Origin of the sequence: Arthrobacter sp. SW1 (assembly GCF_001766675.1) — a bacterium.
Lineage (GTDB): Bacteria > Actinomycetota > Actinomycetes > Actinomycetales > Micrococcaceae > Arthrobacter.
On record NZ_MJLT01000001.1, the window covers coordinates 55082 to 111344 of the forward strand.

A 56263-nucleotide genomic window follows, 5' to 3' on the forward strand; every position below is an offset into this window, starting at 1 on the left:
CCGTCGCGGACTCCTGGACGCTAGCTGTCATCGCCGTCTTCCAGGCTGTTTTCGGTCACGGGACGGGCAGCACGACGGCGGCTGACGGACTCCGTCCAGATGCCCGCCTTGCGCTCGGCCTCGAGCTCGGCACGCGCGGCGGCCTTGGCCTCGCGGCGTTCGATCTGCTCTTCGCGTTTCTGCGAACGGGTGGGCCGTTCGCCGATGTCCGCAATGCGGATGTCGGTTCCACGCGGGGTGGCCAGGAGTTCGGCGCCGGCCATGATGGTGGGCTCCCAGTCGAAGACAACCCCGTCCTCGCCGCCGATCACCACGGTGTCGCCGGGCTTGGCGCCCATCTTGTACAGCTCTGTTTCGATGCCGAGCTTGGCGAGGCGGTCCGCAAGGTAGCCGATGGCTTCTTCGTTGTTGAAGTCGGTCTGCTTGACCCAGCGCTCAGGCTTCTCGCCCTGCACGCGGAAAAGCGGCTCCAGGTTCTTTTCCTCCCGGCGGATGGTGAAGCCGGTTTCGTTCACGGCACGCGGGCGCAGCACGGGCGCAGCGACCTTCGGCGGAGCGGCCTTCACGGCGTCGCGGGCCGCCTGGACGATCTCGGCCATGGCGAAGCTCAGGGCGCGCAGTCCTTCATGGCTGGTGGCGGACACTTCGAACACGCGGTATCCGCGGGCCTCGAGGTCCGGGCGCACGAACTCGGCCATGTCGCGGCCATCCGGCAGGTCCACCTTGTTCAGGACCACGAGCTTGGGACGTTCATTCAGCGGGACGACTTCACCGTCGGTGCCGGCGTAGCTCATGTCCACGGCGTATTTTTCGAGTTCGTTCTCGATGATGGCGAGGTCCGAGAGCGGGTCGCGGTCGGATTCCAGCGTGCCGCAGTCCAGGACGTGGACAAGGGCGGCGCAACGTTCGACGTGGCGCAGGAAGTTGTGGCCCAGTCCCCTGCCCTCGCTGGCGCCCTCAATGAGGCCCGGAACGTCGGCGATGGTAAAGCGGACGTCCCCTGCCTGGACCACGCCGAGGTTGGGAACGAGGGTGGTGAAGGGGTAGTCGGCGATCTTGGGCCGGGCAGCGGACATGGCGGCAATAAGGCTGGACTTGCCAGCGGACGGGAAGCCGACCAGTGCGATGTCCGCGATCGACTTCAGTTCCAGGACGATGTCGCGCGATTCGCCTTCGATACCGAGCAGGGCGAAGCCGGGCGCCTTGCGCTTCTGGGAGGACAAGGCGGCGTTGCCGAGGCCGCCGATACCGCCCGCCGCGGCGAGGTATTCGGCGCCGACGCCCACGAGGTCAGCCAGCACGGTGCCGTCCTTGGCCTTGACCACGGTACCGTCCGGAACCGGGAGCACCAGGGTTTCGCCGTTCTTGCCGCCGCGCCAATCGCCCATGCCGGGGCCGCCGTTGGTGGCGTGGCGGTGCGGTGCGTGGTGGTAGTCGAGCAGCGTGGTGGTCTGGCCGTCCACGCGCAGGATGACGTCGCCGCCGTTGCCGCCGTTGCCGCCGTCGGGACCGCCGAGCGGCTTGAACTTCTCCCGCTTGACCGATACACAGCCGTGGCCGCCTGTTCCGCCGGATACGTGAAGTACTACCCGGTCTACGAAGGTGGCCACGTTTTTCTCCTCTGTGTATGCAAAAACTCTAAAAGATTCTAATGCTGTTAAAAGACAAGTGGAGCGGGCCCGCTGGCCCGCTCCACCCGTTCAGAATGTGTTGTTACTCTGCAGCTGCAGCAGCAACGATGTTCACGACACGGCGGCCGCGACGGGTGCCGAATTCGACAGCACCGGCCTGCAGAGCGAACAGGGTGTCGTCGCCACCGCGACCGACGCCGGCGCCCGGGTGGAAGTGGGTGCCACGCTGGCGGACGATGATCTCGCCGGCGGAAACAACCTGGCCGCCGAAGCGCTTCACGCCGAGGCGCTGTGCGTTGGAGTCACGACCGTTGCGAGTGGAGCTCGCGCCCTTTTTATGTGCCATTTGAAATGCCTGCCTTTAAGGTTCTTGGGAAATCTGGTGAAACCCGGAAAGCAACCAGTGGTTACTTGATGCCGGTGATCTTGATCTTGGTCAGTTCCTGACGGTGACCCTGGCGCTTCTTGTAGCCGGTCTTGTTCTTGAACTTCTGGATGACGATCTTCGGACCACGGAGGTCTTCGAGGATCTCAGCCGTAACCTTGACCTTGGCCAGGTCCGCAGCTGCGGAGGTGACCTTGTCGCCGTCTACCAGGAGCAGTGCGGGCAGCTCGAGGGTGCTTCCGACTTCACCGGGGACGCGGTTGAGGGTTACGTAGTCTCCAACGGAAACCTTTTCTTGGCGGCCGCCTGCGCGGACAATCGCGTACACCACTTGGGCACTCACTTCTCTCGACGTTTCTTACTAAATTTGCGTGCGGAACCCCGGAGCCGTTGTGGTCCTGATTCGCGCTGTGCCTCAACGCCGTGAACTCCGGAAAGAAGCCCATGAGTCATCCCTGAACAGATCCAGGGGGCATAACCCAAGTGTTGGCGTAAGCACCGAAGATCTAGATTACGCTAAATTCGCCTTCGGCTGCAAATGAGGCCGGGTCCGGGGCGCGCCGCGTGATGACTGCCACAGCGGCCATGCCGCATCCGGTACCGTGCCCGTCCAGCTTACCGTTTCCGGACGGTTGCACGGTGCAGGCGGCGGTCGACACGCTGCACTGCACGCTTAAGCGTGCAAACGCGGCGCGTCGAAGAACGCGGTCTCGTAGCGGCAGGACTGGACGAAGGCCTCGTGCATCGCGGCCCGTTCAGCCGCGGATGCCGCGCGGGCAGCGCGGTCGACGACGTCGATCGCCTTCCGGGTAGCGTCGGCAAACGCCTCATCCGCGTAAGTCCGCAGCCAGTCGGCGTACGGATGCGCGGCAGGCTCCCCCGCCGCCACGAACTCATGGTGCAGCCGCTGCCCTACCTCGGCGTACAGCCAGTAGCACGGCAGGATCGCAGCAACCAGGACGCCGTAGCTTCCTGAGGCGGAAGCCGCCAGCAGGTGGTCAACATAGGCCTTGGTCACCGGCCCCGTTTCAACGGCCATTCGCCCGCCCAGCCAGGTGCGGTGCAGTTCCGATTCGACCTCAAGGCACTGCTGGGAGCCGCGCGCCCAGAACAGTTGCTCATCTTCGCTGGGTGCCAATGCCCCGGCCCGGGCGAGGACCCGTGAGTAGCCGTTCAGGTAGAGGGCATCCTGGGCAAGGTAGTAGCCGAAGTGTTCACGCGACAGCGCTCCGGACTGCAGCCCGGCAATGAAGTCGAGTGCGTGGATTTCGGCCAGTTCCGCTTCTGCGGCTTCCCAAAGCTGCGCGGCGAAGCCTCCGGGGTTGAGCTGCTGCTGCCGGTGGAGGTGATGCACGGGGCCGTTGCCTTGGCCGACGTCCAACGCTGCGGACTGTGCGAGGGCGCCCTGCAGCCAGGGCTTCACTTCACTCAGGGCTGCTTCCCAACTCCCCAGTCGGGCCATGGCGGTGGCCATCGCGGACGAAAGGGAGCAGCCGGTTCCATGGCTGTTGACGGTGTCGATGCGCGGTCCGGAGATCTCCACGACGTCCTGGCTGAGCAGGCCGGCGGTGTTCACGAGCGCGTCGGGGCAGTCGCCGCCGGCCAGGTGTCCTCCCTTGACGAGCACGGTGCGTCCGGTGGACGCCGCGAGCCGCTTGCCCTGGTCCAGTGCGCCGGCCCAGTCGGAGGCTTCCTCTTCACCCAGGAGCATGGCCAGTTCGGGCAGGTTGGGGGTGACAAGGTCAGCCAGCGGGAGCAGGCCGCGCAGGGCTTCTTCGGCGGAGGCTTCCAGCAGCCGGTCACCGCTCGTGGCGATCATCACCGGATCAAGGACGACGACGGCGGGACGCACCTTGTCCAGCCAGCTGCGGACTTCTTCGATCACCGCGGCATCGCCCAGCATGCCGATTTTGACGGCGTCGACCGTAATGTCATCGCTGATGGCATCGAGCTGTTCACGGAGGAACTCCACCGGCGGCACGTGCACCGAACGCACGCCCTTGGTGTTCTGCGCCGTCAGGGCGGTGATCGCAGCCATGCCGTAGCCGCCGTTCGCGGCGATGCTCTTCAGGTCCGCCTGGACACCGGCCCCGCCGGAGGGATCGGATCCCGCGATGCTCAGGACCCGGGGCGGCCGTCCTGCTGCAGGGTCAAGGGGGTACACAGGAGTAAGCGGTGCAAATGCCATGGATCGGACATCCCTTCGCCGGTACTAACCGGGCAGGTTCAACGGGTCTGGTCTCAGCCGGCATCGGTGCTCGGCACCCCGTGTCAGGGACCAAGTTTAGACGGCCCGGGCGCACCAGCGGGAATGAGACCACACGGCAAAAGCCCCGGCCCTCCCGTCGAAACGGAAGAGCCGGGGCTTTTGCGTTGCTGCAGTCGCCCTACAGCTCGGACTTGGGGACGCCCACGCCGAGGATGATCGGCTCGTCGGCCGGGGCCTTCTTCTCCGGCTGCTTCGCCGCGGCGTCGCTTGCCGGGGCCTTGGCCTCGTGGGCAGTCCCGCCGCCCACCTCGGACGTTCCGTGCTGTTCCACGGTGGTGGCATTGGCTGCACCCTGGGCGCGGCTTGCACTCCTGCTGCGGCGGCTGCGCCGGCGGCCCTGGCGTTCCTCGGGCTCGGCCGCGGGCGCTTCGGAGGAAACGTCAGCGGACTCCGCAGCGGGGCGTCCAAGTCCCGCGAAGGCCTGCGCCAGCAGGTCGAGGCTCATCGCAGGTTCGCTCCGCACAGGTTCCTCGCTGTGGACAGCGAGCGGCAGCGCGACTTCTTCGCCGCCGAACCGCAGGACCGGCTGGGACGGGGCACCGGCGGCAGCGGGCGCAGGAGCCAAGGAGGCACCGGCGTCGGGCGTGTCCGTCTTTTCGGGCTGCGCCCCGGCAGCTGCCGCTGCACCGGATGCCGCCTCTGCGGCGTGCAGTTCGTCGTCGTGCAGGTGCGCGGCATGCGCGGCGGCGGCGATGTTCGCGAGGGCGGCGCGGGTGGCATCCGCCTTCGCCTGGCGCTGCGCTTCGGTCTCCTCCGGTGCCGGAGCTGCGGGCGGTACCTCGACGGTGGCCTGTGCCCCGCCCTTGCCGCGGCGCCGCTTGCGCTCGGTGCGTGCCGGCTGCTGCGCTTCGCCGTGCGGGCGGTGGTGTTCCGCTGCCACCACGTTGGCGCGGCGGTGCTCCACCGGTTCGTCATGGGTGACGACGCCGCGGCCGGCGCAGGCTTCACACTGCTCGCCGAAGACTTCGAGCAGGCCGGTGCCCATGCGCTTTCGGGTCATCTGGACCAGGCCGAGAGAGGTCACTTCAGCCACCTGGTGCTTGGTGCGGTCACGGCCCAGGCATTCCACCAGGCGGCGGAGCACGAGGTCGCGGTTGGATTCGAGCACCATGTCGATGAAGTCGATCACGATGATGCCGCCGATGTCGCGCAGGCGCAGCTGGCGGACCACTTCCTCGGCAGCCTCCAGGTTGTTCTTGGTGACCGTCTCTTCGAGGTTGCCGCCGCTGCCGGTGAACTTGCCGGTGTTGACGTCGACGACGGTCATGGCCTCGGTGCGGTCGATCACCAGGGAGCCGCCGGAGGGCAGGAAGACCTTGCGTTCCAGGGCCTTGTGGATCTGCTCGTCCACGCGCCAGGCGGCGAAGATGTCCTGCTCCGACGTCCATTTTTCGAGGCGGCCCACGAGGTCCGGCGCCACGTAGGTGACGTAGGCCTCGATGGTGTCCCATGCTTCTTCGCCGGAGACGATCAGCTTGGAGAAGTCTTCGTTGAAGACGTCACGGACCACCTTGATGGTGAGGTCCGGTTCGCCGTACAAGAGCTCGGGTGCCAGCACCTTGCTGGAGTTGGCCTGGCCCTCGATGCCTTCCCACTGGGCGCGGAGGCGGTTGATGTCGTGCGTCAGCTCTTCCTCGGATGCGCCTTCGGCCGCGGTGCGGACGATCACGCCGGCGTTCTCCGGGAGGCGGTCCTTGAGGATCCGCTTGAGCCGGTTGCGTTCGACGTCCGGCAGCTTGCGGGAAATGCCCGTCATGGAACCACCGGGCACGTACACCAGGTAGCGGCCGGGGAGGGAGATCTGGCTGGTCAGGCGGGCGCCCTTGTGTCCCACCGGGTCCTTGGTGACCTGCACCAGGACGGAGTCGCCGGACTTGAGGGCGTTCTCAATCCGGCGCGGCTTGCCTTCGAGCGTAACGGCGTCCCAGTTGACTTCGCCGGCGTACAGCACGGCGTTGCGGCCGCGTCCGATGTCCACGAACGCAGCTTCCATGGACGGCAGCACGTTCTGGACCTTGCCCAGGTAGACGTTGCCGATCAGGGAATCCTGCTGGGTCTTGGAGACGAAGTGCTCGGCCAGGACGCCGTCCTCGAGCACGCCGATCTGGATCCTGTCGTCGCGCTGGCGCACGATCATCTGCCGGTCCACGGACTCGCGGCGGGCCAGGAACTCGGCTTCGGTGATGACCTGGCGGCGGCGGCCGGTTTCGCGCGATTCGCGGCGGCGCTGCTTCTTGGCCTCGAGGCGGGTGGATCCCTTGACGCTCGTGACGCGGTCCGGGCCGGTGCTATCGGCGTGGGTGCGCGGCGCGCGGACGCGGGTGACAGTGTTGGGCGGGTCGTCTTCTCCCCCGCCGCTCAGTTCAAGGTCCTGGTCGCCACGGCGGCGGCGACGGCGGCGGCGCGAGGTGACGCCCTCTTCCAGGGCTTCACCGTCTCCGGAATCTTCCTCGGCGGAGGCGGCATCGTCGTCGCCCGCTTCTTCGCGTTCGTTGCCACGGCGGCCACGGCGGCCACGGCTGCGGCGACGGCGACGGCTGCCGCCCTCTTCGAGTTCGTTGTCGTCGTCGCTTTCGTCCTCTTCCTCAGCCACGACAGCAGCGGGGCGGACCACGGTGCTCAGGTCGGGGGCCTGGAAGATCATGGAGGTGACGGAAGCCGGCTCCAGGAACAGGGACGCGACCGGGCTGACCGGGGCGGCCTGCTCTTCCTCGGCAGCTTCTTCCGCCGGGGTTTCCTCGGCGGCTTCCTCCACGGCGGCTTCTTCAGCCGTCGGAGTTTCTTCAACCGCTTCAGCTACGGGCGCTTCCTCCACCGGCGCTTCGGCGGCCTTTGCCTTGGTGGCACGACGACGGCGGACCGGCTTTTCGGGGGCCGCTTCTGCCTCTGCGGCGGCCGGCTCAGCCGGGGTTTCGACCGCGGCCGGCTCCCCGGCGGCATCGCCCGCGAAGGCGGGCAGCGGCTCGGCTGCTTCGACCTTCTTCCGGGCCCGGCTACGGCGGGCCGGGGCCTTGGGGGCTTCTTCCGCAACCGGAACCTCCGCGACGGCGGCATCCTGGCCGGCGTCGGCCTTCACCGCGTCGGGAGTCACGGCGTCGATGGCCGTTTCGGTTTCTGCGGTTTTCGGAGCCGCCTTGCGGCGGGTCCGGGTGGTTTTCTTCGGGGCCTCCGTGGCCGCCGGTGCCGCGTCCTCCGCGGCGGATACTGCTTGCTCGTTATCCATAAGTGGCAACACTCCTGCCCTTGTGCAACCGCCACATCCGGCGCCCAGTGGGGCACATATTGTCAAGACCCGCAGGCGTTGACAGAAGTCGTCAGGTGTCTTTCCGGTTCGCACCAACGTGGGGGTGCGGCAATCACGGAAAGCCGGCTCTGCTGCGAACCCGTTGTTCTAATGCCACAACCAGGTGCCGTCCCATGCCATGGCGGGCGTGCCGGGGATATCAGTTCCGGGCATGCCCTGCTCAGGGCTGGCGGTCTTGGGAGCAAGATGCCGGACCGGATTCCGCATGTGGAAACGGGCTCCGGCCACGTTCATTCTCTCACACGCGGGCCCGGATGCGCGGAAGCGGCTGTTCCCGCCTGGACGCGGCACCAAGGCGGCGGCGCTACAATCCTCCCAACGACCGGTATCGGGGCCTAATGCTCCGGCAAGCCCGCGCGGCAACCAGAAAGGGACCATCACCCATGCCAAGCCCTGCCAGCGACAACCTGGCCCCCGCAAGCGCCTCCTCCGGCGGGACCGCCCGCCCGGAGGCACAGCTGCCACGGATGGCGCGCGATATCCCCTTCGCCTGGCTCCTCCTGCTCACCGGCGCCGTCGCGTGGCTGGCGTCCGGCGCCTTGGTGCTGGAGAAGCTCCAGGTCCTCGCGGATCCCAACCACGCCACCGTATGCGACATCAATCCCTGGGTTTCCTGCGGCGACGTCATGAAGACGCCCCAGAGTTCGGTGTTCGGCTTCCCGAACATGTTCATCGGCATCGTGGCGTTCGCGGTGATCATCACCACCGCCATGGCATTGTTCGCCGGCGCAAAGCTGGCGCGCTGGTACTGGATCGGACTGCAGACCGGCGTCACCTTGGGCTTCGTCTTCATTGTCTGGCTGTGGTCGCAGGCGCTCTACGTCATCCACATCCTGTGCCCGTTCTGCATGGTGGTGTGGGCGTGCATGATTCCGCTGTTCGTCTTCGTGACCATCCGCAACGTGGTGCACGGCGTCATCCCGGCACCCGCCGGCGTGGTGAAGGTCCTCGGCGACTACGGATGGATCATCGTCGCCCTGCTCTATGTGGCCGTGATCGCCAGCATCTTCTTCGCGTTCATCAACGTGTTCATCGGCACCTCGGGCTACTAAACCGGGAAAAACAAGCGCGAGCGTACAGTTGGGGCCCCGAAATCGGCGATTTCGGGGCCCCACCTGTACGCTCGCGCTGTAGTAGGCGGTCGCTTCCCGGACTGTCCTAGTCCTGGAACCAGATCTTGATCTCGCGCTCGGCGGACTCCACGGAGTCGGAACCGTGCACCAGGTTCTGCTGGACCGCCAGGCCCCAGTCGCGGCCGAAGTCGCCGCGGATGGTGCCTGGAGCCGCCGTCGTCGGATCAGTGGTGCCGGCCAGCGAACGGAAGCCCTCGATCACGCGGTGGCCTTCGAAGATGGCGGCAACCACGGGGCCGGAGAGCATGAACTCCACCAGCGGCTCGTAGAAGGGCTTGCCGACGTGCTCTTCGTAGTGCTGTTCCAGCAGTTCGCGGCTGGCGTTGACCTTCTTCAGTTCGGCCAGGGTGTAGCCCTTGGCTTCGATGCGGGCCAGGATGCTGCCGCTGAGGTTGCGGGCGACGCCGTCGGGCTTGATCAGGACGAGGGTGCGCTCGATGCTCACAGTTGCTCCAATGCGGTGGTGGTGGATTTCCCTGCCAGTTTACGGGGTTTCCGGCGTCGCGCCGTCACCGTGTTCAGCGTCCCAGGCGGCCTGCTCGCGGTCCCGCTCGGCGTTCTCCCGGTCGATCCGGATGCCCGCCCGGATGCCGTACCACCAGCACGCCGCGAAGAGCACGCCAACAATGAACATCATCGGTTCGGCGAGCCCGGTGAGGATCAGCACAAGCTGCAGCGCCCAGCCAAGGCCCACGCCCCACGGCTTGCTAAGCACGGCACACGCCAGCACCAGCACCACGCTCAGCGCGATGCCGAAGCCCAGGATGAGGGCCGGATCCACTTCGCCGCGCTTCAGCCCGAAGACCGCCAGGGTGGCAAAGAACGCCACGAAGGCCTCGAGGAGGAGCACCGTGGAGGCGAACATGACCTTCGTGGAACGCCGTTTCTTGGGCATTCCGGGCCGCCATTCGCGTTGCGCCTTGGTCATCCGTGCCATCAGGCGTCCGCCTTTCCAAGGAGGATCCGGGCCTCCGCCACCACGGTGATGGAGCCGGTCACCAGCACGCCGCCGGCCAGGTCGTCGTTGGCCTCGGCGCGCTCCACGGCCCATTCGAGGGCGTCGTCAAGCTTCTCCGCGATGTGCACGTTCGCCTCGCCGAAGCCCAGGTCCACCGCGAGTTCGGCCAATTCCCCGGCCGGGATGGCGCGCGGCGAGTTGGACTGGGTGAAGCAGAATTCCTCGGCGAGGTCGCCCAGGGATTCCTTGAGCTGGCGGAGGATCTCCTCGGCGTCCTTTTCCTGCAGCACGCCCAGAACCACCACGAGCTTGCTGAAGTTGAACGCTTCGTGGATCGCCTCGGCGGAAACCCGGATGCCGTCAGGATTGTGTCCGGCGTCGACGATGATGGTCGGCGCGGTGCGCACTACCTCCAGGCGGCCCGGCGAGGTGACGGCACCGAAGGCCTCACGCAGCACCTCGGCGTCAAGTTCCTTCTCTCCCCCGCCGAAGAACGCCTCCAGCGCGGCGACCGCGACGGCGGCGTTCTCGGCCTGGTGCGCGCCGTGCAGCGGCAGCAGGATGTCCTCGTAGCGGCCGGCGAGGCCCTGGATGGTCAGCACCTGCCCGCCGACGGCAACGGCACGGGACTCGACGCCGAACTCCACGCCTTCGAAGCGGAACGGCACCTCAAGCTCGCGCGCCTTGTCCAGCAGCACCTGCGCGGCGTCCACCGGCTGCGCGGCGCTCACCAGGAAGCCGCCCGGCTTGATGATGCCGGACTTCTCATAGGCGATATCCGCCGTCGTATCCCCCAGCAGATCGGTATGGTCCAGGGAGATCGGAGTCACCACGGACACCTGTCCATCGCCCACGTTGGTGGCGTCGGTGATGCCGCCCAGGCCCACTTCGAACACCGCCACGTCCACGGGCTGGTCCGCGAAGACCGCGAAGCCGAGGATGGTGAGGCATTCGAAGTACGTCAGGCGCGGCTGGCCTTCGGCGACGAGTTCCTTGTCCACGATCTCCAGGTACGGCCGGATCTCGTCCCAGATCCGTACGAACGTGGCGTCATCCACGGGTTCGCCGTTGATGCTGATGCGCTCAGTCACCTTGCTCAGGTGCGGGCTCGTGTAGCGGCCCGTGCTGAGGCCGTGGGCGATCAGCCCGCGTTCGATCATGCGCGCCGTGGAGGTCTTGCCGTTGGTGCCGGTGATGTGGATGATCGGGTACGCCTTGTTCGGCTCACCGAGCACGTCCATTGCCCGGAACAAGGGAGCCAGCCGCGGCTCCATCTTGTTTTCCGGGGCGCGGCCCAGCAGCTCGGCGTAGACGCTCTCTACGGAGAATTCGTCGCTCATGCATCCACCTTCGCTACGGTCACTGCCGGCTCCTCGGAGTCGTCGGCAAGGAGGGTTTCCAGTTCCAGGGACAGGGTTTCGCCCTTCACCAGATCAGCGTTGGCCTTCAGTGCGTCCACGATGTCCTGGCCGGCCGTCACGGTAGTCCGGATGCGGTCGCTGACGTTCAGTCCGGCGTCCTTGCGGGCCTGCTGGATGGCGCGGACCATATCGCGGGCCAGGCCTTCGGCTTCGAGCTCCGGGGTGACTTCGGTGTTCAGCACCACGAAGCCGCCGCCGGGCAGCATCGCGACGGAAACCGAACCGCCGTCGGCTGTTTCCGCCACCACGGTCTCCAAGGTGTATTCCTGCGGCTCGAGCTCAAGGCCGCCCGCCGTCACCACACCGGCGTCGCTGACGGACCAGTCGCCGGACTTGGAGCCCTTGATGGCCTGCTGGACGTTCTTGCCCAGGCGCGGGCCGGCGGCCCGGGCGTTGACCACCAGCTTCTGCTCGATGCCGAACTCCTCCGGGGACGCCTCGGCGGCGTCGAGCACCCGGACGGAACGCAGGTTGAGTTCATCGGCGACGACGGCGGCGAAACCTTCCAGCGCAGCCGCGCCGGGTGCCACGACGGTCAGTTCCTGCAGCGGCAGGCGGACACGCAGCTTGGCGGCCTTGCGCAGCGAGGAGCCGGTGGAGCAGACCTGCTGCACGCGGTCCATGGCGGCCACGAGCTCCGGGTTCGCCGGGAACAGGGCGGCGTCGGGCCAGTCGGCAAGGTGCACGGAGCGCCCGCCGGTGAGGCCGCGCCAGATTTCCTCGGTGACGAGCGGCAGCAGTGAAGCGGACACGCGGCACACGGCTTCGAGCGCGGTGTACAGGGCGTCGAAGGCGTCCGTGTTCTCGTCGAAGAAGCGCTGGCGGCTCCGGCGGACATACCAGTTGGTGAGCATGTCCAGGTAGCTGCGCAGTTCGTCGCAGGCGCCGGAGATGTCGTAGCTGTCCAGGCTTGCCGTCACGGAACGCACCAGGTCCCCGGTGTTGGCCAGCAGGTACTGGTCCAGCTCCTCGGCGTAGCCGTCGTAGCGGAGCTTGGCGTCGTAGCCGGCACCGTTGTTGGCGGCGTTGGTGTACAGGGTGAAGAAGCTGTACACGTTCCACAGCGGCAGGATCACCTGGCGGACGCCGTCGCGGATGCCCTGTTCGGTGACGATCAGGTTGCCGCCGCGCAGGATGGGGCTGGACATCAGGAACCAGCGCATGGCGTCGGAGCCGTCGCGGTCCAGGACCTCCGAGACGTCCGGGTAGTTGCGCAGGGACTTGGACATCTTCTGTCCGTCCGAGCCGAGCACGATGCCGTGGCTGATCACGTTGCGGAACGCCGGGCGGTCGAAGAGCGCGGTGGACAGGATGTGCAGCATGTAGAACCAGCCGCGGGTCTGTCCGATGTACTCCACGATGAAGTCGGCCGGGTTGTGGGTGTCGAACCAGTCGCCGTTCTCGAACGGGTAGTGCACCTGGCCGTAGGGCATGGAACCGGAGTCGAACCAGACATCCAGCACGTCCTCCACGCGGCGCATGGTGGATTTGCCGGTGGGGTCGTCCGGGTTGGGGCGCGTGAGATCGTCGATAAACGGCCGGTGCAGGTCCACCTGGCCCTCGTTGTTGAGCGGCAGGCGGCCGAAGTCGGCTTCCAGCTCGACGAGCGAGCCGTAGACGTCGGTGCGCGGGTATTCGGGATCGTCGGACTGCCACACCGGGATGGGGGAACCCCAGTAGCGGTTGCGGCTGATCGACCAGTCGCGGGCGTTCTCCAGCCACTTGCCGAACTGGCCGTCCTTGACGTTGCCCGGGATCCAGTTGATCTCCTGGTTCAGTTCGGACATGCGGTCCTTGAACTTGGTGACTTCCACGTACCAGGAGGACACCGCGCGGTAGATCAGCGGGTTGCGGCAGCGCCAGCAGTGCGGGTAGCTGTGCTCGTAGCTGGCCTGGCGCACCAGGCGGCCCTGGGCGCGCAGCACCTGGGTGATGGGCTTGTTGGCGTCGAAAACCTGCAGGCCAACGATCTCTGCCAGGTCGCCGTGCGAGAACAGCGGCAGGAACTTGGCGCCTTCGTCCACGGACAGCACCACGGGGATGCCGGCGTCTTCACAGACCTTCTGGTCGTCTTCACCATAGGCGGGGGCCTGGTGGACGATGCCCGTGCCGTCGCTCGTGGTGACGTAGTCGGCAACGAGGATCCGCCATGCGTTCTGCGTGCCGTACTTCTCGGTATCGGCGAAATCGTGCCACAGCGGCTCATACTCAAGCCCGGCGAGCTCGGCGCCCACATAGCTGCCTTCAACAGCGGCGGTGGCGGCAGCGGCGTCGTCGTACCCCAGGTCCTTCGCGTAGGAGCCGAGCAGGTCGGCGGCGAGCAGGAAGCGGCCGGTAACGGGCGCCTCCGCGGAAGCGGCCTTGACCCCGTTCGGACCCGCCGGAACCACCGCGTAGGAGATCTCCGGCCCGACGGCGAGCGCCAGGTTGGTGGGCAGCGTCCAGGGCGTGGTGGTCCAGGCGAGCGCCTGGACACCTGCGAGCGCTTTGGACAGTTCAGACTCTCCCGCCTTGAGGGGGAAGGTGACCGTGACGGTCTGGTCCTGGCGGTTCTTGTAGACGTCGTCGTCCATGCGCAGCTCGTGGTTGGACAGCGGGGTCTCGTCCTTCCAGCAGTACGGAAGCACGCGGTAGCCGTTGTAGGTGAGGCCCTTCTCGTGCAGCTGCTTGAAGGCCCAGAGCACGGACTCCATGTATTCGACGTTGAGCGTCTTGTAGTCGTTCTCGAAGTCCACCCAGCGGGCCTGGCGGGTGACGTAGGCCTTCCATTCGTTGGCGTACTTCATCACGGAGGCGCGGCAGGCGGCGTTGAACTTGTCGATGCCCATGGCTTCGATCTGGGTCTTGTCCGTCATGCCCAGCTGCTTCATGGCTTCGAGTTCGGCGGGCAGGCCGTGGGTGTCCCAGCCGAAGCGGCGTTCCACGCGCTTGCCGCGCTGGGTCTGGTAGCGGCCCACCAGGTCCTTGGCGTAGCCGGTGAGGAGGTGGCCGTAGTGCGGCAGGCCGTTGGCGAAGGGCGGACCGTCGTAGAAGACGAATTCGTTGCTGCCGTCCTGGCCGGCGTCCCGCTGGTCGATGCTGGCCTGGAACGTCCCGTCCTCATCCCAGTACTTGAGGATGCGCTCTTCGATTTCCGGGAACTTCACGGAAGCGGAAACACCGGGGGTGCCGGCAGCGGCCGTTGAGGCCTTGGGATAAAAGGTCATCTCGAATCCTGGTCTGAGCTGGTGGGACTGTTTGTCTGTCAGGATGCGAGGACGGCGCCCGTGCCGCTTGCGCTGCACCGGTACCGCGGTACCACCTCACTTACCGGCGCCCGGCCCTCCTGGGAGGATCCGGCTCCGGCCGCTCATTGGCTGCTGTGACGGGCTTACCCGTCCGGTTCTACTGACTCCCGAGTACTGGAGCGTTCTTCCGGAAGCTCACCGGTGATGGCCGGGTCGATGCTTGTCCCACAAGTCTAGCGGCAGCCGGAGGCCGCCCTCCACCCGGAGCTTCCGCCCACGGTATGAGGTGCCCCATACCCTCGGTGCCTAGACTCGGGACCATGACCCTCACTGCCGTCCGCCCGCCGCGTTCCCGCCGCCTGGTGCCCTTGTTCCTTTCCCTGCTGCTGGCGGTGCCGGTGGCGGCGATGTCGCTGCTGCGGGCGCTCCCGGCGGAATGGCCGACGACGGCGGTCCAGTTGCTCGCGTTCATGCCGTGGGTGGCCCTTCCGGCAGCCGTGGCGGCGGGGCTTGCGCTGTTCAGCGGGCGCCGGTGGTTGGCTTTCGGCGCTTCGGCGCTGTTGCTGGCCCAGCTGTTCTGGTTGTTCCCTTTGGATTACGCCAGGCCTGCGGAATCCGCGGCGGACTCGATCGAGCTGACGGTCATGAGCCTCAACTCCGAGTACGGGCAGGCCGACGCCGCGGACGTGGTCCGCCTGGTACGTGCGGAAGGCGTGCAACTGCTTGCAGTCCAGGAGCATTCGGCGCGGTTCGAAGCCGAACTGGAAAGGGCCGGCGTCGGGACTTTGCTTCCGCACCGCCTCAGCAGCCCCACGGACGACGCCGCAGGCAGCGCCGTCTATTCGGCTTTCCCGCTGGAGATGGTGGGGCTGGTACCGGACACTCCGTTCCAGATTCCCACCGTGCGGGTGAGCGCCGCATCCGGGGACTTATCGGCCGTCTTCGAGGTGACGAATGTGCACACGCTGCCGCCTGTGGATTCCCGCATCGCCCAGTGGCGGCATGACCTGGACGCCGTAGGGCGGGTCGGCGCGAGGCCGGGAGCGCGCGTGCTGATGGGCGACTTCAACGCCGGCTACGACCACCTGGAGTTCCGCAGGCTCCTGGCCGCGCCCTTGGACCGCGGAACGGACGCCCTGGTGGATGCCGGGATCGCGAACAACAGCAGGCTCGTTCCCACCTGGCCGATGGACGGCATGAACGTTCCCGGAACGGTGCTGGACCACATCGTCACGAGCGCCGACGTGCGCGCCACGGAGTACGCGGTACACCGGGTTCCGGGCAGCGACCATGCCGCGCTGACGGCAAGACTGGCCGTGCCCGCCGGACCACGGGGTCCCGGCGGGCACTAGCTGCGGTCAGCCTTTGCGGATCAGCTTGTGGTTCGCGGCCTGCGCCACGGGCCGGACGGTGATGTGGTCCAGGTTGATATGGTGCGGCACGGACACCGCATAACGGACCACCTCGGCCACGTCTTCGGCGAGCAACGGCTTCTCGACGCCGGCGTACACCTTCGCGGCGGCCTCGGCGCTGCCCAGGCGGTTAAGGGCGAATTCCTCGGTGTGCACCAGGCCCGGCGCCACCTCGATGACCCGGACGTTATGCTCGGCTTCCTCCAGGCGGAGGGCGCCGGTCAGTGCGTGCTGGGCGTACTTGGCCGCGTTGTACCCGCCGCCGCCTTCGTAGACCGCCAGCCCCGCGGTGGAGGTCAGGTTGAGAATGGTGCCTTCGCCGTTGCTGCGGAGCATGGGCAGGAAAGCACGGATCATCTTCATGGTGCCCAGGACATTCACCTGGTACATCCAGTCCCAGTCTTCGGTCTGTGCGTTGGCCAGGGTGTCTGCGCCGCGGGCGCCTCCGGCGATGTTGATGAGCGTGTCGATGCCGCCGTGGCGTTCTACGAGGCGGAGCAGGATGTCGATGTCTTCGTCTTTGCTGATGTCCGCCGGCACCGCGATCGCACCGCTCTCGTCGGCCAGGGCGGAGAGGCGGTCGGCCCTGCGCGCGACCGCATAGACCTTCCAGCCGTCCGCGGTCAAAGCCCGCACGGTCGCCTCGCCGATGCCCGTGCTGGCTCCGGTGACAACGGCGGTCTTCTTTGCCGGCTGGATGTTCGCTTTGCCCTGGATTCCCTCAGTCATGGAAGCAACTTTATCCGTGCCTCCATGAACTCCTGCAGCACGCGGGCGTGGTTGACCTCCGGGTCCTTGGCTGCGTAGAGCAGGGTGACCCGCGGATGCGTGGTGGCCAGCTCCAGGAGCGTCTCCACGGCCGGGTTTTGTTCCAGCTCGGCCAGGTACGCTTCCCGGAAGTCGGCGAAGCGTTCCCGCATGTGGGCAAACTCCGTCCGCAGGGGCGGCGAGGGGGCGATCTCCTTGAGCCAGAGGTCCAAAGCGGCCCGCTCCTTGCTGACCCCGCGCGGCCACAAGCGGTCCACCAAAACCCGGCAGCCGTCGTCGTCGGATGGTTCCTCGTAGATGCGCTTGGTCACCATTTGCGCCTGCTGATCCGCCATAGCGGGATGCTACTGCCGGATGTCGCGTAAGACCATGAAACAATTGACCCCATGGCTGAATCGACGCAGGGTACAGACACGCCCGCCCCCACTCCCATCAATGTTCCGGACAAGCCGGCCCTCGAGGGCCTGGAGACCGCGCTCACGCAGCGCTGGCTCCAGGACGGAACCTACAAGTTCAACCCGGATACCACCCGCGATGCGGTCTATTCGATCGACACTCCCCCGCCCACCGCATCGGGCTCGCTCCACGTGGGCCACATGTTCTCCTTCACCCACACGGACGTCGTGGCCCGCTACCAGCGCATGCGCGGCAAGAACGTCTTCTACCCCATGGGCTGGGACGACAACGGCCTCCCCACCGAGCGCCGCGTCCAGAACTACTACGGCGTCCGCTGCGATCCGGCCATCCCGTACAACGCCGACTACCGCCCTCCGGCCACGCCGGCGAAGAACCAGCGCGACTTCGACGTCATCTCCCGCCGCAACTTCATCGAGCTCTGCGAAGAGCTGGCGGTCGAGGATGAGAAGGTCTTCGAAAACCTGTTCCAGACCCTCGGCCTGTCCGTCGACTGGGACCTGACTTACCGGACCATCGACGACACCTCCCGCGCGGTGTCCCAGCGCGCCTTCCTGAAGAACCTGGCCACCGGCGACGCCTACATGGCCGAAGCCCCGACGCTGTGGGACGTGACGTTCCGCACCGCCGTTGCGCAGGCCGAGCTGGAGGACCGGGAAATGCCCGGCGCCTACTACCGCTACCCGTTCTTCACCGCCGAGGGCGAGAAGGTCTTCATCGAGACCACCCGCCCCGAGCTGCTGGCCGCCTGCGCCGCCCTGGTGGCAAACCCCGACGACGAGCGGTACCAGCCGCTGTTCGGCAAGACGGTCACGTCCCCGCTGTTCGGCGTCGAGGTCGAGGTGAAGGCGCACCCGCTTGCCAAGGCGGACAAGGGCTCCGGCATCGCCATGGTCTGCACCTTCGGCGACCTCACCGACGTCACCTGGTGGCGCGAACTGCAGCTGCCCACCCGTGCGATCGTCGGCCGCGACGGCCGCATCGTGGCCGACACCCCGGAGTGGATCACCACCGACGCCGGCCGTGAAGCCTACGCCGCGATTGCCGGCAAGACCGTGTTCAGCGCCAAGGAAGCCGTGGTGGAACTGCTCGGCGAAGCGGGCCTGCTGGACGGCGAGCCGAAGAAGATCATGCACCCGGTGAACTTCTTCGAAAAGGGCGACAAGCCCCTCGAAGTGGTCACCTCGCGCCAGTGGTACATCCGCAACGGCGGCCGCGACGAGGACCGCCGCGAACGCCTGATCGGCCGCGGCCGGGACATCGACTTCCACCCGGCCTTCATGCGCTCCCGCTATGAAAACTGGATCGAAGGCCTGAACGGCGACTGGCTGGTCTCCCGCCAGCGCTTCTTCGGTGTGCCGATCCCCGTCTGGTACCCGCTGGACGCCGAAGGCAACCCGGACTACGACAATCCGATCCTGCCCTCGGACGAGATGCTTCCCGTCGACCCGGCCGCCGATGCCGCTCCGGGTTACGAGGAGTCCCAGCGCGAGCAGCCGGGCGGTTTCACCGGCGACGCCGACGTCCTGGACACCTGGGCCACGTCCTCCCTGACCCCGCAGATCGTGGGCGGCTGGAGCCGTGACGAGGAACTCTTCAGCAAGGTGTTCCCGTTCGACCTGCGCCCGCAGGGCCACGACATCATCCGCACCTGGCTGTTCTCCTCGGCCGTCCGCGCGGACGCCCTGCAGGACACCGCGCCGTGGAAGCACGCGGCGATCTCCGGCTGGATCCTTGACCCGGACCGCAAGAAGATGTCCAAGTCCAAGGGCAACGTGGTGGTCCCCACCGACGTCCTCAACGAGTTCGGTTCCGACGCCGTCCGCTACTGGGCAGCCTCGGCCAAGCTCGGTGCAGACACCGCCTACGAGATCGCGCAGATGAAGATCGGCCGCCGCCTGGCCATCAAGCTGCTCAACGCCTCGAAGTTCGTCCTGAACCTTGGCGCCACGGAGAACTCGGTGCTGTCCGATGACCTGTCCGTGCTCAGCAACCCGCTGGACCGCGCGCTGCTCGCCCAGCTGGCCGACGTCGTCACACAGGCCACCAAGGCCTTCGACAGCTACGACCACGCCCGGGCCCTGCAGATCGCGGAGACCTTCTTCTGGCAGTTCACCGACGACTACGTTGAACTGATCAAGGACCGCGCCTACGGTGCCGCCGGCGACGCCGAACAGGCTTCCGTACTCGCAGCCCTGGCCACCACGCTGGACTCCCTGCTGCGCCTGTTCGCCCCGTTCCTGCCCTTCGCCACCGAAGAGGTCTGGAGCTGGTGGCGTGCCGGTTCGGTACACCGTGCCTCCTGGCCGTCACCGCTGGAGATCGCCGACGGCGACACCACCATGCTCGGCACGGTTGGCCTGGCACTCAGCGGCATCCGCAAGGCGAAGTCCGAGGCCAAGGTCAAGCAGCGCACCGAGGTGCTTTCCGCCTCGATCTCGGCCAACGAATCGTTCGTCGCGCAGCTCAAAGCCGGCCTGGGTGACCTGAAGGCGGCCGCGAACGCGCGGGAAATCTCGCTGGTGGCAGCTGACGGCGAACTCGCCGTGAGCGACGTGGTCCTGGCACCTGCCGAGGAACCGCAGGCCTAGGAAATCGTGAGGCCCGGGAGCTACCTGCGGGGAGCTTCCGGGCCTTGCTTTTTCGGGCCTTGCCTGTTTCCGGGCAAAGGGGAAGCCCCATCAGCGTTTTGCCGTTGGTGGGGCTTCGACTTTTCGGCTGTCTGGTGACGACTTGACAGTCTGGCGGAATCCTCGGAATTTCAGGTCTTCCTAGCCCGTCACAGCTAGCTTGCTTCTGGCTTTGCCGAAGGCTGCGTCAGATGCATATCACTGAATCTTTGGTTTCCGCGTCCCGCTTCTTTCGAAGTGGGTAAGTACTATTGTTGACCCGCCCCCTGGGCAACGCAAGGCTTCCCGGCGAACTACTGTGATGTAATTCACAAGGGAGGTTGCGGATCCCGGAGCGCTGCGCTGCGGGGAGCCCTGTGGCACAGTAATTCCATGCCGGAACTTCCAGAAGTCAGCGGCCTGCAGGCCTTCCTCGGCACGCACCTGCGCGGTGCCACCCTGGAGCGTATCCAGATCACCTCTTTCGCGGTACTGAAGACAGCGGATCCGCCGTATACGGAGCTTCAAGGCCATCATGTTGAGGACGTACGGCGCCACGGAAAGTTCCTCGACCTGGACTTTGGCGGGCTCCACTTCATCTTCCACCTGGCGAAGGCCGGCTGGCTGCGGTACACGGACAAGCCCTCGGCAGCTCCCCTCCGCCCCGGATCCGGACCGATCGCTGCCCGCCTTGCCTTCGATTTGCCGTCAGCCGGCGACGGGCCTGCGGCTGCCGGCTTCGACCTCACTGAAGCCGGAAGCAAGAAGAGCCTGGCCATCTATGTGGTCCGGGATCCCCGGGAGGTCCCGGGCATTGCCTCCCTTGGCCCGGATCCCTTGTCCGCCGGTTTCACCCGGGACGTCTTCGACCACATCCTCGCGGCATCGCAGCAGATCAAGGGCCTGCTCCGCAGCCAGCAGGTGGTGGCTGGCATCGGCAACGCCTACAGCGACGAGATCCTGCACGCGGCGAAGATCTCGCCGTTCGCGATCGCGAAAACGCTCGACGACAGCAGCCGGGACCGGCTCTACGCCGCCATCGGCGAGGTGCTCAGCGAGGCCGTTGCGGCCGCAGCAGGCAAGCCTCCGGAGCAGCTCAAGGACAGCAAGCGGAACACGATGCGCGTCCACGGCCGCGCCGGCCAACCGTGCCCCGTCTGTGGCGATACGATCCGGGAGGTCTCCTTTGCCGACACGGCGCTCCAGTACTGCCCGGGATGCCAAACCCAGGGAAAAATCCTTGCAGACCGCCGGACATCGCGTTTCCTGAAGTAGCCCGCCCGCAGCCGGGTTGCCAGAGCAAAGGCGGCCGGAACAAGCCGTTTGAACAAAAACCGACGGCGGCCCGCACAGTGCGGGCCGCCGTCGGGCATTATGGAGACTTGCTGCTAGCCGAAAGCCGGGTCTTCGGTGCGGCTGCGCTTCAGCTCGAAGAAGTACGGGAATCCGGCGAGCGTCACGGAGGCGTCCCAGATGCGGCCGGCTTCCTCGCCGCGGGGAATACGGGTGAGGACGGGGCCGAAAAAGGCGGTGCCGTTCACGGAAACAACCGGGGTTCCGACGTCCTGTCCGACCAGTGAAATGCCCGCCTCATGGCTGGCCCGCAACTGTGAGTCGTACTCATCGCTGTCCGCGAAACGGGCAAGCTCCGCGGGAAGCCCCGTGGAGGCCAGCGCCTTCGCGATGACATCGGCACGGTCCTTGTTGCCTTCATGGTGGAACTGCTCCCCCATGGCGTCATACAGCGGCTTGATGAACTCACGGCCGTGCAGTTCCTGCGCTGCGATGATGACGCGGACGGGGCCCCAGGAATCGTCCATCATGGTGCGGTAGTCAGCCGGCAGATCGCGGCCGTCGTTGAGCACCGAGAGGCTCATGACGTTCCACGTGGTCTCGATGTCGCGGACGGCTTCCACTTCGCCGATCCAGCGGGACGTCACCCAGGCGTAGGGACAGATCGGATCGAACCAGAAATCAACCTTGTTGAGGGTCTGTTCAGGCACAGGGAAACTCCTTGAGAGGAAACGGAAGAAGCGGGCAGGACTCCGGCGTACCCGACGGCCGGGGCCCTGTTGGTGCGAACCGTGCGCTACGCGGACTTATTCCGCCGCTTGGCCACCACTTCGTGGGCGATCATGGTGGGCTGGGCCTTCTTGGCGACGGCGTCGGCGGTGATGACAACGCTGGCAATATCGTCCCGGCTGGGGAGGTCGAACATGACCGGCAGGAGGACTTCCTCCATGATCGCCCGCAGGCCACGAGCTCCGGTGCCGCGCTCCAAGGCCTGGTCCGCGATCGCGTCCAGGGCGTCGTCGTCGAACAGCAACTCGACGCCGTCCAGCTGGAACATCTTCTGGTACTGCTTGATCAGTGCATTCTTGGGCTTGGACAGGATCTGGATGAGCGCCGGCCGGTCCAGGTTGGAAACGGTGGTGATCACGGGAAGGCGGCCGATGAATTCCGGGATCAGCCCGAACTTCAGGAGGTCCTCCGGCATGACTTCGCCGTAGCTGTCGACGTTGTCCTTGACCTCGTTCAGCGGGGCGCCGAAGCCGATGCCCTTGCGTCCCGATCGGGAGCCGATGATGTCTTCCAGGCCGGCGAAAGCGCCTGCCACGATGAAGAGCACATTGGTGGTATCGATCTGGATGAATTCCTGGTGCGGATGCTTACGGCCGCCCTGCGGAGGCACGGAGGCGACAGTTCCTTCGAGGATCTTCAGCAGGGCCTGCTGTACGCCTTCACCGGAGACGTCGCGGGTGATCGACGGGTTTTCGCTCTTGCGGGAGATCTTGTCGATCTCATCGATGTAGATGATGCCCTGTTCGGCCTTCTTGACGTCATAGTCGGCGGCCTGGATGAGCTTGAGGAGGATGTTTTCGACGTCCTCGCCTACGTAGCCGGCTTCCGTCAGGGCGGTGGCGTCCGCGACGGCGAAGGGGACGTTCAGCCGGCGGGCGAGGGTCTGCGCCAGGTAGGTCTTGCCGCAGCCTGTGGGGCCGATGAGCAGGATGTTGGACTTGGCGATCTCTACGTCGTCGTGGTGGCTTCCCTCGCCGAGGCCGCCCTTGGGGGCATGCCCGGCCTGGATACGCTTGTAATGGTTGTAGACCGCGACGGCGAGGGACCGCTTGGCGGGCTCCTGGCCGATGACGTACTCCTGCAGGAAGTCGAAAATCTCCCGCGGCTTGGGCAGCTCGAAGCTGCCCAGATCCGACACTTCGGCGAGTTCCTCTTCGATGATCTCGTTGCAGAGTTCGATGCACTCGTCGCAAATGTAGACGCCGGGCCCGGCGATCAGCTTCCGCACCTGCTTCTGGCTCTTTCCACAGAAAGAACACTTCAGCAGATCCGTGCTCTCGCCAATCCGGGCCATGTGGGAATCCCTTCGTTTCTTGCGGGCGGCGCCTTGGCTGCCTGGTTCCTCAGCAAAGGAACCCGGCCGGCGCCACCATGACAACTTCCACTGTAGGACACAATGGGCTGCTTGGGTTGAAACAGGACGCCGGTGCGGTCCGAATTCCTGGACCGCACCGGCATTCCGGCGTTCATGACTAGCGGGCGATGGCCTGCGGCTTGATCTTCCGGGAGTCGAGGACCTGGTCGATCAGCCCGTAGTCCTGGGCTTCGGCCGCGGTAAGGATCTTGTCGCGTTCGATGTCATTGTTGACCTGCTCGGAGGTGCGTCCCGAGTGGCGGGCCAGCGTATCCTCCAACCAGGTGCGCATGCGCATGACTTCCGCCGCCTGGATTTCAAGGTCCGAAGCCTGGCCTCCCTGGCCGCCGGACAGGGCCGGCTGGTGGATCAACACGCGGGCGTTCGGGAGCGCAAGGCGCTTGCCCGGGGTGCCGGCCGCGAGGAGGACGGCTGCCGCGCTGGCCGCCTGGCCAAGGCAGACGGTCTGGATCTCGGGCCGGATGTACTGCATGGTGTCGTAGATGGCCGTCATGGCCGTGAACGAACCGCCCGGGGAGTTGATATAGAGGGTGATGTCGCGGTCCGGATCCGTGGACTCAAGGACCAACAGCTGGGCCATGATGTCGTCCGCCGAGGCATCGTCCACCTGCACGCCGAGGAAGATGATGCGGTCCTCGAAAAGCTTGGTGTACGGGTCCTGGCGCTTGAAGCCGTAAGGGGTGCGCTCCTCGAACTGCGGGAGGACGTAGCGGCTGGACGGGAGATTACCGGCGGACCATCCGAAGTTGTAGTTCATTTCATTGCTCCTGGTGTTCTATGGGTGGTGCTGCCGGCTACTTCTCGGAGTTGGAGGCGTTCTGGGTGCCGCCACCACCGGCCACGGAGCCTGCGTGGGCGGAGATCTTGTCGAAGAAGCCGTACTCGAGCGCCTCGGTGGCCGTGAACCACTTGTCGCGGTCGTTGTCCTTGAGGATGGTTTCCACGGTCTGGCCGGTCTGCTCGGCGGTCAGTTCCGCCATGACCTTCTTCATGTGTAGGATCAGCTCGGCCTGGATCTTGATGTCCGAGGCGGTGCCGCCGATGCCGCCGGAGGGCTGGTGCATCAGGATACGGGCGTTCGGGGTGGCGTAACGCTTGCCCTTGGTGCCCGAGGAAAGCAGGAACTGTCCCATGGACGCAGCCAGGCCCGTAGCCACGGTGACGACATCGTTCGGGATGAACTGCATGGTGTCGTAGATGGCCATGCCGGCGGTCACCGAACCGCCCGGGGAGTTGATGTAGAGGTAGATGTCCTTTTCCGGGTCCTCCGCGGAGAGCAGGAGGAGCTGGGAGCAGATCGCGTTGGCGTTCTCGTCACGGACCTCGGAGCCGAGCCAGATGATGCGCTCTTTCAGCAGGCGGTTGTAGATGTAGTTGTCCTGAGCGGCCGGATCGACAGTTGCCATCCGGGGAGCCTCAACATGCTGTGACATAAGTACTTACCTCTCGCTGGTGACAGGGCCGTTGCTGAAGTTGCCATCCCTGATCTTCACTACTTGGACACTAACCGGTTTCGAGGGCGTTTTGTTCTCCGGAATCGCGCTGTTCGCTGACGGCGCACCAGCGTGCGGGAGGCCCCGACGCGACTTCCGGCCGGACTTAAAAAACGCACCCCCGGACCCATGGATCCGGGGGTGCGCTTGAACGCGGAATTAGAACTTCACGGCTGCGGGATCGTCACTGGCGACGGTCTCGGCGGCTTCCTCAGCTTCTTCGGCCGGAGCCTCGGCAACTTCACCGGCCGGGCGCACGAAGTCGCTCAGGTCGACCTTGTTGCCTTCGGTGTCGACGACCTCGGCCTGGCCGAGGACGACGGCCAGCGCCTTGCGGCGGCGGACTTCCGAAACCATCATCGGAACCTGGCCGCTCTGGTCGATGATCTGGGCGAACTGGTTCGGGTCCATGCCGTACTGGCTGGCGGTGCTGACGATGTAGTCGATCAGTTCGCTCTGGTTGACGCCGACTTCTTCCTTGTCGGCGATGGCGTCGAGGATGATCTCGTTCTGGAAGGCACGTGCGGTGTTGGCCTTGACCTCTTCGCGGTGCTCTTCGGTGTCGTGCTCGCCTTCACCGTGGGAGTTCTCCGGGCTGAAGTGCTGCTCCAGCTGCTCTTCGATGACGGAATCCGGAACCGGAACCTCGATCATTTCGACGAGCTTGTCCAGGACCTTGTCGCGGGCTTCGACGCCCTGGCCGACGACCTTGGACTCAGCGGCCTGCTTGGCGAGGTCTTCGCGCAGTTCGGCAAGGGTGTCGAACTCGGAGGCAAGCTGGGCGAAGTCGTCGTTGGCCTCGGGGAGCTCGCGCTCCTTGACAGCCTTCACAACGACCTTCACCTGGGCTGCTTCGCCGGCGTGCTCGCCGCCGACCAGCGTGGTGTCGAAGATTGCTTCTTCGTCGGCGGACAGGCCGGAAACAGCCTCGTCCAGGCCTTCGAGCATGGTGCCGGCGCCCACCTGGTAGGACAGGCCGGAAGCGGAGTCGACCTCTGCGCCGTCGATCAGAGCGGTGATGTCGATGGTCAGGAAGTCATCATTCTTGGCCGGACGGTCAACGGACTTGAGCGTGCCGAAACGGCCGCGCAGCTCGTCCAGGGCCTTGTCGACGTCGGCGTCGGAAGATTCTGCAGCAGCAACCTCGACCTTGATGCCGGCGTAGTCGGGGAGCTCGACCTCGGGGCGGACGTCGACCTCGACCTGGAACTTCAGTTCACCGTCGGTGGCGGAGGGGTCCGGAACCTCGGTGATCTCGACCTCGGGACGGCTCAGCGGGCGCACGCCGGTTTCCTGGACAGCTGCCTGGTACCAGCCGTTGAGGCCGTCGTTGATGGCGGTCTCGAGGACGTAGCCGCGGCCGACGCGCTGGTCGATCAGCTTGGAGGGAACCTTGCCCTTGCGGAATCCGGGAACCTGGATCTGCGAAGCAACGGTCTTGTAAGCGGCATCGATGCTCGGCTTCAGTTCTTCAAAGGGAACCTCAACATTGAGCTTGACCCGCGTTGCGGTGAGGTTCTCGACAGCGCTCTTCACAGTCTAAGTACTCCTGGTTTTGTGGGATGGGTTTCTGCCGCGTTCCCGGATCGGAACAGGCTCACAGAGTCGGGGTGACAGGATTTGAACCTGCGACTTCCTGCTCCCAAAGCAGGCGCTCTAGCCAAGCTGAGCTACACCCCGTGAGTGCACAGGACAGTCTACGGCCAAGAATCGCCAGTTTGCACATTTGACACTTGGCACCTGAATTGGGTTTAGTTATATCCGGCTTGAACAGCCGCCGGGAAATGCACGGATACACTAATCCTGCACCACTCCGGGGATGTAGCTCAATGGTAGAGCCTCAGTCTTCCAAACTGATTACGCGGGTTCGATTCCCGTCATCCCCTCCAGGCAAACGCCGAAGGGCCCCTTTTCGAAGGGGCCCTTCGGCTTTAAGCGAGCCCAGCGTTAAGCGGGCCAGGCCGCCTGCCGCGCGCAGCACAGCGCGACCCGGAGGCAGCTAGTTCTGGCAGCCGGGGCACCAGTAGAGCTTGCGGGCACCGATCTCGGTGAGCGCCACCGCCGTGCCACAGCGGCGGCAGTCCTGCCCGGCGCGCTGGTACACATAGTGGGCTTCGCCGTCGAGGGGCCCCGCCTCTCCCCCGCTCCACAACGCCGGCGGCGTGGTGATGATCCGGCCGTCCCGCACGCCGTCGGACATCGCCGCAACAGTGTCGTCCCACAACAGTCCGGCAGCCTCCGGGCTGATCGTGTTGCCGGGCGTCCACGGGTCGATTCCCTGGCGGAACAGGACTTCGGCACGGTAGATGTTGCCAACGCCGGCCAGGACGGACTGGTCCATAAGCAGGAGTCCGACGGCGGTCTTCCGGCGCAGGAGCCGTGCGATGAATTCGCCGCGGTCCGCCGGGAGGTGGTGCAGGGGATCCGGGCCCAGTTTGGCGCGCGCGGCATCGGCCTCCGCCGCGGTAATGGCGGCACAGGTGCTCGCGCCGCGCAGGTCCGCCCAGCCATGGTCCGAGACCAGGCGCACGCGGACGGCGCCGACCGGATCCGGCGGGCCTGCGTAAGTTGCGGCGTCGCCGCTGGCCGCGGATTCCCGCTCGCCGATCCGGCGCGGCGCACCGATGCTGGAGGCACCCCGGAAGGTTTCGTCGCCGCCGAAGTCCCAGGCGCCGTACAGGCCGAGGTGGACGTGAAGGTACAGCTCGTTGCCGAAGCGCAGGAAGAGCTGCTTCCCGTGGGCCGTGGCCTCAACCATGATCTGGCCGTCCAGCAGGGCGGCACCCGCGGCGAAGCGGCCCTGCGGGCTGGAAACCCGCAGGGCGCTGCCGCCGAAAACGTCCTGGAACTGGCGCGCCAGCCGGTGGACGGAATGCCCTTCAGGCACTATTCGACGATTTCGCCGGTGGTTTCGTACGTGGCGATCTTGCCGATGCGGCGCACGTGGCGTTCGTCGTTGCTGAACGGCTCCTCGAGGAAGAACTCGATCAGCTTGGTGGCTTCCTCCACGCTGTGCTGGCGGCCGCCGACGGCAATGACGTTGGCGTCGTTGTGTTCGCGGGCAAGCTTGGCGGTGGATTCGTTCCACGCGAGGGCGGCGCGGACACCCTTGACTTTGTTCGCGGCAATCTGCTCACCGTTGCCGGAACCGCCCAGCACGATGCCCAGGGCATGGATGCCGGCTTCCTGGTCCGCCACGACGGCGCGGGCTGCGTTGATGCAGAAGGACGGGTAGTCGTCCAGGGCGTCGTACACCTTGGGGCCGTGGTCGACAACCTCGTAGCCCTTGGCCGTCAGGTGGCTGACGAGGTGGGCGCTGAGCTCCATGCCGGCGTGATCCGTGGCAATGTGGACGCGGGGTGTGGTCACTGGAAGTCCGTTCGGTCTGTGGCGCGGTTCGGCTTCGGCCGGGCCGCGGCGGTGAGGGGATGCGGTACTAGGGTACTAGGCGGTCCGGCGCCGGCGCGTTTTGAGTCGTGCGTGCTCGCGGGACCGCGTCACTCGCCGTGGGCGCGGTCGGCCACCCGGTTGAGCAGACCGGCGAGCCGGTCGGCCGTGGCGGGAGTGCCGGCGCTCAGTGCGACGCGGCGTCCGTTGATCCGGCGGACGACGACGGCGGGCCCGCTGCTGACGAGCATGGCCGTCGCGCCGCCGTGGTGGCGGAAGCCCCAACCGCCGAAGTCTGCCGCCTTGACCTGCGCGGGGGTTGCCGCGGCGATGTCGCCTGCCGGAACCCTCAGGACGCGGAGGACGCCGCCAAGGAACACCTCGAGGCCACCACGGTCTGCCTTGACGCGCACGAAGAGGAAGCAGGCACCCAGGACGGCAGCACTGAAGAGCAGGGCACCAAGCCATGGGACGGCCACGGAAATCAGCATGGCGGGGAAGACGGCGGCCACGCAGATCATGACGAAGACCGAGCTGCGGGCGTGGACCCAGAGCTTGAGGGTGTCATCGGCGAGGCCGGGATCCTCACGGCGGAGGCGCTCGGCCTCAAGGGCCGCATCGTCCTCCGGGGTCCAGCGGGGATCCGGTTTAAAGGCGAACATCATGACCACGCCCAGGGACAGCGCGGCACCCGCACCGAGCGCCAGGACTGTGGCGTCCACATGCGAGGCCCGGGCATCCTCCAGGCCTGCCTGCCCCACGAGCCCTGCCGCCAGAACGGCAGTAACGAACAGGCTGACCATAAGCCCCAGCCCCATCATGACCCGGCGCATGACAATGGGCCGCGAGATCGGGACGGCCTGGATGAAGACCAGCCAACCGGCCAGGACCATGAGTGCAGCCCCTCCACCGACGTAGGCGCCGAACGGCGCGAAGTTGCTGCCGCCGTCGGCGTTCCAGGTGATGGCGAGCGGGTCCGGGAGCTCCGGGCGAAGCATCAAGGCGCAGGAGGCGAAAGCCACCGCCAAGAGGATCGGGAACGCCACCGCGAAACGCAGCGCCCGGAAATCAAGGGAATTTCGCAGCTTGCCCATAGCCTTAACGCTACTCCCGGGCAGCGACACTGTGTGCCGTTCCTTGCCAAGTGGAGGAGATATGAAACAATAGCTTCAAAATGCACATCACTTCTTGGAGGCACACCTTGCCAGGCTTGAACCTCACACGCGCCGAAGCCGCAGAACGCGCGGAACTGCTCGCCGTCGAGTCCTATGACGTCGCACTCGACCTGACGAAGGGCGGAGAGGTCTTCGGCTCGACCACGGTCGTAAAGTTCTCCGCCACGGCAGGATCATCCACCTTCATCGATGCCATTACCCACAAGGTCTACAGCGTCACCCTGAACGGCGTGGAGCTGGACCCGTCGGAGGTCGCCGACGGCGTGCGCATCCAGTTGCCGGGCCTGGCCGCGGAGAACGAGCTCATCATCGTGGCGGATGCGCCTTACATGAACACCGGCGAAGGCCTGCACCGATTCGTGGATCCGGTGGACGGCGAAGTCTACCTCTACACCCAGTTCGAGGTCCCGGATTCCCGGCGCATGTTTGCCGTGTTCGAGCAGCCGGACCTGAAGGCGACGTTCCGTTTCACCGTCACCGCACCGTCGCACTGGGATGTCATCTCCAACTCCCCCACTCCGGAGCCGGTGGAAACCGCTCCCGGCGAAAACGGCGAGGCCCGCTCCGTGTGGACGTTCGCGCCCACCCCGCGGCTGTCTTCTTATGTGACTGCCCTGATCGCCGGGCCGTACCAGTCGGTGCGCAGCGAGGTCACCAGCTCCGACGGCCGCGTGATCCCGCTGGGCGTCTTCGCCCGCAAATCCCTCATGCAGTACCTCGACGCCGACAACATCTTCGAGCTCACCCGCCAGGGCTTTGAGTTCTTCGAGGCCCAGTTCGGCTTCCCGTACCCGTTCGAAAAGTACGACCAGCTCTTCGTCCCCGAGTTCAACGCCGGCGCGATGGAGAACGCCGGCGCCGTCACCATCCTGGAGGGCTACGTCTTCCGTGGAAAGGTGGCCGAGGCGCAGGTCGAGCGCCGCGCCATCACCGTACTGCACGAGTTGGCCCACATGTGGTTCGGCGACCTCGTCACCATGCGCTGGTGGAACGACCTCTGGCTCAACGAGTCCTTCGCCGAGTACATGTCCCACCTGGCCGCCGTCGAGAACACGGCCTTCGACCACGCCTGGACCACCTTCGCATCCATGGAGAAGTCCTGGGCATACCGCCAGGACCAGCTGCCCACCACGCACCCGATCTTCGCCGACATCAACGACCTGCAGGACGTGGAGGTGAACTTCGACGGCATCACTTACGCCAAGGGCGCGTCCGTGCTGCGCCAGCTGGTGGCCTGGGTGGGCCCGGAACAGTTCATGGCGGGCGTACGCGAATACTTCAAGAAGCACGCGTGGAAGAACACCGAGCTGTCCGACCTCATGGTCGAACTGGAGGCCGCCAGCGGCCGCGAACTGGACCAGTGGGGCAAGCTCTGGCTCGAGACCGCCGGAGTCAACACCCTCTCCCCCGAGATCGAAGTGGACGACGACGGCGTGATCACCTCGTTCTCGATCCGCCAGACCGCGATCGACGAGCAGCCCGTACTGCGCCCGCACCGCCTCGCGGTCGGCTTCTACGAGCTGTCCGGCGCCGGCAAGCTGGAACGGGTGCACCGCGAGGAACTCGACGTCGACGGCCCCGCCACCGAGGTCCCGGCGCTCCTTGGCAAGGAGCGGCCTGCCCTGATCCTGCTCAACGACGACGACCTTGCCTACGCCAAGGTCCGCCTCGACCCCGTGTCCCTGGCCACCGCGAAGGCACACCTGAAGGACTTCGCTTCCAGCCTGCCGCGCACCCTGGTATGGGGCTCGGCCTGGGATGCGGCCCGCGACGGGCAGACCCCGGCCCGCGGCTACGTGGACCTGATCCTGGCGAACATCGCCTCCGAGACCGACTCTTCGGTGCTCCTGGTCCAACTGCGCCAGCTGGCCACGACGCTGAACTTCTACGTGGCCGCCGAACACAAGGAGGCCACCGCCCAGGCGGCCGCGGACAAGCTCTGGGACCTGGCGTCCTCGGTTGCGGCCGGTTCCGACGCGCAGCTGCAGTTCGTGAAGTCCTTCGCCCTGCTGGCACGCAGCGCAGGACAGCTGGACACGGTCCAAGGCCTGCTCGACGGCACCCGTTCCCTGGATGGACTCACCGTGGACCAGGACCTGCGCTGGGAACTGCTCACCTCCCTGGTGGTCGGCGGCCGCGCGGACCAGGCCCGCATCGACGCCGAGCTGGAGCGCGACCACACCTCGAACGGCCAGAACGCCGCGGCCTTGGCCAAGGCCGCCCTCCCGACGCCCGAAGCGAAGGCCGCGGCCTGGGAGAAGATCGTGGTCACCGGCGAGCTGTCCAACGCGCTGCAGGGTTCCGCCGTCGCCGGTTTCACCCGGGTGCTGGACACCGCATTGCTGGAGCCGTACGCGGAAAAGTACTTTGAGGCCGTGCCGGAGATCTTCGCCAAGCGCACGCACGCCCTGGCACAGCAGATCATCGTGGGCCTGTACCCGGCCCAGCTGACGACGCAGGAGACCGTGGACCGCACGGACGCATTCCTGGCTTCCCTTCCTGAGGAAAGTGCGGCGCTGCGGCGCATGATTCTGGAAAACCGCGACGGCGTCGCCCGGGCCCTGCGCGCACGCGCAGCTGACGTCTAGCGGCGCACGCGCAGCTGATGTCTAGCGGCGCACGCGCAGCAAGCGTCTGAACCCTTGTGCCTCCCGTCCCGGTCTGCCGGAGCGGGAGGCACAGCCGTTTAGACTGTGCCCATGAGCCTGGACGAACACCGTTATGCCCTAACCGTCCGTTGGACCGGGAACCTCGGCGAAGGAACGTCGAGCTACCGGAGCTACTCGCGGGACCACGACGTCGAGATTCCCGGACTGCCGGTTCTCCAGGGGTCCTCGGATCCGACCTTCCGCGGCGACCCTTCACGCTACAACCCGGAGCAGCTGCTGCTCGCGGCGTTGTCACAGTGCCACATGCTGTCGTTCCTGCACGTGGCCGTCATGAACGGCGTGGTGGTGACCCGCTATGTTGACGAAGCCGAGGGGCTGATGAAGACCAACCGGGATGGCAGCGGCCAGTTCGAAAATGTCACGCTCAGGCCGCACGTCACCGTGGCAGACCCCGCGCATATCCCGCTCATGGCCGAGCTCCACCACAAGGCCAACCAGCTCTGCTTCATTGCCCGCAGCGTGAATTTCCCGGTGCTGCACGAACCGGTTACGCAGGCAGCAGGCTAGCCAGCAACCCCTTCTCGGTTTCCGGACGGAGCCCGGCCTTCCTGGGCCTATGGAGGCCCTTGGCGCGTTCGTCGTCCAGGGTGTCCCGCAAGGTGTCCTGCCAAGGCCGCAGGCTCATTCCACCGGCACGGGCGGCGGCGTTTGAGCGCGCCATGAAGCCTTCGTGTTCCGGAGGCAGCCACAACGGGAGCGAATCGTCGCCCGACCACGGCTGCACGCCGCGCTCCTCCAACCAACTGGTCGACGCAAGCACCGGGTCCGCTCCGGTACCGGCAAGTCCGCGGCACCCGCGGAGGTACTCCTCGAACGGCACTACCTCGCCGACGGCGTTGAAGGCTCCGGCGAGCTTCTTGGCAGCGGCGGCGAGGATCCACGCAGCCAGGTCCCGGACATCGATGACCTGGACGGGATCGGCCGGGATGTCCGGCACAAGCACGGGCCCATCTCCGCCGGCGAAGCGCGCCGGCCAGTATCCGTAGCGGTCGCTGCTGTCCCCGGGTCCGCTGATGAGCCCGGCACGCACGATGTGGGCTTTGCCGCCGAACGTGCCTTCCACGAGTTCCTCGATGGCGGACTTGGATTCTCCGTACGTTTCCGGCCCCGCGGCGGCGTCTTCCGGCAGGGGCGGCAGCAGCTCCGCGTCTTCGGCAGCACCGGGCTGGTCGTGCCGCGCGTAGACGGAACAGCTCGACACGAAGGTACAGTGGCCGGCGCGCTCCGCCAGGGCGGTGAGTGCGCCCTTGGCGTGCGCCGGATCCCGGGTGACGTCGACGACCGCGTCCCACCCGCCGTCGAGCGCTGAGTACGCCGCAACGCCGGCGGAACGGTCCGCCCGGACCCAGCGGACGCCGGACGGCGGCTCGGCCGAACTGCCGCGCGCGAGGCAGGTGACGTCGTGACCGGCGTCGACGGCCTGTCGGGCGATTTCGGCTGAGAGGAACGCGGTACCACCAAGAATCAGGATGCGCATGCGGCCACGCTACGGCGATAGGGTGGGTGGCGGACAGAGTGTTCAGCGCCCGGCGAACAGCCGGCGCCCATCAGAACTTTTGAGGAGCAGCCCTGCCAATGAATGCCACCACCCCCACCATCCAGGACGCAGCCGAAGAAGCCGCGAAAATCGACCTTGGAGCCATCCTCCTGACGGTCGGCATCGGGGTGGTGATCTGGATCGTGCTGCGCTTCGTCATCCTGCGCATCACCCGGCGCGTGGCTGAAGGAAGCGGCTTCTTCAGGAACGCTCCGTTCAAATGGGTCCAGCCGGCCTTCCGTGCCTTGGACCATGAACGCCGGGCGCAACGGGCGCACACCATCGGTTCACTGCTGACGAGCGTGGTGAGCGTCGTGGTGGCGGTAATCGTGATCATCTATGTCCTCAAGTTCCTTAACGTGGACATCGCGCCGCTGTTGACGAGCGTCGGCATCCTTGGTGTGGTGATCGGTTTCGGCGCCCAGCAGCTCATCCGTGACTTCCTGGCGGGCATCTTCATCACCATCGAGGACCAGTACGGAATCGGCGATGTGATCGTCACCGCCGAAGTGGTTGGTACGGTGGAATCCGTGGGGCTGAGGATCACCCGGCTCCGCGCCGAAGACGGCGCCATCTGGTACCTGCGCAACGGCGAGATCCTGCGCGTGGGCAACCGCTCCCAGGGCGATTACGTCCCGGCTGAAGACAAAGAGAACGGCAGCGGCGGTTCCGCTGAGGAGAAGTCCAGTGAGTGACACGGCAAACGGCCAGCAGTCCCCCGAAACCCCCGCAGGGGCGGCACCGCAGGCAGGCGGGCGGCCGCAGCTGATGCGCAACGACCCCTTCAGCCAGCCCGCCTACACCGACAGCTTCTATGAAGCTGTGGGCGGTCACGACACCTTCGTGAAGCTGATCGACGTCTTTTACGACGGCGTGGCCGGTGATCCGCTGTTGCGTCCCATGTACCCGGAGGAAGACCTCGGCCCGGCGAAGCGCCGTTTCCTGATGTTCCTGGAACAGTACTGGGGCGGCCCGACGACGTACAGCCAGGAACGCGGGCACCCGCGCCTGCGGATGCGGCATATGCCGTTCCGGGTCACCCCGGAGGCCAAGGACCGGTGGCTGTTCCACATGCGTACCGCCGTGGATGCGCTGGAGCTCTCGCCGCTGCATGAGGGCACGTTGTGGGATTACATGGAGCGGGCCGCGCTCACCATGGTGAACAGCCCCTCGCCGGCGCAGCCGTAACGTGGCTTGCTGACGGGTCCCGCTAACGGGCGATGCTCAGCCCCAGGCCCGCTCCGGCACGGACCAGGATGTGGCCGCGGCTGCCGCTGAGGCGGTACCAGTTTCCGTTCCTGAACAGTCGGTGCCCGCCGTCTCCCAGGAAGCCCAAGGCGAACGCCCCGAAGGCGGCACCGGCGGGAACGCCCTGCAGGCCGGGCATCTCCCGGCCCCAGACCGAGGCCCTGGCAGCGGCAACCATATGCGCACCGGCCTGTTCCGGAACAACCCGGGCCACCTCGGCAATGCCGGCCTCTGCGACCGAGGCCAGCTCGGCGTCGGACACTTCACCCAAGGGTGCCCAACCGCTGCGGGGCGCCCCGATACCAGCCCAGGACTCCGTGACGGTGGTTGGCGGGAGCGGAAGTTCGACGTCGTCCGTTCCGGAGCGCGCGAGGCGGTCCAACACGGAGGACAGGCTGACCGTCACGTCCGCCGCGGCTTCTTCAGCGAGTGCGCTCGTGCGCAGTCCGAGGATGGTCGGGGTGTCGTCGCCCAGGGCACGGGGCCGCAGGACGCACACGTACGCCGCCAAAACGGTGCCGGCCGCCTGAAGCCGCACGGCGCCGTCGTCGATGCTCTTGGCACGCGTGACATAGGTGCGCAGGTCCGCGAGGTCGCGGGGATCGGCGAAACGAAGGGAACCGGTCAGTACATCAGCCACAGCAACGACTCTACCGGCATGTCCGCCGCCGGGTAGAGTCGGATCATGACTGATGCGCACGCCGGCCTGGTGGATCAGGCCGTTCCCGAGGACCCCACGGCCACCCTCATCGAGTTGCTTTCGCTGGCCGACTTTGACGGCGCCCGCACGGATGAGGACATCTTCCTGGGGCCGTCGCAGAAGCAACCGCGGCATCGGGTGTTCGGCGGGCAGGTGCTGGCGCAGTCGCTGATCGCCGGAATGCGCACGGTGGATGGAGACAGGCCGGTGCATTCAATGCACGGGTACTTCCTGCGGCCCGGCGATGCCAACCAGCCGATCACCTTCGGCGTGCAGCGCCTGCGGGACGGCCGCTCCTTCTCCGCGCGCCGGGTCCACGCCTACCAGAACGGCCAGCCGATCCTCTCGATGATCGCCTCGTTCCAGACCGAGGCCGAGGGTGTGGACCACCAGTCCGCCATGCCGGAAGGCATCCCGGACCCGGAGAGCCTGCCGAGCACCGCAGACCTGCTCCGCAAGTACGACCACCCGATGGCCCGCCACATGTCCTTCGAGCGGCCCTTTGACGTACGGCATGTGGATTCGGCCCTGTACACCGAAGCACCCAAGGAGCATGTGGCGCGGAACGCGGTCTGGATGAAGACACTCGGACCCATGCCCGACGATGCCGACTTCCACCGGGCCGCCCTCGCTTTCGCCAGCGACTACACCATCCTGGAGCCGATCCTGCGCCGCAACGGGTTGAGCTGGATGACTCCCGGAATGAGCGTGGCGAGCCTGGACCACGCGATGTGGTGGCACCGCCCGGCCCGGGTGGATGAATGGCTGCTTTACGTCCAGGAATCCCCCAGCGCCCAGGGCGCGCGCGGCCTCTCCACCGGAAAGATCTTCAGCCGCGACGGCGTGCATGTTGCCACGGTGGCGCAGGAAGGGATGCTGCGGCTGCCCGAATAGGAGCACTGGCCTGCATTCCGGCGGAAGCCGTGCAGCCGAACGGACGTGGCGGAGGCAAAACAGAAGGCCGGCCCCCTTGCGGGACCGGCCTTCCGTTGGTGCGGCGCTGTTAGTCGCGGGTCAGCTTGCGGTGCGTGACCCGGTGCGGCTTGGCGGCGTCGGGGCCAAGCCGTTCGATCTTGTTCTCTTCATAGGACTCGAAGTTGCCCTCGAACCAGTACCACTTGGAGGGGTTCTCCTCGTCGCCTTCGTAGGCGAGGATGTGGGTGGCCACGCGGTCCAGGAACCAACGGTCGTGGGAAACCACCACGGCGCAGCCCGGGAAGTCGAGCAGGGCGTTTTCGAGGCTGCTCAGGGTTTCGACGTCGAGGTCGTTGGTGGGCTCGTCAAGGAGCAGCAGATTGCCGCCCTGCTTCAGGGTCAGCGCCAGGTTCAGGCGGTTGCGCTCACCACCAGAGAGCACCCCGGCTTTCTTCTGCTGGTCCGGGCCCTTGAAGCCGAACGCCGACACGTAGGCGCGCGAAGGCATTTCGACCTGGCCGACCTGAATGTGGTCCAGGCCGTCGGAGACAACCTCCCACAGGGTCTTGTTGGGGTCGATGCCGCCGCGGGACTGGTCAACGTAGGAGATCTTGACGGACTCGCCGACCTTCAGCTCGCCGCCGTCCAGGGGCTCAAGGCCGACGATGGTCTTGAACAGGGTGGACTTGCCCACACCGTTGGGACCGATCACGCCGACGATGCCGTTGCGCGGCAGCGAGAAGGAGAGGTCTTCGATGAGCACGCGGTCGTCGAAGCCCTTCTTGAGGCCGGTGGCTTCGATGACCATGTTGCCCAGGCGCGGTCCCGGCGGGATCTGGATCTCTTCGAAATCAAGCTTCCTGGTGCGCTCCGCCTCTGCAGCCATTTCTTCGTAGCGTGCCAGACGGGCCTTGGACTTGGTCTGGCGGCCCTTGGCGTTGGAGCGGACCCACTCGAGTTCCTCGCTGAGGCGCTTGGCGAGCTTGGCGTCCTTCTTGCCCTGGACCTCAAGGCGGGCGCGCTTCTTCTCGAGGTAGGTGGAGTAGTTGCCTTCGTACGGGTACAGGCGGCCGCGGTCCACTTCACAGATCCATTCCGCGACGTGGTCGAGGAAGTACCGGTCGTGGGTGATGGCGAGGACGGCGCCGGGGTAGCTGGAGAGGTGCTGTTCGAGCCAGAGAACGCTTTCGGCGTCGAGGTGGTTGGTGGGTTCGTCGAGCAGCAGCAGGTCCGGCTTCTGCAGCAGGAGCTTGCAGAGTGCGACGCGGCGGCGCTCACCACCGGACAGGACGGTGACATCGGCATCGCCGGGCGGGCAGCGCAGTGCATCCATGGCCTGTTCCAGCTGGGAGTCGATGTCCCAGGCGTCGGCGGCGTCGATGGCTTCCTGCAGCTTGCCCATTTCCTCGAGCAGGGTGTCGTAGTCCGCGTCGGGGTTGGCCATTTCTTCGGAGATCTCGTTGAAGCGCTGGATCTTGCCGTAGATTTCGCCGACGCCCTCCTGGACGTTGCCCAGGACGGTCTTTTCCTCGTTCAGGGGCGGCTCCTGCAGGAGGATGCCCACGGAGTAGCCGGGGCTAAGGCGTGCTTCGCCGTTGGACGGGGTGTCGAGCCCCGCCATGATCTTCAGGATTGTGGACTTACCGGCACCGTTCGGGCCGACGACGCCGATCTTGGCGCCGGGGTAGAACGACATGCTGACATCGTCCAGGATAAGTTTGTCGCCAACGGCCTTGCGGGCCTTGGTCATCGTGTAAATGAATTCCGCCATGCCGTTAAATCTAATGGGTGGCAGGGCAGAACTCACATTCGGAGCAGCGGGCTGCGGTGCTAGCGCACATCTCCTACGAAGCATTTCCCGTCGGCCAGCAACGGCAGCACTGTCACCGAGGCGCGACCGTTACGGATCTCACCCACGATGCACTCTTTTCCCGAGCTGACCGCGGCTTCGACGGCGTCGACCTCCAGGCCGGTGGGGGTCTTGCTGGCGGAAACTTCGACGGCGTCCTCCGGGATCCCGGCTGCCACCAGGCCGTTCCGCAGGGCTTCCTGCTGCGGCCTGTTGCCCGCCGCCTTAAGCGCCGCTTCCATGGCTCCTTTGAGCCGGGTGGTTTCCGGTGCCTCAGCTGATGCGGACGGAGTACCGGACGCCGTCGATCCAGCGGACGACGCCGTAGGTCCGTCAGCCGTGACGTGGCCCCCGGGAAGCGGTTCAGGTGCAGAGCAGGCCGAGACAGCAACGAACAGGACAGTTGCAGCTGCCGTCATCATGGCAGCGCGCCACCGCCGGAAGGGGGCCGTGCGCTTGCTCTCATGGTTCACCCGGCCAATTCTGCCATGCGGGCTCCGCAGACTTTCGAGCTGCGGGCCCGCCGGCCCGGAAAACCATCAGCAACCCGCCACCTCATGCAGAGGCGTCCAGGAGCTCCCCGGTCTCCGAGTCCACCAGGGCGGGCTCGCCGTCCTCCCCGGTGAGCACTTCGAGCGCAGTGCCGCTTCCGCCGGCTTCATCGTCCACGGGCGGCTCCTCCACCTCGCCACCGCCGGATTCACCTGTGCCGTGCTCCGCCGCGGCCTGCTGGCCTGAATTGCTTGCCATCCGGGTGAAGTTCGCCGACCCCCACATGAGGTCATGGCCCACGGATTCCGCGTCGATTTCCGCTACATGGTAGATGCGGCCGTCCCGTTCCCACTGGCGGAGCCTCAGCTTGCCCAGGACGATGACCCGCTGGCCCTTCTTGATGCTGCAGCCCACGTGCCCGGCGAGGTGCCTGAAGCTTTGGACAGTGAACCAGTTTGTATTGCCATCGGTCCACGTGTTGCTGACGCGGTCGAAGCGGCGTTCCGTGGAACCCATCCTGAAGGACGCCGTGGCAATGCCCCCGGGCGTGGTGGAAGTCTTGACCTCCGAGGCAACGAAGCCGCGGACTGTGATGATGTCGTTCATGGTGCGTCCTAACGTAGTTGTGGCTTGCCTTTGCGGCATTCCCAGCATCACGTCCGGCACCAGCCTGGAACAGCTCCGAATCCTCCTATGTGGACATCCCCGCGCGAACCGCGTCTGTGGAGGAGAAGTCCCCGCGGAAAGCACGACACCCCCGGTCCGAGGACCGGGGGTGTCGTCGATGTCCCGAGACATCACAAAAGCGCCCCGGGAGGGAATCGAACCCCCGACCAAGAGATTAGAAGGCTCCTGCTCTATCCTCTGAGCTACCGAGGCACGCTCCGCGGGGGTGTATTCCCCGCGGCGACATCACGAGTTTACCCTGCTCAGGAGAACGTCAGCGGCTCCGCCGTTTCGAGCATCGACTTCAGGCTGGATACCACGCCAGGCCAACCATCGGTGATGCCGGCCAGCACCGCACTGCCCGGTTCGAACCCGGAGTGGGTGACGGTGAGCTTGACCATTCCGTCCATGGCTTCGATGTCGAAGGCCACCTGGGACCGCGGTTCGGCAGCCATCGCGGCCACCTCCTCGTCCGCCGCGCCGACAGCGCGCCCGAACTCCGGTGTGACGGTGTGCCAGGTGAAGCCCAGCTTGCGCGGAGCTTCGGACACCAGCACCTGCTGTTCCGGATCCGCAATGGTCACTCCGGCCACCTCCCAGGTGATGCTCGATCCCTGCGTCCAGTCCGAGCGGAGCGCCACGCCCCAGTAACGTTCGGTGGACTCCGGTTCCGTCAGGGCCTGCCACAACTGTTCCGGTGACGTTCTGATATAGCTGACGTAAACAAACTGCGGTCCCGTGATGGTGGTTCCTGCTTCCATACCCTGCACTCCCTGTCTCCGGCTACGTTCAGTTAAAGAGCTCCATCGGAGCATCTGCGTCACGCACTATCCTGTCAAGCCCCGCAGCTGCGCCGTTAGACTCGCTGCCATGGAGCAGGAAGCAGGCGCCCTCGTCGTGCGCCCCGCGCAATGGCCCGAGGTGGAAGAGCTTTTCGGCGAACGGGGCGAACCCGCCCGGTGCTGGTGCCGCTGGTTCAAAGTCACGGGAAAGGCCTGGGACGAGACGCCCCGCGAAGAGTTGCGGGAGCAGCTGAAGAAATCGTTCGACGCCGGCCCGGAGCCGGGCGTGATCGCCCTCCGCGACGGGACCCCGGTGGGCTGGTGCGCGGTCGAGCCCCGGCAATGCTATCCGCGCATCGAGCGTTCTCAGGTGCTCCGTTCCGCGGGCAAAGCGGTCGCAGACGGCGACGGCGTCTGGTCGGTAAGTTGCTTCGTTGTCGCCCCGGGGCAACGGCGGAGCGGTATCGCAGGGCAACTGCTGGCCGCCGCCGTCGAACATGCCTTCGCGCACGGTGCCAGGATCGTCGAAGGCTACCCGGTAGACCCCGCGTTGCGGCCCAAAGCCGGATCGTCAGACCTGTACCACGGCACCGTTTCCATCTTTACCCGAGCGGGCTTCGAGCCGATGCCCAGCGCCGTCCCGGGGCGGGCAGTGATGCGCCTGCAGCGCCCGCTATCCAAGGCCGGCAGCTAGGGCAGCGTCAGGATCAGCGGACCGTCGGCGGTAATCGCAACGGTGTGCTCGCTGTGTGCGGCCCGGCGGCCGTTGGCGGAGCGCAGGGTCCATTCGTCGTCGTCGTGATAGTAATCCCCGTTGCCCCCGTGGATGAGCATCGGCTCAATGGCGATCACCAGGCCTTCCACCAGCTTGACCCCCCCGTCCAGGCCTGCCCATGTTGGGCACGTGGGGTTCGGCGTGCATGGTGCGGCCGATGCCGTGGCCGCCGTGGTCGGCCAGGATCCCGTAGCCGGCGCGGCTGGCTTGTCCCCCGATCGCGTAGGCGAGGTCGCCCATTTTGTTGCCGATGCGCGCTGCCTCGATGCCCCTCGCGAGGGCCGCGTCCGTGGCTTCAATCAGTGCGGTGTCCGCGGGATCCGCGGTGCCGACGACGAAACTCACCGCCGCGTCGCCGCACCAGCCCTCCACAAAGGCACCGCAGTCCACGCTGAGCAGGTCGCCGTCCCGGAGCACGTATTCGTTCGGGATACCGTGGACCACGGCGTCGTTGACGCTGGTGCAGATCACGCCGGGAAAGGGCGACGACGCCCAGCGCGGGTGGTAGCCGAGGAAGGCGGGAACGGCTCCGGCTTTGCGGATTTGCTCGGCCGCGACGCCGTCGAGCTCTTTCAAGCTGATCCCCACGGCGGCATGTTCCCTGACTGCCGAGAGCGCCGAAGCGACTACCCGGCCGGCCTCGCGCATCAGAGCGATTTCCTCCGCACTCTTCACCATCGACATCTTCCGGCCTCCGTCTTTCCAAGGTGCATTTCCCTGCAACCCTACGTCGCCCTGCCGGGCTTGTCCCGGCCTACAGTGGACCCATGCACAAGCAGGCGCTCATCGACAGCATCCGCTCGTCCCTGCGGGCCGCCGCCGATCCGGAACGTGCCCGCTCGGCGCAGGCCTACATGAAATCGGACATGCCGTCCTTGGGCGTGCCGGTTCCCACGGTACGGAAGATCGCCAAGGAGGCCGCCAAGGCAAGCCCTTTCGCCTCTGCCGAGGAACTGCGGGACACCGTGCTGCGCTTGTGGCGCGACGCCGGGGCCCGGGAGGAACGCTATGCGGCCATCGACCTCACGGCGGAACGACCGGTGGCGCATGATCTCCGGATGGTCCCCGTGTACGAAGAGTTCATCCGCACCGGCGCCTGGTGGGACCTGGTGGACGGGGTCGCACCGCGGATCCGGGAACTGCTGCTGGCGCATCCGGACCGGATGGCGGAACTGCTGTTGGGCTGGGCGTCCGAAGGCGACATGTGGGTCAGGCGCGCGGCCATCACCTCCCAGCTGGGGGCCAAAGCCCGCACCAATACCTCGCTGCTTACGGCGGTGATCCTGCCCAACCTTGATGACGACGGGTTCTTCATCCGGAAAGCGATCGGCTGGGCGCTGCGGGAGTACGGCAAGCACAATCCGGGCTGGGTGGCAGCCTTCGCCGAGGAATACAGGGAGCGGCTCAGCCCGCTCTCCTACCGGGAAGCGGTGCGCCGCCTGCCGGCGGCAACATAGCCGCTCCGGACGGGCCGCCGCTAGATGACAGTGTTCGTAACGGGCTGGTCCCGGCGGCTGAACAACTGCTTGGTGCGCGGATCCAGGAAGATCAGGTACAACGCGAACAGCAGCGCGATGATCGCCGCAGCGTTCCGCGCCAGGGCCAAGGCCAGGCCGACGTCTCCGCTCTGCAGGTACGGGAACACTTCCAACTGGTCGGAGATCGCGTAGACCATGAAGAAGGACACCACGAAGTAGAGGGTCTTGACCTGCCAGTCGTTCCGGATGCCGGTCACCGCAAACAGCGGGATCAGCCACACCACGTACCAGGACTGGATCATCGGAGCCAGCAGCACGATCGCCGCGAACGCAAGGGTCAGGCGACGCATGACGCGGTCATGGCTGCCCCGGAATACCTGCCAGGCGACAATTCCCACGGCAAGTACCTTGCCGGCGTCGTACACCCACTTCGCAACGCCCCACCCGTCAAGGCCGAACACGTTCACGATCGAGGCGACAATCAGGCCGAGCAGCCCCACCGGGGCGTACCAGATCCACACGCTGCCAGGGGCGGACAGACCCTTGATCCAGCCGAAACCGAAGCCGTTGACCGCGCCCAGCGCGTAGAGGATCCCGAGCGCGAGGCCCGCCGTCAGGCCCCAGAACAGGAACTTGCGCGGCCAGCTGGCACCCTTGCCCGCCCAGAGCAGGCCGATGAACGGCAGGAAGACCACCGTGATCGGCTTGACCGAAATTGACAGGGTCACCAGCACGATGCCCAGGATCACGCGGCGGGTTGCGCAATAGTACAGACCCGCCAGGGCGAGTCCGATCATCAGTGCGTCGTTGTGCACGCTGGCGATGAAGTTGGTGAGGAAGAGCGGATTTGCGGCGGTGAGCCAGAGGGCGCGGTGCGGGTTCACTCCGTGCAGTTCGGCCAGCTTGGGGACGTAGATGACGCAGAGGACAATCCCGACGGCGGCCGCCACCCTGAAGAGCATGACGCTCGCCTCGGGCTGGACGTTCGTCACCCACACCACGAATTGTTCGATCCACAGGAAGAACTGCCCGTACGGGACCGGGGCTTCGGTCCACATCTTGTCGGCGCCGAGCTGGAAATAGTTCGGGAGCGCGGAAATGCCGTTCTCGTAGGGGTTGATGCCTTCGACCATCAGGCGGCCCTGGCCGATGTACGCGTACACGTCGCGGCTGAACAGCGGAACGGTGAACATCATGGGCAGGCCCCAGGCGAGGATCGCCTGCAGCGTCGCCTTGCGGGCTTCCTGGCCCCAGACCCGTACCCGCTGGCCCAGCCGCAGCCACGCACGCACCAGGAGCATGCCGCCCACCGAGAGCAGCACGATCGAAAGGGCAACCCCGACAGCCTCGGTGCGCATCCAGATGAACAACGGCAAGCGGCGGAGTTCGGACACCGGGGCCAGCCAGCCCACGCCCAGGGAACCGAAAACGAGGAACATCGAACCGACGAAGCCTGCGATCAGCGGCGAGCGTGCGTTGTCCACTTCCGGCAGGTTTCCTGCATCGGACGGCGTCCGGTCGTCCTTGCTGGCAGCAGGTACAGGCGCCGTCATTGTCAGAAATGTCCAATCGTTTGCCGGGCAGGTTCAGGACGCGCCCGTTGGCCGTTCGCGTAGGGGTGGAAGCAGGGCGGAAACCAGCCTCTGCCGTGCTCGAAATCGTATCACCGGCGCCGTACGGGGCGCCTGAACTGTAGGCTGGGCGGGTGCCTATTACTAATGAACGCATCGTGTGGATCGACTGCGAAATGACCGGCCTGGATCTCGAAAAGGACGCCCTGATCGAGGTGGCCGCGCTGGTGACCGACTCAGAGCTGAACATCCTGGGCGAGGGCGTGGATGTGGTCATCAAGCCCGACGACGCAGCCTTGGAACAGATGAACGACTTCGTGCGCGACATGCATACGCGCTCCAAGCTCCTCGACGAGCTGCCGCACGGGAAGACCATGGCAGAGGCCGAGGCGCTCATCCTGGAATACATCGAAGCCTGGGTCCCGGACCCGAAGAAGGCCCCGCTCGGCGGCAACTCGGTGGGCACCGACCGCACCTTCCTCGCGCGCGACATGCCAAACGTCATCGAGCACCTCCACTACCGGGTGATCGACGTCAGCACCATCAAGGAACTGTCCCGCCGCTGGTTCCCGCGCGCCTATTTCCAGGCGCCCGCCAAGCACGGCGGCCACCGCGCCCTGGGGGACATCAAGGACTCCATCGATGAACTGCGCTACTACCGGGAAGCAGTCTTCGTGCCCGCCCCGGGCCCGGACACCGCCACCGCGCAGAAAATCTCACGTCGGATTTCGGGCACCGCCGAAGAGGCCACCCCGGTGTGATCTGCGTTACCTTTGGGGGAATTTTCCCCGAAACGGCAAAAAGTGGCATCGCGGCCGCCAAACACGATGTATAGTTTTTGTCGTTGCCTTCGCAGGCGGCGGGTCATTCCGCTGCTCATAAGGCACATGGTGGGCGTAGCTCAGTTGGCAGAGCGCCTGGTTGTGGTCCAGGAGGTCGCGGGTTCAACCCCCGTCGCTCACCCGCAGAAGGCTGGTAGTTGGTACCGGTCAGCCAAAGGCCGCACTGGTTTCCAGTGCGGCCTTTGTTTTATTTCCGCTACCACCACGCAGCAAGGAAGAACCAGCCGACATGACCGTCCTGCCCATCACCATCTGGGGCGAGCCCGTCCTCCACCGCCGGGCCAGCGAAGTCGAGGTTTTCGACGACGAACTGCGGACCCTGATCGCGGACATGTTCGAAACCAACGAGGCCGCGAACGGCGTTGGGCTGGCCGCACCGCAGGTAGGCGTCGGCAAACGGCTCTTCATCTTCAAATACGCCAATGACGACGACGCTCCCGACGAAGGCGTCGTGGTGAATCCGGTCCTGACCCTGTCCAAGATTTCCGGCGCCCTGCCCGACCCGGACGAACACGTTGAAGGCTGCCTCTCCTTCCCCGGCGAGCACTACCCCCTGCAGCGTGCCGAGTGGGCACGGGTCCAGGGCTTCGACGGTGACGGTAACCCGGTGGACTTCGTGGCAACCGGATGGTTCGCCCGCGTCATGCAGCACGAGTTCGACCACCTGGACGGCAAGCTCTACGTGAACAAGCTGGTGGACCGCTACTCCAAGAAGGCAATGAAGCAGGCAAAGAAGCATGGTTGGGGCGTCCCTGGCCTGACGTGGATGCCCGGCGTCGATCCCGATCCTTTCGGGCACTGAGGGGCGGCCCAAGCGATGGCCCCCGTGGACCGCACCGCCCTGCTTGAGCTCCTGGACATCCAGGGCGATGACGCACGCGAATGCGCTGCGCTGCTCTCCACGCCGGCGAATGACCACGTGCTCGCGGCAATGGCGGCACTCCGCACCCGCCTCGGCACGTTCACTGCGCAGCCCGCATCCGTGGAAGGTTGCACCGAAACCGACTGGATCGAAGCGTTGCTGCGCTTCGCACCGGCCGCTGCGGAGTACCAGCGCTCGCTCGGCATCCCCGCGGAGCTGACAGCCGCGGCCCTCGCCGACATGGGACTGCAGCTCCGGATCAACCGCCGCGTCCACGGCCGCTTCGGCCTCGATACCTGGGGCTGGCTTACCCTCCATATGGCCGGCAACATGTTCCGGCTGGGTCGCCTGCAGTACCACCTGGTCCGCAGCGAAGGCGGCGAACCACCGGCTCCCGACGGCGAATGGATCACCGGCCTGCATATCCCCGAGGACGGCGGGCTCTCCCCCGCCGCGGTCGATGAAAGCCTCGCATTCGCCCGCGCATTCTTAGGCCGCCACTTCCCGGACAAGCCCGTGCGGTTCGCCACCTGCGATTCCTGGATGCTGGACCCTTATCTTTCCGAACGTCTTCCGGACAGCAACATCGCCGCCTTCGCCCGCCGCTTCACCGTGCACCGGTGTTCCGACGCGGCCAGCGACGCCGTCTACTTCACCTTCCGCACCCGCGACATGGCCAACCTTGCACAGCTGCCGCGGGAGACCTCCCTGCAGCGGGTGGTCCTTGAACGGATCGACGACGGCGGCACCTGGCAGCTGGGGCACGGTTACCTGGAGCTTCCCGCGGCGCAGTAGCGGGAAGCTCCCCGCCTGAGCGGTCCCGCTTGCTGCGCCGTTCCGGGCCGCCGCCTACGGCCGGATGGTCTGCTGCCCCGGGCAGCTGGCGAGCACCCGTTTCATGGCCTCCTTCTCCGCAGACGTGACCCACAGCCGGTAGGCGGCCTTCACGGAGATCTGGCGTGCAACGTAGTGGCAGCGGAACTTCTTGTTTGCCGGCAGCCAGGTGGCGGCGTCTCCGGCGCCCTTCTTGACATTGGCCGGACCGTCCACGGCGATGAGGTTCAGGGGATCGTTGGCGAAGGTGCTGCGCTGCGTTGCCGTGAGCTGCTTGGCACCCTTCTGCCAGGCATCACCCAGTGCCACGACGTGGTCGATCTGGACGGCCTTGCTGCTTTCCGGGCCCCGCTCGAATTCCACAGGCTTGCCGACGTAGGGCTCCGCGAGGGAACCCCCGGCGACTTTGCATTTGGAGCCCTTGCTGAAACGAAGTTGTGTGAGGTCACGGCGGAGGATGTCGTTGCGGGTGTCGCAACCGTTCCGGTCCGCGTCCAGCCAGGCCTGGCCGAAGCTGGAACGATCGTAGTCGTCTTTGCCTGCCCGGCCTTTGACGGCGAGGGTTTCCAAGGCTTCAGCCGCGGTGCCGGCGGGAACGGGGGCCACGGACCGGACCGGCTTCATCCAGCGGTAATCAGCGACCGGTGCCGAATCCGGACCTGAAACTGCGGTTTCCGCGACGGCGAACTGCCCGTTGGTGAAGAACCACGCTACGCCGCCGATCACTGCGGCCAGCGCCAAAGCCAGCACGGCCCAGGCTTGGCGGGAACGGCGTCGGGCACGCCGGTAGGCGGTCCAGGTGGTGCTCAAGGGAAAGTCCTTTCGATACGGATTCAGTCCCTCGAGCCTAGGTCAGGCGACCGACATTATTTGCGGTATCCACAGTGTGGAGGAGCACACGGCAAGCGCCGGGCGGGCCGGCCGCCGGTTAAAAGGCAAGGGCCGCCGTCGGGGGCTATTGCTCCCGGGCGACCCGTTTCAGATCTTCGTCGGCGACTGCCAGCAGCGATTCCAGCTGGGAAACCCGCTCTGCGGAAACGTCGCCGCTCGCATGGGCGGCCCGGGCTTCGTCCAGCAGGCGCTTGGCTTCCTTCTGGTTTGCCCTGGCGACGTCCAGCGCGTGTTCAAGGGTGGTGTCGTGGACCAGGATCTCTTCGCGTTCCATGCGTCCATTGTGCTCAGCTTTCCCGGCCGATTCCAGAGAACCGGCCGGGAAAGCAAGCTTCCTGAAACAGGATCAGACAGTAGCGCCTGCGAGGGCGGCGTCCGCGGGGGCGCCCTGCGCCGGGAAGAACGGCGGGTTGACGCCGGCCATTTCCTCCATCACACGGACAACCTGGCAGCTGTAGCCGAATTCGTTGTCGTACCAGACGTAGACCACGAGGTTCTTGTCGTTGGCGATGGTGGCCAGGCCGTCAACGATGCCCGCACGGCGGGAACCCACGAAGTCGGTGGAGACAACTTCAGGCGAATCGATGTAGTCGATCTGCTTCCGCAGCCCGGAGTGCAGCGACATTTCGCGCAGGTAGGTGTTCACCTCGTCCTTGGTGGTGCCCTTCTCCAGGTTGAGGTTCAGGATGGCCATGGAGACGTCCGGGGTGGGAACGCGGATGGCGTTGCCCGTGAGCTTGCCCTGCAGTTCGGGAAGGGCCTTGGCCACGGCCTTCGCTGCGCCGGTTTCGGTGATGACCATGTTGAGCGCGGCCGAACGTCCACGGCGGTCGCCCTTGTGGAAGTTGTCGATCAGGTTCTGGTCGTTGGTGAAGGAGTGCACGGTTTCCACGTGCCCGTGGATGACGCCGAACTTGTCGTTGAGGGCCTTGAGCACGGGAGTGATGGCGTTGGTGGTGCAGGAGGCGGCGGTGACGATGGTGTCGCTGTCCTGGATGTCCGTGTGGTTGATGCCATGGACGATGTTCTTGAGATCGCCCTTGCCCGGTGCCGTGAGGAGCACGCGGGCAACGCCCTTGCTCTGCAGGTGCTGGGACAGGCCCTCGGCGTCACGCCAGCGGCCGGTGTTGTCCACCACCAGGGCGTCCTTGATGCCGTAAGCGGTGTAGTCGATGGTGGCGGGGTTGTCCGAGTAGATCACCTGGATCTGCACGCCGTTGGCCGTGATGGTGTTGGCTTCCTCGTCCACGCGGATGGTGCCCTCGAAGGAACCATGCACGGAGTCGCGGCGCAGCAGGCTGGCGCGCTTGGCAAGGTCGTTTTCGGCACCCTTGCGGACGACGATGGCGCGCAGGCGCAGGCCGTGCCCGCCGCCGGCCTTTTCGATGAGGAGGCGGGCCAGCAGGCGGCCGATGCGGCCGAAACCGTAGAGGACGACGTCGGTGCTGGTGCGGTCATCTGCGCCGCGGCGGCCCACGATGGCCGCCAGTTCTTCGCGCAGGAAGCTGTCCAGGGAGGTTCCGGGAGCCTGGGCCTTGAACTTCTCGTTGAGGAGGGCGATGTCGATGGCAGCGGCGCCAAGCTCAAGGCCGGCGAGGGCGTTCAGCAGCGGCGCGGTCTCTTCCAGCGGCAGCTCTGCGTTGCTCATCCGGCGGGCGAAGCGGTGCGCCTTCAGGATGTTCATGGAGGACTTGTTGATGAGGCTGCGGCCGTGGATGCTGGTCACCACGTTGTTTTCACGGTACAAACGGCCGATGACCGGGATCATGGCTTCGGCGAGCGCCTCGCGGCCCATCCACGAATCAAGACAAGAATCAGACGACTGGGTCACAGAACTACCTTCCTAGGGTCAACCGCGCACGTCTTCGTGCGCAGATGGCGGCCGCCCGGAGTAATCCTGCGGCACAGGCATCGCAGGGGCTTCGGTCCGCCCCGGATGCCACGATTGATCGCAAAGAAAAACCGCCGGCTGCGAACGCAGTACCGGCGGGGAACTTCAGCGTTCACCATCCATTCTAGGGTCTGGCAGGCACGCGAGGCGCGCCCGGAACCGTGAATTCACTCACATGACTGAAGCGGTTTCCGCGGTCATGTTCGGGGAAACGGCCCCTTGCGTGGGACGGGGCAGCCGATACGCCGGGTTCTGTCATTCCGGGCCGTTGCCGGCCGGGAAGAGGCGACCATCCATCTACGGACGCCGTTGCCGGCGCCCTCCAGCGGCCTACCCGGACACTCGGGCGGGCAGCCCTCGAACGTGTCCTGTCTGGCCTTGCTCCGGGTGGGGTTTACCTAGCCTTCCCGGTCACCCGGGAAGCTGGTGGTCTCTTACACCACCGTTTCACCCTTACCTGTGTTCCGCGTAAACGCGGAGCACGGCGGTCTGTTTTCTGTGGCACTGGCCTGCGGGTTACCCCGAGTGGGCGTTACCCACCACCCTGCCCTGTGGAGCCCGGACGTTCCTCGAGCCACTTGCGTGGCGCGCGGTCGCCTGGCTGCCCCGTCCGCATTCCATTCTAGCCGTGCCGGAGGCCGGGTCCTGCCGCCCCGCCAGGCACCGGTACTATCGACGGGTGCTGATTCTCCTCCCGCCCTCCGAAGGCAAGACTCCCGCGGCCAAGGGTCCCGCCGTCGACTGGGAGGCACTGAGCTTCCCGGACCTCAACAGCTACCGCGCCAAAGTGCTGGACGCCCTGGGACTGGTCAGCGCGCATGAGGACGCACTCGCCTTGCTGGGTGTCGGAGCCTCCTTGAAAGACGACGTCGAACGCAATACCCGCCTGCACGCCGAACCTGCGGCCCCGGCCTATGAACTGTACTCGGGCGTGCTGTACGACGCCCTTGGCTATAAGAGCCTTACTCCCGCCCAGCGCCGGAAGGCCACCGAGTCGGTCCTCGTGATCTCCGCCCTGTGGGGCGCGCTCAGCTTCGGTGACCGGGTGCCCGCCTACCGCCTGTCCATGGGAACTGCATTGCCCGACGTCGGACGGCTGGCTTCCTTCTGGAAGCCGCAGCTGACGGCGGCACTCGCCGCGCGGAGCGAGGGCGAACTGTTGGTGGACTGCCGCTCAAGCACCTATGCAGCGGCGTGGACTCCCCCACCGGCGCAGACCGTGACGGTGAACGTCTTCACGGAGGCGAACGGCAAGCGCACGGTGGTCAGCCATTTCGCCAAGCACACACGGGGCGAGCTGGCCAGGCACCTGCTCAGCCGGCGCGGCAAGGCTCCGGCCACCCCTGAGCAGTTGCTCAAGGCGGCACAGGAACGCTGGGCGGCCGAACTCGTCGAAGGAACGGCCCGGAAAGCCCACGCGCTGAACGTCATCCTGCCCGGTTAGCCGGCGCTCAAAGCCAGGAGCTCCGGCTAAATCAGGAACTCAGTTCCATTCCGGAGAGCGGACCAGGATGCAGCCCGAGTCCGGGCAGAAGACGATATCGTCCTCGGCAGCGGCCTTGACCTCGGCGAGGTCGGCGGGGCTCAGGGTCATTCCCGAGCCTTCGGACTTGCCGTGGAACAGCCTCGCGGCACCGATTCCGCGCTTGGCCCGGGTCTTTTCGTAGATGTCCAGGGCCACGGGATCCACGCCTGCGACAAAGGCTTCGCGTTCCGCCCGGACCTGTTCCTCTTCCGCGGCTATCTCCGCGATGGCGGCGTCCAGTTCGGCGCGGATGCCGGCGAAGGAACCCTGGATGTCGTCGACGATCTGCTGCTGTGCCGCCTGCTTTTCGCGCAGTCCGTCCAGCCGTTCAAGGATTTCGAGTTCCACGTCTTCCAGGTCGGAGCGGCGGCGGTTCAAGGACGCGATATCGCTTTGCAGGGCCACCAGGTCCTTGGACAGGCCGGTCCCGCTGTTGAGCCTCGCCTCGTCCCGCTCGATGCGGCCCGCCACTTGTTCCACGTCCGCCTCGGCCCGTCGCAGCTCGGCCTCGGCGTCGTGGACGGCGAGCTTGGCGGTACCGAGCGCGCTGTTGGCCACGGCCAGGGCGTCCTCAAGGTCGGTGATCCGCGGGTCTTTCTCGAGCACGCCGCGCCGCTTCGCCAGGGACGTCAGCTTCGCGTCCAGCGCCTGCACATCGAGCAACTTCATCTGTTCCGCCGGCGCTGCCTTGGCCACGTCCACCTCCGCTTGATCGTGCCGCAATCCCGTCCGGATCCGGCCGGGCCCCGGCACTCGCCCTGGACCCGTCTTTGAACCGACTCTAGCGCCTCATCCGTAGCGCGGACGTTACTCCCCGCCGGGGGTGAGGATGAAGTCCCACGGATCGCTGTTGGTTCCGGCCACCCGGATCTCGACCTCATGCCCCTGGTCTGCGAGGACATTGCCCAACGCTTCGGCCGCGGCGGGCAGCCACAGCCATTCGCTCGCGAAGTGCGAGACGTCGATCAGGTACGGCCGCCCGTTGATGGCCGCCTCGCGCGCTTCCGACGCCGGATGGTGCCGGAGATCGGCCGTCACGTAGACATCGGCCTGGCTCGCGCGGACGGCGTCGAACAGGCTGTCTCCCGCCCCGCCGCAGACGGCGACCCTGCGGATGAGGGCGTCGCGGTCACCGGCCACCCGTACGCCGCCTGCGACGGCGGGCAGGGTTTCGAAGACGCGGGCCGCGAAATCGCCAAGCGTCATGAGGCCGGGGAGCTCGCCGACGCGGCCGATGCCTTCCTCGGGAAGGCCTTGTGCCGCAGGAGTCAACGGGACTACGTTGTCCAGGCCGAAGGCATCGGCCAGGACATCGGATACGCCGCCGACGGCGGAGTCCCCGTTGGTGTGCACGGTCAGGAGCGCCGTGCCCGATTCGATCAGGCGATGGACGGCCAGGCCTTTCGCCGTGGTCGCCGCCACGGAATTGACGCCGCGAAGCAGCAGCGGGTGGTGGGTCACCAGCAGTTGGGCACCCCAGGCAATGGCTTCCTCAATGGTTTCCAACGTGGGGTCCACCGCCAGCATCACCTTGCTGACGGGCGCCTCCGGGCGTCCCGCCACCAGGCCCACCTCGTCCCAGTTCTCGGCCAGTGACTCCGGCCAGAGTTCCTCGACCGCGAGCAGCACCTCTGCGAGCGTCGGGGATCCCGGTCCGCCTGCCTCCGGCTCGTCGTCGGACTCCCGGTCTTCCACAATGTCCTCGTCCGGCACAATGTCTCCGTCCGGCACAATGTTTCCGTCCGACCCGGCGCCTTCGGCGGCGTCTGCCACGGCGGTGTTCACAGCTTCCATGGGAGATATTCTTGCGCATCCGGCGCCGTCATACTTCCGTAAGGCCCCGCCGGGAATCTTCCAGCCGCTCCGGCCATTGAACAGGGCATGAAAACTTTCGTACTTGGCGGCGGCTGCTTCTGGTGCCTGGATGCCGTCTACCAGAAGACCCAGGGCGTCTCCTCGGTGGTGTCCGGCTATGCCGGCGGCCACGTCCGCAATCCCGGTTACTACGAGGTGTGCTCCGGAACCACGGGCCACGCGGAGGTCGTGGCCGTGACCTTCGATGAAACGGTGATCCCGGAAGACGTCATCCTGGACATGTTCTTCGCCCTCCACGATCCGACCACCCTCAACCGCCAGGGCTACGACGTGGGCACGCAGTACCGCTCCGTCATGTTCTATTCCACCCAGGAAGAAAAGGACCTGTTCGAAAAAGCGATCGCGCGGAACCAGCCCCTGTGGTCCAACAAGATCGTCACGGAAATCAGCCGGCTTCCGGAATTCCATGAGGCCGAGGAAATCCACCAGAACTATTACGCCAAATTCCCGGAGCAGGGCTACTGCCAGGTGATCATCAATCCGAAGCTCGCGAAGGCCCGGAAATATTACTCTGCGTGGCTCCGCGCGTAGCAGGGCCCCGTAACGCTGGTTAGGCTGACCACAGCATTTCCCTCTTCAGAGAACAGGCATGAATACATGGCACGGATCTACGACGACGTCACCCAGCTGATCGGCGGCACCCCCCTGGTCCGCCTCAACCGGCTTACCAAGGACCTTGAGGCCACGGTGGCAGTCAAGCTCGAGTTCTACAACCCCGCCAACAGCGTCAAGGACCGCATCGGCGTTGCCATCATCGATGCAGCCGAGAAGTCCGGTGCACTGAAGCCGGGCGGCACCATCGTTGAAGGCACCTCGGGCAACACCGGCATCGCGCTGGCCCTGGTGGGTGCGGCCCGCGGCTACAAGGTCATCCTGACCATGCCTGAGACCATGTCCACCGAACGCCGCGTCATGCTGCGTGCCTACGGTGCCGAAATCGTGCTGACCCCGGGTTCCGAGGGCATGCGCGGCGCCGTCGAAAAAGCCCAGGAAATCGTCGCCAACACCGAGAACTCCATCTGGGCGCAGCAGTTCGCCAACCCGGCCAACCCGGAGATCCACCGCAACACCACGGCCGAGGAAATCTGGGCCGACACCGACGGCAAAGTGGACATCTTCGTGGGCGGCATCGGCACCGGCGGAACGGTCACCGGCGTCGGACAGGTCCTCAAGGAACGCAAACCCGAGGTCCAGATCGTGGCCATTGAGCCCAAGGACTCCCCCATCCTGAACGGCGGCGCACCCGGCCCGCACAAGATCCAGGGCATTGGCGCCAACTTCATCCCCGAGGTCCTGGACACCAACGTCTACGACGAGGTGCTGGACGCAACCCTGGAAGACTCCGTAGCCACCGCGCGCGCACTGGGCACCCAGGAAGGCATCCTCGGCGGCATTTCCGCCGGCGCCGCCGTCTGGGGCGCACTTGAGCTGGCCAAGCGCCCGGAGAACAAGGGCAAGCTGATCGTGGCGGTTGTTCCGGACTTCGGCGAGCGTTACATCTCCACCGTCCTCTTTGACGATATCCGCGGCTGATCCAGCACCGCGTTCCTTCCTTCCTGTAGAAAGGTCTTTGTGAGCTTCTTCGCAAGACTCAAGGAAGACCTCGAGGCCGCCCGGTCACATGACCCGGCGGCCCGAGGCTCTTTCGAGAACTTTTTTGCATATTCGGGCCTGCACGCCATCTGGGCGCACCGGCTGACGCACAAGCTTTGGCAGGAGCCGGGGCTGCGCTTCCCCGCCCGGTTGATTTCGCAGCTGGCCCGTTTCCTGACGGGCATCGAGATCCACCCGGGTGCGACCATCGGCCGGCGATTCTTCATCGACCATGGCATGGGCGTGGTGATCGGCGAAACCGCGGAGATCGGCGACGACGTCATGATCTACCACGGCGTGACGCTGGGCGGCCGCTCCCTTGCCAAGGTCAAGCGCCACCCCACTATCGGCGACCGCGTGACCATTGGCGCCGGCGCCAAAGTGCTGGGTCCCATCACGATCGGCGCCGACAGCGCCGTGGGCGCAAACGCCGTCGTGGTCAAGGACGCGCCGCCCGAGTCGATCATCACCGGCATCCCCGCCACCTGGCGGCACCGCGATGCGAAGTCCGAAACCAAGCCGGCCGTCGACCCCGCCGAGTACTACATCGAATACCGGATCTGATCGGCTGCCCGCAGCGCCTGGAACGGTTAAACAAGCAAGGCCCTGGCCCCCTCAACAAGAGGGGCCAGGGCCTTTCGCTTTGAGGTTCTAGTGGGTGTCCACTGCTTCGACCTCGGACTTGTCTTCGCCCCACAGCGTGTGGAACGTGCCTTCGGCATCCACACGGCCGTAAGTGTGGGCACCGAAGAGGTCGCGCTGGCCCTGGATCAGGGCAGCGGCAACGCGCTTGCGGCGCAGGCCGTCATAGTACGCGAGCGAGGACGAGAACACCGGAACCGGGATGCCCAGCTGAACGGCGGTGGCCACCACGCGGCGCCAGGCCGGGAGGGCCTCGGCGATTGCCTTGGTGAAGGCCGGGGCGAACAGCAGGTTGGCCGGCTTCTCCTCGGCGGCGTAGGCCTTGGTGATGTCCTTGAGCAGTTCTGCGCGGATGATGCAGCCTGCGCGCCACAGGGAGGCGATCTCGTCCAGCTTGAGGTCCCAGCCGTATTCCTTGGCGGCGGAGGTCAACATGTCCAGGCCCTGGGCGTAGGAAACCAGCTTGGATGCGTAGAGCGCCTGGCGGACGTCCTCGACGAAGGTCTCCGGGATCTCGACGGCGGCTTCCTCGCCGGCCAGCAGTTCCTGGCCGAGCTTGCGCTGCTCGCTCTGGGAGGAGAGGGCGCGGGCGAAGACGGATTCGGCGATGCCGGAGACCGGCGAGCCCAGTTCGAGGGCGGAGATGACCGTCCAGCGGCCGGTGCCCTTCTGGCCGGCGGCGTCAACCACGACGTCGACAAACGGCTTGCCGGTCTTGGCATCCACATGGCCGAGGACCTCGGCGGAGATTTCGATCAGGAAGGAGGACAGCTCGCCCTTGTTCCACTCGGCGAAGATCTTGGACTGCTCAGCCGGCTCGATGCCCGCACCGGAACGGAGGAGGTCGAAGGCTTCGCCGATGACCTGCATGTCGGCGTATTCGATGCCGTTGTGGACCATCTTGACGAAGTGTCCCGCACCGTCGGTGCCGACCCAGGCGCAGCAAGGTTCGCCGTCGACCTTGGCGGAGATCTTTTCGAGCAGCGGGCCGAGGGCCTTGTAGGACTCCTTGGAACCACCGGGCATGATGGACGGGCCGTTCAGGGCGCCTTCCTCACCGCCGGAGACGCCGACGCCCACGAAGTGCAGTCCCTTTTCGGACAGGGCGGCTTCGCGGCGGCGGGTGTCCTCGTAGTGGGAGTTGCCGGCGTCGATGACGATGTCGCCTTCTTCGAGCAACGGCACAAGCTGGTCGATGACGGCGTCAACCGGCTTGCCGGCCTTCACCATGATCAGCACACGGCGCGGCTTCTCGAGGGAGTCAACGAGTTCCTGCAGGGTCTCGGTGCGGATGAAGTCGCCTTCGGAGCCGTGCTTTGCAAGAAGGGCGTCGGTCTTCTCGACGGAGCGGTTGTGGAGGGCAACGGTGAAGCCGTTGCGGGCCAGGTTGCGGGCCAGATTGGCGCCCATCACCGCAAGGCCGGTGACACCGATGTGTGCTGACATCAAAACTCCAATTCTTCTTGTGCAGTGAGTCCTGCCCGGGGTCGCAGGAAACGTTTTCTAGCGCAGTCGCTGCAATAAACCATACGTATTCCACGGCGTCCACGAAAGTTTCCGCAGAGCATTCGGAAACGTCCGCG

General features: G+C 66.1%; 51 protein-coding genes, 4 tRNA genes, 1 other RNA gene, 1 pseudogene and 1 riboswitch (1 of these 58 only partly in view). Of the genes and pseudogenes, 20 read left to right on the forward strand and 37 right to left on the reverse strand.

Features of this window, described 5'->3' with window-relative positions; genetic code table 11:
• The 6 genes from proB to BIU82_RS00330 form a co-directional block, all read right to left on the reverse strand.
• Positions 1 to 31, reverse strand: partial view of a glutamate 5-kinase gene (gene proB, locus BIU82_RS00305; protein WP_070347477.1) — the 5' portion only. Its footprint begins 1151 nt before the window's first position; 31 of the gene's 1182 nt are visible here — the first part of the coding sequence; its start codon is at positions 29 to 31; its stop codon lies off the left edge, out of view.
• Entirely contained in the window at positions 21 to 1610 is a 1590-nt protein-coding gene (gene obgE / locus BIU82_RS00310; protein WP_070347478.1) for a GTPase ObgE, read from the reverse strand. Before obgE ends, proB begins: the two co-directional genes overlap by 11 nt.
• 103 nt (positions 1611 to 1713) lie before the next feature.
• Positions 1714 to 1977 (reverse strand): 50S ribosomal protein L27, encoded by a 264-nt coding sequence (gene rpmA, locus BIU82_RS00315; protein ID WP_070347479.1) that lies wholly within the window; start codon positions 1975 to 1977, stop codon positions 1714 to 1716.
• 61 nt (positions 1978 to 2038) lie between these two features.
• Positions 2039 to 2347 carry a 50S ribosomal protein L21 gene (rplU, locus tag BIU82_RS00320; protein WP_070347480.1) on the reverse strand — a complete coding sequence of 103 codons (309 nt, stop codon included), beginning with the start codon at positions 2345 to 2347 and terminating at the stop codon, positions 2039 to 2041.
• A 342-nt stretch (positions 2348 to 2689) separates the two neighbouring features.
• On the reverse strand, positions 2690 to 4204 hold the full coding sequence (locus BIU82_RS00325; RefSeq protein ID WP_070347481.1) for a bifunctional hydroxymethylpyrimidine kinase/phosphomethylpyrimidine kinase: 1515 nt from the start codon (positions 4202 to 4204) through the stop codon (positions 2690 to 2692).
• A riboswitch (TPP riboswitch) is annotated at positions 4198 to 4295 on the reverse strand. Its footprint overlaps the gene before it by 7 nt.
• A 108-nt stretch (positions 4296 to 4403) precedes the next feature.
• Entirely contained in the window at positions 4404 to 7508 is a 3105-nt protein-coding gene (locus BIU82_RS00330; protein ID WP_070347482.1) for an Rne/Rng family ribonuclease, read from the reverse strand.
• A gap of 464 nt (positions 7509 to 7972) precedes the next feature.
• Between BIU82_RS00330 and BIU82_RS00335 the strand changes: the two genes are divergently transcribed.
• Positions 7973 to 8641 (forward strand): vitamin K epoxide reductase family protein, encoded by a 669-nt coding sequence (locus tag BIU82_RS00335; protein ID WP_070347483.1) that lies wholly within the window; start codon positions 7973 to 7975, stop codon positions 8639 to 8641.
• Positions 8642 to 8747: 106 nt separating this feature from the next.
• On the opposite strand, the gene ndk is transcribed toward BIU82_RS00335, so the two are convergent.
• From ndk to ileS, 4 genes are read right to left on the reverse strand one after another with little or no spacing between them, the layout of a single operon-like run.
• Positions 8748 to 9167, reverse strand: coding sequence for a nucleoside-diphosphate kinase (gene ndk / locus BIU82_RS00340; protein ID WP_070347484.1), 420 nt, complete (start codon positions 9165 to 9167; stop codon positions 8748 to 8750).
• A gap of 39 nt (positions 9168 to 9206) precedes the next feature.
• Positions 9207 to 9659, reverse strand: a complete 453-nt coding sequence (locus BIU82_RS00345) for a DUF4233 domain-containing protein (RefSeq protein WP_070347485.1) — start codon at positions 9657 to 9659, stop codon at positions 9207 to 9209.
• Positions 9659 to 11020: a folylpolyglutamate synthase/dihydrofolate synthase family protein gene (locus tag BIU82_RS00350; RefSeq protein WP_070347486.1), complete on the reverse strand. Its 1362-nt coding sequence runs from the start codon at positions 11018 to 11020 to the stop codon at positions 9659 to 9661. The genes BIU82_RS00345 and BIU82_RS00350 overlap by 1 nt, the downstream gene beginning before the upstream one ends.
• On the reverse strand, positions 11017 to 14307 hold the full coding sequence (gene ileS, locus BIU82_RS00355; protein WP_070347487.1) for an isoleucine--tRNA ligase: 3291 nt from the start codon (positions 14305 to 14307) through the stop codon (positions 11017 to 11019). The genes BIU82_RS00350 and ileS overlap by 4 nt, the downstream gene beginning before the upstream one ends.
• A 341-nt stretch (positions 14308 to 14648) precedes the next feature.
• On the opposite strand from ileS, the gene BIU82_RS00360 reads away from it, so the two are divergent.
• The gene (locus BIU82_RS00360; protein WP_070347488.1) at positions 14649 to 15680 is read left to right on the forward strand and encodes an endonuclease/exonuclease/phosphatase family protein; all 1032 of its coding nucleotides are present in this window, start codon (positions 14649 to 14651) and stop codon (positions 15678 to 15680) included.
• A gap of 6 nt (positions 15681 to 15686) precedes the next feature.
• Here the strand turns inward: BIU82_RS00360 and BIU82_RS00365 are convergent, their stop codons facing one another.
• Both BIU82_RS00365 and BIU82_RS00370 read right to left on the reverse strand, forming a co-directional pair.
• A complete protein-coding gene (locus tag BIU82_RS00365) occupies positions 15687 to 16469 on the reverse strand; it encodes an SDR family oxidoreductase (RefSeq protein ID WP_070347489.1) in 783 nt (260 codons plus the stop codon).
• Positions 16466 to 16843: a DUF488 family protein gene (locus BIU82_RS00370; protein WP_083292124.1), complete on the reverse strand. Its 378-nt coding sequence runs from the start codon at positions 16841 to 16843 to the stop codon at positions 16466 to 16468. The genes BIU82_RS00365 and BIU82_RS00370 overlap by 4 nt, the downstream gene beginning before the upstream one ends.
• Before the next feature lie 51 nt (positions 16844 to 16894).
• Between BIU82_RS00370 and valS the strand changes: the two genes are divergently transcribed.
• On the forward strand, positions 16895 to 19513 hold the full coding sequence (gene valS, locus BIU82_RS00375; RefSeq protein WP_070347491.1) for a valine--tRNA ligase: 2619 nt from the start codon (positions 16895 to 16897) through the stop codon (positions 19511 to 19513).
• A 411-nt stretch (positions 19514 to 19924) separates the two neighbouring features.
• Positions 19925 to 20806 (forward strand): DNA-formamidopyrimidine glycosylase family protein, encoded by an 882-nt coding sequence (locus tag BIU82_RS00380; RefSeq protein ID WP_070347492.1) that lies wholly within the window; start codon positions 19925 to 19927, stop codon positions 20804 to 20806.
• Positions 20807 to 20919: 113 nt separating this feature from the next.
• On the opposite strand, the gene BIU82_RS00385 is transcribed toward BIU82_RS00380, so the two are convergent.
• From BIU82_RS00385 to BIU82_RS00410, 6 genes are all read right to left on the reverse strand, one after another.
• The gene (locus BIU82_RS00385) at positions 20920 to 21534 is read right to left on the reverse strand and encodes a DsbA family protein (protein ID WP_070347493.1); all 615 of its coding nucleotides are present in this window, start codon (positions 21532 to 21534) and stop codon (positions 20920 to 20922) included.
• 86 nt (positions 21535 to 21620) lie between these two features.
• The gene (gene clpX, locus BIU82_RS00390; protein WP_070347494.1) at positions 21621 to 22907 is read right to left on the reverse strand and encodes an ATP-dependent Clp protease ATP-binding subunit ClpX; all 1287 of its coding nucleotides are present in this window, start codon (positions 22905 to 22907) and stop codon (positions 21621 to 21623) included.
• Between the two features lie 178 nt (positions 22908 to 23085).
• Positions 23086 to 23745, reverse strand: a complete 660-nt coding sequence (locus tag BIU82_RS00395) for an ATP-dependent Clp protease proteolytic subunit (protein ID WP_070347495.1) — start codon at positions 23743 to 23745, stop codon at positions 23086 to 23088.
• A gap of 37 nt (positions 23746 to 23782) precedes the next feature.
• Positions 23783 to 24394, reverse strand: a complete 612-nt coding sequence (locus tag BIU82_RS00400) for an ATP-dependent Clp protease proteolytic subunit (protein ID WP_070347496.1) — start codon at positions 24392 to 24394, stop codon at positions 23783 to 23785.
• 246 nt (positions 24395 to 24640) lie between these two features.
• On the reverse strand, positions 24641 to 26017 hold the full coding sequence (tig, locus tag BIU82_RS00405) for a trigger factor (RefSeq protein WP_070347497.1): 1377 nt from the start codon (positions 26015 to 26017) through the stop codon (positions 24641 to 24643).
• A 69-nt stretch (positions 26018 to 26086) separates the two neighbouring features.
• A tRNA-Pro gene (locus BIU82_RS00410) sits at positions 26087 to 26161 on the reverse strand.
• 135 nt (positions 26162 to 26296) lie between these two features.
• On the opposite strand from BIU82_RS00410, the gene BIU82_RS00415 reads away from it, so the two are divergent.
• Positions 26297 to 26370, forward strand: a tRNA-Gly gene (locus BIU82_RS00415).
• A gap of 110 nt (positions 26371 to 26480) precedes the next feature.
• Here the strand turns inward: BIU82_RS00415 and BIU82_RS00420 are convergent.
• From BIU82_RS00420 to BIU82_RS00430, 3 genes are all read right to left on the reverse strand, one after another.
• Positions 26481 to 27368, reverse strand: coding sequence for a DNA glycosylase (locus BIU82_RS00420; RefSeq protein ID WP_070347498.1), 888 nt, complete (start codon positions 27366 to 27368; stop codon positions 26481 to 26483).
• Positions 27368 to 27850 carry a ribose-5-phosphate isomerase gene (locus tag BIU82_RS00425; protein ID WP_070347499.1) on the reverse strand — a complete coding sequence of 161 codons (483 nt, stop codon included), beginning with the start codon at positions 27848 to 27850 and terminating at the stop codon, positions 27368 to 27370. The genes BIU82_RS00420 and BIU82_RS00425 overlap by 1 nt, the downstream gene beginning before the upstream one ends.
• A 128-nt stretch (positions 27851 to 27978) precedes the next feature.
• On the reverse strand, positions 27979 to 28962 hold the full coding sequence (locus tag BIU82_RS00430) for a hypothetical protein (protein WP_070347500.1): 984 nt from the start codon (positions 28960 to 28962) through the stop codon (positions 27979 to 27981).
• An 80-nt stretch (positions 28963 to 29042) separates the two neighbouring features.
• Between BIU82_RS00430 and pepN the strand changes: the two genes are divergently transcribed.
• Together pepN and BIU82_RS00440 are read left to right on the forward strand one after the other, a co-directional pair.
• On the forward strand, positions 29043 to 31631 hold the full coding sequence (pepN, locus tag BIU82_RS00435) for an aminopeptidase N (RefSeq protein ID WP_074466386.1): 2589 nt from the start codon (positions 29043 to 29045) through the stop codon (positions 31629 to 31631).
• A 111-nt stretch (positions 31632 to 31742) separates the two neighbouring features.
• Positions 31743 to 32219, forward strand: coding sequence for an OsmC family protein (locus BIU82_RS00440; protein ID WP_070347502.1), 477 nt, complete (start codon positions 31743 to 31745; stop codon positions 32217 to 32219).
• Here the strand turns inward: BIU82_RS00440 and BIU82_RS00445 are convergent.
• The gene (locus BIU82_RS00445) at positions 32200 to 33189 is read right to left on the reverse strand and encodes an NAD-dependent epimerase/dehydratase family protein (RefSeq protein WP_070347503.1); all 990 of its coding nucleotides are present in this window, start codon (positions 33187 to 33189) and stop codon (positions 32200 to 32202) included. The genes BIU82_RS00440 and BIU82_RS00445 overlap by 20 nt on opposite strands.
• Positions 33190 to 33287: 98 nt before the next feature.
• Here BIU82_RS00445 and BIU82_RS00450 point away from each other — a divergent pair, with 98 nt between their 5' ends.
• On the forward strand, positions 33288 to 33944 hold the full coding sequence (locus BIU82_RS00450; RefSeq protein ID WP_070347504.1) for a mechanosensitive ion channel domain-containing protein: 657 nt from the start codon (positions 33288 to 33290) through the stop codon (positions 33942 to 33944).
• A 73-nt stretch (positions 33945 to 34017) separates the two neighbouring features.
• A complete protein-coding gene (locus BIU82_RS00455) occupies positions 34018 to 34437 on the forward strand; it encodes a globin (RefSeq protein WP_139146469.1) in 420 nt (139 codons plus the stop codon).
• A 22-nt stretch (positions 34438 to 34459) separates the two neighbouring features.
• Here the strand turns inward: BIU82_RS00455 and BIU82_RS00460 are convergent, their stop codons facing one another.
• Positions 34460 to 35137, reverse strand: a complete 678-nt coding sequence (locus BIU82_RS00460) for a hypothetical protein (protein ID WP_070347506.1) — start codon at positions 35135 to 35137, stop codon at positions 34460 to 34462.
• 45 nt (positions 35138 to 35182) lie between these two features.
• Here BIU82_RS00460 and BIU82_RS00465 point away from each other — a divergent pair, with 45 nt between their 5' ends.
• The gene (locus BIU82_RS00465; RefSeq protein WP_070347507.1) at positions 35183 to 36091 is read left to right on the forward strand and encodes an acyl-CoA thioesterase II; all 909 of its coding nucleotides are present in this window, start codon (positions 35183 to 35185) and stop codon (positions 36089 to 36091) included.
• Positions 36092 to 36200: 109 nt separating this feature from the next.
• Here BIU82_RS00465 and ettA read toward each other — a convergent pair whose 3' ends face one another.
• The 5 genes from ettA to BIU82_RS00490 form a co-directional block, all read right to left on the reverse strand.
• On the reverse strand, positions 36201 to 37883 hold the full coding sequence (gene ettA / locus BIU82_RS00470) for an energy-dependent translational throttle protein EttA (protein ID WP_070347508.1): 1683 nt from the start codon (positions 37881 to 37883) through the stop codon (positions 36201 to 36203).
• A 59-nt stretch (positions 37884 to 37942) separates the two neighbouring features.
• Positions 37943 to 38434: a hypothetical protein gene (locus BIU82_RS20090; protein ID WP_253182626.1), complete on the reverse strand. Its 492-nt coding sequence runs from the start codon at positions 38432 to 38434 to the stop codon at positions 37943 to 37945.
• Positions 38435 to 38516: 82 nt separating this feature from the next.
• The gene (locus tag BIU82_RS00480; RefSeq protein WP_070347510.1) at positions 38517 to 39059 is read right to left on the reverse strand and encodes a single-stranded DNA-binding protein; all 543 of its coding nucleotides are present in this window, start codon (positions 39057 to 39059) and stop codon (positions 38517 to 38519) included.
• A 200-nt stretch (positions 39060 to 39259) separates the two neighbouring features.
• A tRNA-Arg gene (locus tag BIU82_RS00485) sits at positions 39260 to 39332 on the reverse strand.
• Positions 39333 to 39382: 50 nt separating this feature from the next.
• Positions 39383 to 39880 (reverse strand): SRPBCC family protein, encoded by a 498-nt coding sequence (locus BIU82_RS00490; RefSeq protein WP_070347511.1) that lies wholly within the window; start codon positions 39878 to 39880, stop codon positions 39383 to 39385.
• Positions 39881 to 39989: 109 nt separating this feature from the next.
• Between BIU82_RS00490 and BIU82_RS00495 the strand changes: the two genes are divergently transcribed.
• A complete protein-coding gene (locus tag BIU82_RS00495) occupies positions 39990 to 40595 on the forward strand; it encodes a GNAT family N-acetyltransferase (RefSeq protein ID WP_070347512.1) in 606 nt (201 codons plus the stop codon).
• On the opposite strand, the pseudogene map reads toward BIU82_RS00495, so the two are convergent.
• Positions 40592 to 41360: pseudogene (gene map / locus BIU82_RS00500) on the reverse strand (type I methionyl aminopeptidase). The gene BIU82_RS00495 and the pseudogene map sit on opposite strands and share 4 nt — an antisense overlap.
• 83 nt (positions 41361 to 41443) lie before the next feature.
• Between map and BIU82_RS00505 the strand changes: the two are divergent.
• Positions 41444 to 42133, forward strand: coding sequence for a DNA alkylation repair protein (locus BIU82_RS00505; RefSeq protein WP_070347513.1), 690 nt, complete (start codon positions 41444 to 41446; stop codon positions 42131 to 42133).
• A 20-nt stretch (positions 42134 to 42153) separates the two neighbouring features.
• Here the strand turns inward: BIU82_RS00505 and mptB are convergent, their stop codons facing one another.
• Positions 42154 to 43707, reverse strand: a complete 1554-nt coding sequence (gene mptB, locus BIU82_RS00510; protein ID WP_171906459.1) for a polyprenol phosphomannose-dependent alpha 1,6 mannosyltransferase MptB — start codon at positions 43705 to 43707, stop codon at positions 42154 to 42156.
• 152 nt (positions 43708 to 43859) lie between these two features.
• On the opposite strand from mptB, the gene orn reads away from it, so the two are divergent.
• From orn to BIU82_RS00530, 4 genes are all read left to right on the forward strand, one after another.
• Positions 43860 to 44486 carry an oligoribonuclease gene (orn, locus tag BIU82_RS00515; protein ID WP_074466387.1) on the forward strand — a complete coding sequence of 209 codons (627 nt, stop codon included), beginning with the start codon at positions 43860 to 43862 and terminating at the stop codon, positions 44484 to 44486.
• Positions 44487 to 44615: 129 nt separating this feature from the next.
• Positions 44616 to 44688, forward strand: a tRNA-His gene (locus BIU82_RS00520).
• A gap of 108 nt (positions 44689 to 44796) precedes the next feature.
• On the forward strand, positions 44797 to 45369 hold the full coding sequence (def, locus tag BIU82_RS00525; protein ID WP_070347514.1) for a peptide deformylase: 573 nt from the start codon (positions 44797 to 44799) through the stop codon (positions 45367 to 45369).
• A gap of 15 nt (positions 45370 to 45384) precedes the next feature.
• Entirely contained in the window at positions 45385 to 46224 is an 840-nt protein-coding gene (locus BIU82_RS00530; protein WP_070347515.1) for an acyltransferase domain-containing protein, read from the forward strand.
• Between the two features lie 54 nt (positions 46225 to 46278).
• Here BIU82_RS00530 and BIU82_RS00535 read toward each other — a convergent pair whose 3' ends face one another.
• The 4 genes from BIU82_RS00535 to rnpB form a co-directional block, all read right to left on the reverse strand.
• Complete coding sequence (locus BIU82_RS00535) at positions 46279 to 47073, reverse strand: HNH endonuclease family protein (protein WP_070347516.1); 795 nt, start codon at positions 47071 to 47073, stop codon at positions 46279 to 46281.
• Positions 47074 to 47218: 145 nt separating this feature from the next.
• Positions 47219 to 47428, reverse strand: a complete 210-nt coding sequence (locus BIU82_RS00540; RefSeq protein WP_070347517.1) for a hypothetical protein — start codon at positions 47426 to 47428, stop codon at positions 47219 to 47221.
• Positions 47429 to 47500: 72 nt separating this feature from the next.
• Complete coding sequence (locus tag BIU82_RS00545) at positions 47501 to 48985, reverse strand: glyceraldehyde-3-phosphate dehydrogenase (protein WP_074466388.1); 1485 nt, start codon at positions 48983 to 48985, stop codon at positions 47501 to 47503.
• Positions 48986 to 49270: 285 nt separating this feature from the next.
• Positions 49271 to 49654, reverse strand: an RNA gene (gene rnpB, locus BIU82_RS00550) — RNase P RNA component class A.
• Between the two features lie 70 nt (positions 49655 to 49724).
• Between rnpB and BIU82_RS00555 the strand changes: the two genes are divergently transcribed.
• Entirely contained in the window at positions 49725 to 50489 is a 765-nt protein-coding gene (locus BIU82_RS00555; RefSeq protein WP_070347519.1) for a peroxide stress protein YaaA, read from the forward strand.
• A gap of 39 nt (positions 50490 to 50528) precedes the next feature.
• Here the strand turns inward: BIU82_RS00555 and BIU82_RS00560 are convergent, their stop codons facing one another.
• Positions 50529 to 51266, reverse strand: coding sequence for a C4-type zinc ribbon domain-containing protein (locus tag BIU82_RS00560; protein WP_070347959.1), 738 nt, complete (start codon positions 51264 to 51266; stop codon positions 50529 to 50531).
• A gap of 111 nt (positions 51267 to 51377) precedes the next feature.
• Positions 51378 to 52364, reverse strand: a complete 987-nt coding sequence (locus BIU82_RS00565; protein WP_083292126.1) for a Nif3-like dinuclear metal center hexameric protein — start codon at positions 52362 to 52364, stop codon at positions 51378 to 51380.
• Positions 52365 to 52451: 87 nt separating this feature from the next.
• Here BIU82_RS00565 and msrA point away from each other — a divergent pair, with 87 nt between their 5' ends.
• The 3 genes from msrA (at position 52452) to epsC (ending at position 54602) form a co-directional block, all read left to right on the forward strand.
• The gene (gene msrA / locus BIU82_RS00570) at positions 52452 to 52976 is read left to right on the forward strand and encodes a peptide-methionine (S)-S-oxide reductase MsrA (protein WP_070347520.1); all 525 of its coding nucleotides are present in this window, start codon (positions 52452 to 52454) and stop codon (positions 52974 to 52976) included.
• Positions 52977 to 53042: 66 nt separating this feature from the next.
• Positions 53043 to 53978: a cysteine synthase A gene (cysK, locus tag BIU82_RS00575; RefSeq protein ID WP_070347521.1), complete on the forward strand. Its 936-nt coding sequence runs from the start codon at positions 53043 to 53045 to the stop codon at positions 53976 to 53978.
• Positions 53979 to 54017: 39 nt separating this feature from the next.
• Positions 54018 to 54602: a serine O-acetyltransferase EpsC gene (epsC, locus tag BIU82_RS00580; RefSeq protein WP_070347522.1), complete on the forward strand. Its 585-nt coding sequence runs from the start codon at positions 54018 to 54020 to the stop codon at positions 54600 to 54602.
• Positions 54603 to 54689: 87 nt separating this feature from the next.
• Here the strand turns inward: epsC and gndA are convergent, their stop codons facing one another.
• Entirely contained in the window at positions 54690 to 56126 is a 1437-nt protein-coding gene (gndA, locus tag BIU82_RS00585) for an NADP-dependent phosphogluconate dehydrogenase (protein WP_070347523.1), read from the reverse strand.
• Between the last annotated feature and the right edge of the window lie 137 nt (positions 56127 to 56263).

Excerpts from the sequence above, each read along its gene's own strand:
- msrA (WP_070347520.1), top strand. The coding sequence starts at position 52,452 with ATGAAAACTTTCGTACTTGGCGGCGGCTGCTTCTGGTGCCTGGATGCC.
- pepN (WP_074466386.1), top strand. The coding sequence starts at position 29,043 with ATGCACATCACTTCTTGGAGGCACACCTTGCCAGGCTTGAACCTCACA.
- BIU82_RS00530 (WP_070347515.1), top strand. The coding sequence starts at position 45,385 with ATGGCCCCCGTGGACCGCACCGCCCTGCTTGAGCTCCTGGACATCCAG.
- BIU82_RS00455 (WP_139146469.1), top strand. The coding sequence starts at position 34,018 with ATGCGCAACGACCCCTTCAGCCAGCCCGCCTACACCGACAGCTTCTAT.
- cysK (WP_070347521.1), top strand. The coding sequence starts at position 53,043 with ATGGCACGGATCTACGACGACGTCACCCAGCTGATCGGCGGCACCCCC.
- BIU82_RS00365 (WP_070347489.1), bottom strand. The coding sequence starts at position 16,469 with ATGACTGAGGGAATCCAGGGCAAAGCGAACATCCAGCCGGCAAAGAAG.
- ileS (WP_070347487.1), bottom strand. The coding sequence starts at position 14,307 with ATGACCTTTTATCCCAAGGCCTCAACGGCCGCTGCCGGCACCCCCGGT.
- BIU82_RS00445 (WP_070347503.1), bottom strand. The coding sequence starts at position 33,189 with ATGCGCATCCTGATTCTTGGTGGTACCGCGTTCCTCTCAGCCGAAATC.
- BIU82_RS00395 (WP_070347495.1), bottom strand. The coding sequence starts at position 23,745 with ATGAACTACAACTTCGGATGGTCCGCCGGTAATCTCCCGTCCAGCCGC.
- BIU82_RS00330 (WP_070347482.1), bottom strand. The coding sequence starts at position 7,508 with ATGGATAACGAGCAAGCAGTATCCGCCGCGGAGGACGCGGCACCGGCG.
- BIU82_RS00325 (WP_070347481.1), bottom strand. The coding sequence starts at position 4,204 with ATGGCATTTGCACCGCTTACTCCTGTGTACCCCCTTGACCCTGCAGCA.
- BIU82_RS00505 (WP_070347513.1), top strand. The coding sequence starts at position 41,444 with ATGCACAAGCAGGCGCTCATCGACAGCATCCGCTCGTCCCTGCGGGCC.
- clpX (WP_070347494.1), bottom strand. The coding sequence starts at position 22,907 with ATGGCCCGGATTGGCGAGAGCACGGATCTGCTGAAGTGTTCTTTCTGT.
- BIU82_RS00480 (WP_070347510.1), bottom strand. The coding sequence starts at position 39,059 with ATGAACGACATCATCACAGTCCGCGGCTTCGTTGCCTCGGAGGTCAAG.
- BIU82_RS00360 (WP_070347488.1), top strand. The coding sequence starts at position 14,649 with ATGACCCTCACTGCCGTCCGCCCGCCGCGTTCCCGCCGCCTGGTGCCC.
- BIU82_RS00495 (WP_070347512.1), top strand. The coding sequence starts at position 39,990 with ATGGAGCAGGAAGCAGGCGCCCTCGTCGTGCGCCCCGCGCAATGGCCC.
- ettA (WP_070347508.1), bottom strand. The coding sequence starts at position 37,883 with ATGGCGGAATTCATTTACACGATGACCAAGGCCCGCAAGGCCGTTGGC.
- gndA (WP_070347523.1), bottom strand. The coding sequence starts at position 56,126 with ATGTCAGCACACATCGGTGTCACCGGCCTTGCGGTGATGGGCGCCAAT.
- BIU82_RS00440 (WP_070347502.1), top strand. The coding sequence starts at position 31,743 with ATGAGCCTGGACGAACACCGTTATGCCCTAACCGTCCGTTGGACCGGG.
- mptB (WP_171906459.1), bottom strand. The coding sequence starts at position 43,707 with ATGACGGCGCCTGTACCTGCTGCCAGCAAGGACGACCGGACGCCGTCC.
- BIU82_RS00450 (WP_070347504.1), top strand. The coding sequence starts at position 33,288 with ATGAATGCCACCACCCCCACCATCCAGGACGCAGCCGAAGAAGCCGCG.
- BIU82_RS00350 (WP_070347486.1), bottom strand. The coding sequence starts at position 11,020 with ATGAGCGACGAATTCTCCGTAGAGAGCGTCTACGCCGAGCTGCTGGGC.
- rpmA (WP_070347479.1), bottom strand. The coding sequence starts at position 1,977 with ATGGCACATAAAAAGGGCGCGAGCTCCACTCGCAACGGTCGTGACTCC.
- valS (WP_070347491.1), top strand. The coding sequence starts at position 16,895 with ATGGCTGAATCGACGCAGGGTACAGACACGCCCGCCCCCACTCCCATC.
- BIU82_RS00370 (WP_083292124.1), bottom strand. The coding sequence starts at position 16,843 with ATGGCGGATCAGCAGGCGCAAATGGTGACCAAGCGCATCTACGAGGAA.
- BIU82_RS00335 (WP_070347483.1), top strand. The coding sequence starts at position 7,973 with ATGCCAAGCCCTGCCAGCGACAACCTGGCCCCCGCAAGCGCCTCCTCC.
- BIU82_RS00490 (WP_070347511.1), bottom strand. The coding sequence starts at position 39,880 with ATGGAAGCAGGAACCACCATCACGGGACCGCAGTTTGTTTACGTCAGC.
- BIU82_RS00345 (WP_070347485.1), bottom strand. The coding sequence starts at position 9,659 with ATGGCACGGATGACCAAGGCGCAACGCGAATGGCGGCCCGGAATGCCC.
- BIU82_RS00565 (WP_083292126.1), bottom strand. The coding sequence starts at position 52,364 with ATGGAAGCTGTGAACACCGCCGTGGCAGACGCCGCCGAAGGCGCCGGG.
- BIU82_RS00465 (WP_070347507.1), top strand. The coding sequence starts at position 35,183 with ATGACTGATGCGCACGCCGGCCTGGTGGATCAGGCCGTTCCCGAGGAC.
- BIU82_RS00380 (WP_070347492.1), top strand. The coding sequence starts at position 19,925 with ATGCCGGAACTTCCAGAAGTCAGCGGCCTGCAGGCCTTCCTCGGCACG.
- BIU82_RS00400 (WP_070347496.1), bottom strand. The coding sequence starts at position 24,394 with ATGGCAACTGTCGATCCGGCCGCTCAGGACAACTACATCTACAACCGC.
- def (WP_070347514.1), top strand. The coding sequence starts at position 44,797 with ATGACCGTCCTGCCCATCACCATCTGGGGCGAGCCCGTCCTCCACCGC.
- BIU82_RS00540 (WP_070347517.1), bottom strand. The coding sequence starts at position 47,428 with ATGGAACGCGAAGAGATCCTGGTCCACGACACCACCCTTGAACACGCG.
- BIU82_RS00430 (WP_070347500.1), bottom strand. The coding sequence starts at position 28,962 with ATGGGCAAGCTGCGAAATTCCCTTGATTTCCGGGCGCTGCGTTTCGCG.